Below are 57,671 nucleotides of genomic sequence, written 5' to 3' on the forward strand. Positions count from 1 at the left end.
GACATCTGCTTCGTCTCGTCGAGGAAGTATGGCGCCACGAGCATCTGATCGCCCTGGCCCATCTCGATGTGGCTGGCGCCGTTCGCGGCGAACGCGGCGTTGGCGAGTTGAACTGATGGCGTGTCGAAGGTGCCGAGCGTGATGCTGTCGAGATTCGCGTAACCTGTGTCGCCGCTCTCGACGGACAGCTCGATCGTGTGCGTGCCGGCCGAGAGGAAGGCTGCGGTGCCCCCTTCGGTGTTCCAGGTGTCCCAGTCGGCGGTGGGGGTGAGCTTGATCTGACCAGCTTCGGCCCCGTCTACGGCGACCGTCCGTGTGACCGTCGCCCCTGTGCCGTTGCTCCAGCGAGGCACGATGCCGTAGCGCCGACTCTCGGGAACGGTGACGGTGACCGTCACCGAGTCCCCCGTGGCGCCGAAGTTGTCGAGGAAGCCTGTGCCCGTATAGCCCAGGTGGTCGTCGTCGACGGCGACACCACCGGCGAGCTGTCCGTCTTCGGCTTCATAGCTGGTGCCGGTGTTGATCCGGTAGTTGAGGTATGCCGCGACGAGCGCGCCCTTGCCGCCGGAGTACGCACGCTGGGAGTCGAGATAGTCGGCGACCTGCGCGTATGTTTCGTGGTTCTCCCAGAGTTCGGTGTAGAGGTATTCGCTCGATGAGCCGGCAATCGCCTCCGCGCCGAATCCGTCGACGGCGTTGAATCCCGCAAGGCGACCGGTGACGTCGCGCGTCGTGTCGATCAGATCGGCGAAGCCGCCGGGAAGATCAACCGGATCGCCGAGGATGTCGTCCATCCCGCCGTCCGGTGCGCCGCCCCAGTTGCCGAGCTGGTCGATGTGTGTGCCGTCGAATCCCATGGTGCTGATCTGGTCCGCGTACTGCGCGGTGATGTGGCCCTCCCAGCCAGGATTCTCCGGATTCATGAGCCACAGGGTGGTGTCCGGACGGTTCGGCAGCATCTGGAACTTCCAATCGCTGCCGTCGGATCGATACGTGAGGCGCCAGTCCTCGTCGACGCCGTGGGCGGTGAAGCCTTCGAGCGCGGCATAGCTCATCGAGTAGGGAAGCGCCGCGATGTTCTCGTCGTGGGCGGCATCGATGAAGCCTGACACGGTGTCAGGGGCGATGACGTCGCCGTTCCAGGCCGTCCACGTCGGAACGAGGTCGCCGTCGACATCACGTTCGATGGGCTTCTCGTGCCGCCACATCCAGTCGTAGAACTGCAGGGAGTTCAGGTGGTACTTCCTCGAGAGGTCCTGGACGATTTCCTGCCGCTCGGCCGCAGGGAGGTCGGCCGCGTACGTGTCGAGATATCCCGTGCGCGGGTATCGCGTCCAGTCGCTCGAGACGTCGACGGCCGTCTGCGTGCTCTCGTCTGAAGCGTCAACGTGCACGAGGTAGCCGGTGAAGTCCTGGGCCGGCGGCGTGACTGCCCAGTCGACTTCGCCGTCGCCCGTCGCCTGGACGGTTCCGCTGGCGACCACCGCCCCGAGATGGACGAGTGAGAAGTCGACTGGTCCCGTTCCCGACACCTCGGCGGTCACGGTCACGGTCTCCCCTGGCGCGTAGCGCGACTTGTCGGTCCACGCGTCGCCGAGGTCGGCGGCGGCAGCAGCGGGGAGGGTCGGCGCAATCGCCAGCGCCGCCGCGACGGCGGCTATACCGGCGGCGGCGGCGGCTTGTCGGATCAGTTTTCGTGAGTGCATTGTCGCTTCTTTCGACGTCATCGTCATTCGAGAGCCCGGGTCGGCTGGGGCGTTCAGCGCGCGTAGACCTTCACCTCCCAGGGGCCCAACGGTGCGTCCACGCGCGGCTCGGACAGTCCGTTGCTGAGGATGATCTCGCCGCCGACCCACGCATCGACGAACTCCGCATCAAGGAGTGGCGTCACGTCGTGCGACGAGAGATTGGCGACGACGAAGAGGACGTCCGCGTTCAGAACGCGTTCGAACCCGAAGATCGCCGGATCGCCCGCGTCGAGCCGCGCAAAGGTTCCGTGGGCGACGACAGGCAGCCGGTGCCGCAGATCGATGAGGGCGCGGTAGTGCTCGAAGACGGACATCTCGTCGCCGTACTGTGCGCTCGCGTTGAGATGAATGTAATTGGGATTCGTCGCGATCCACGGGTCACCGGTCGTGAAACCTGCGTGTGCTGTGGCATCCCACTGCACCGGCGTGCGCGCGTGGTCCCTGCTCATCGCGCGGATGCCGAGGATCGTGTCGGCCGGGTCGGCACCGTCCTCGATCGCCGTCCGGTAGTGATTGAGCGTCTCGACGTCGCGGTAGTCGCCGATGTCGGCGAAGGGCACGTTCGTCATCCCGAGTTCCTCGCCCTGATAGACGTAGGGCGTCCCTCGCTGGAGATGCAGGACGGTCGCAAGCGCGGTTGCGGACTGTCGCCACCAGCGGGTGTCGTCGCCGAATCTGCTGACCGGCCGCGGTTGATCGTGGTTGGAGAGGTACAGGCTGTTCCATCCGGCCTCGGCGAGAGCGTCCTGCCACCGCGTGAAGGAGTCGGCGAGTTCACCGGGCGAGAGTCGACGTGAGCGGAACTTGCCATCGACATGGTCGAGCCCGACATGATCGAACTGGAAGATCATGTCGAGTTCACGACGTTCGGGGTCAGAGAACAGCGCCGCCTGGTCCGTCGTGACGCCTGGCGTCTCCCCCACGGTCAGGAGAGCGCCGCGTCCGTCGAACACCTCTCGTCTCATCTCCTGCAGGTACTCGTGAAGCCGCGGTCCCTCGGAGAAGTGCGGAAACCCGTCGCCGTATCGTCTGCCCGGGGCGACCCGCCCGTCAGGCAGGCCGGGTTGTTTGGAGATGAGATTGATCACGTCCATGCGGAACCCGTCGACGCCTCGGTCGAGCCACCACCGCATCATGCGGTACACAGCGTGACGGACCTGCGGATTGTCCCAGTTCAGGTCGGGCTGCTGTGGCGCGAAGAGGTGAAGGTAGTACTCGCCCGTCACTGGATCGCGCGTCCAGGCGGGTCCGGAGAAGAAGGACTCCCAGTTGTTCGGCTCTCCTCCATCGCGCGGCTGTCGCCAGTGATACCAATCACGTTTGGGGTTCTCGCGGCTGGATCGAGACTCCAGGAACCAAGGGTGCTGGTCGGAGGTGTGATTGACGACGAGGTCCATGATGAGCTTCATGCCGCGCTCGTGGACGGCGCGGAGCAGCTCGTCCATGTCCGAGAGGGTTCCGAAGAGCGGGTCGATCTCCTGATAGTCGCTGATGTCGTAGCCGTTGTCCGCGTGCGGCGACCGGTACACCGGAGAGAGCCAGATCACGTCGACGCCGAGTCTCGCGAGGTGGTCGAGTCGACGCACGATCCCGCGGAGGTCTCCGATGCCGTCGCCGTCGGAGTCCTGAAAGCTGCGCGGGTAGATCTGATAGACGACCGCGCTCTTCCACCACGCGGCGTCGGACTGGGCAGGGGCGTCGGCGACGGAGTGCTCAGAGAGCGACATGGATGACCTGCCAGATGTTGATTGCGGGGAGGGCGACGATCGCGTCGTCGCCGTCGAGTCGGACGTCGAGGTCGTGCAGGCGCGGCGTGCCGTCCGGATCGGCGACGCGTACGCGAGGGATGCGTCCCCGGACGTATCGGAACCGCAGCTCGCCTGCGCCGGGATCCGCCGGTTCGGAGCGTGGAGCGTCCCAGAGCGCGTCGCTCTGTCCTGCGAGATTGATGAGATGCACGACGAGGCCTTCCGCCGTGCGCGTGACTCGACGCCACACGGCCCCGGGCGCGGCCGTCTCGCTGACCTCCGCCGCGCTGTATCGCACGTCGAGGTCGGCGTTGTGCTCTCCGACGAACGACGCCGTCACCTCTGCGATGCGCGGATCGAAGAGCAACGAGTCGTGTTCGACCGCGAAGTCGTACCAGCGCGCGAGCATCTCGATCGTCTCAGACGATGCCTCCCGATTCCGCACGTAATACGGATCGACGAGGAGGCGCCCCTCCTCGCCGGCGAGGAGCTGTGTCGTCCCATGGGAGAACAGTGTCGCCATCGTGAATGCGGCGGACAGGTCAGCGATATGCGCGGGCGCCCGGTCGTATACGTGCTGGTAGGCGGCGAGGACAACCGGACGATCGCCGGCCACGGATTTCGCGCGGGTCGCCACAGCCGCCAACGCACCGAGCGTGTCGACAGGTTGCCACGGTTCGATGTACACGACGTCCTGCGGCGAACTCGCCGTGTCCCATGTCGGGAAGTCGTTCACATTGTTGAAGACCAGGCGACTGTCGGGCAGCGCCTCGCGTACCGTCTCGACCATCTGGACGAACGAGTCCGCCACATCGACGCGAGTGCCGTCGGGGGTCGAGGCGAACTTCGGGTATCCGTACTGATCGAGGTGGAACCCGTCGAAGCCCACCGCCTCGGTCGCGTCGACGAGATCTCGGGTGAAGTGCTCGAGCCACGGCCGTGCCGCGGGGTCGATGATGAAGAGGAAATCGCCCAGCGCATACGGCTCCCCGTCAGGGCGAAGGAGCGCGTGCTGCCGCCAGGCGGGCCATTCCTCCGGCCCGACGGCATACACCGCCGCATAGCCGTATGACGAGGTCCCGCCCTCTCTGAGCGTGTCGACAAGCCTGCGCACCGTGGCGAGTACGATCGGCTGGCCGAGGGCGTCCTCATAATGTTCGCCCCCGCCGAGCAGGTCCGCGTGCCGGTAGGCCCAGTCGTAGAACTGGATGCCGTTGAGATGCAGTCGCCGTGCCATGTCGCGGACAGCTTCGGCGTCCTTGTCGGGGGCATAACTTGCGACGAACCCGTAGCGCAGTCTCGAGCGGCTGTCGTCGAGCACTTGGACCGCGGTCCGCGCTGTCGTTCCGTCGACGTCGAGCTCGACACCATAGGAGCCGACCGGCAGGGTGCCGAGCGAGACGGTGCGGTCTTCATTCACCGGCACGACGGCGATACGTTCCCCTAACCGCCAGAGCGTGAGTGTTCCCACCGGCGGCTTCGACCTTCGGATCTCCACCTCGACGGTGTGACCGGGTTCATAGACCGCCCGTGTGGGGAGAAGAGTGAGATCGGTCGAGTTCATCCTTTGACGGCTCCTGACGTGAGGCCCTGCACGAAGTGACGCTGGAAGACGAGGTAGACGACGATGACCGGGACGATCGCGATGATCGACGCCGCGAAGACGAGTCCCCACTGCGTCGCGTTCTGCCCCTGGAAGAGTTGGATGGCGATCGGCAGGGTGCGGTTCTCCGGGCTGCTGATGATGGTCAGCGCCCACGCGAACTCATCCCAGCTCGCGAGGAACGTGAAGATGGTGGTCGTGGCCAACGCGGGCCGAGCGAGCGGAAGCGCGAGGCGCCAGTACCGGGTCCAGGCGTTCGCGCCGTCCACCTGCATCGCCTGATCCAGTTCGAACGGGATGGCGGCGAAGAACCCCCTCAACAGGAAGGTGTTGAGCGCCAACGAGCCGGCGACGTAGAACACGATGAGGCCGACGAGCGAATCGAGCAGCGCGAGCTGCTTCGCCAGAATGAACTGCGGGATGATCATCATCATCGCCGGAACCATGAGCCCGAGCAGCAGCACCCGGAAGATCGTCTCCCTGCCGGGGAAGTCGAATCGGGCGAACGCGTACGCCATCATCGAGCTGATCAGCACCGAGATCGCGGTTGACACCACGGCGACGACGACGGAGTTCACCGCGTACAGGGCGAAGTCCTGCGTGGTCCACGCCTGCACATAGTTGTCCAGGGTGACGGGATCGGGTATGAACTGCGGCGGCGTGGCCAGTACGAACGCCTGGGGCTTGAGCGAGGTCGACAGCATGTACGCGAACGGCGTCGTCATGATCGCCGCCCCGACCACGAGCGCAGCCAGCCTCAGGGCGACGAGCGAGCGCCTCCTGGCCTTCGGCATCATCGCGCTTCACCGTCCTGGCCGCGGAACACGCGGAGCTGGATCGCGGACGCGATGAACACGATGATCGTCAGGATGACCGCAAGCGCAGCCCCGTAGCCGAAGTCGAGCTCCGAGAAGGCCTGTCGGTACATGAAGGTCAAGAGCACCTCCGTCTGACCGCCGGGCCCGCCGGCGGTCATGAGGAGTACGGACGTGAAGACGTTGAATCCACCGATGACGAGCATGACCGTGACGAAGATCGTCGCGGGCCAGATCGCCGGCAACGTGACGACGCGGAACCGCTGGGCCCAGCCGGCGCCGTCGACGATCGCGGCCTCCTCGAGTGACTTCGGGACGCCCTGCAGCGCCGCGAGGAAGATCATCATCGACCATCCGATGCCCTTCCACACACCCAGCGCGCAGATGGCGACCAGCGCCGTCCACCGTTCGGACAGCCACGAGGTATCACCCGCCGTGACTCGGAGGATGTCTCCGAGCGCGAAGTTGATGAGTCCCTCATCTGCGAACAGGTATTTGAACAGCAACGAGACGACGACCCAGCTCGTGACGACAGGGAGGTAGAACAGCACCCGGAACAGCGGCTGCGCCGGTGCCTTCGAACGCAGGAGGAGCGCGATGGCGAGGCCGAGCACGATCTGCGGCGGAACCGTGAACAGCATGTACACACCGCTGTTGGCGAGACTCAGCCAGAAACGGTCGTCGGCGATGGCCCGGGCGTAGTTGTCCAGCCCGAGGAATTCACTCGCGGCGCCCTGCAGGACGTTCCAGTCATAGAGACTCATCTGCAGCGCCTGCACGATTGGATACAGGATGCACACGCCGAACAGCACGACGCCCGGCGCCAGGAACAGGTACGGAGTCGCCGACCGCCGACCTCGGCGCCGTGTCCTCGGCGCGCGCACGCCCGGCGGGGCGACCTCAGTCACCACGGGCCGCCCCTCCAGGACCGTCATCAGTCGTTCTCAGCGAGGAGGGTGTCGATCTGCGCGGCGGCCGCCGCGAGCGCGTCCGCCACCGAGACGTCGCCTTCGAAAGCAGGGACGAGCTCAGCGGAGAGGATCGTGTCGACTTCGCCCGCCTGCGGGATCGGGAGACGTGCGCGAGCCGCCTCGAGCTGGTCGGAGAACGTTGCATAGTACGGGGCGATCTCCGCCTGCGCATCAGCGAACTCGGGCTTGACGGTCATCTGACCCGCCTTCGCCATTCCCAGCTGGTACTGCTCGGACTGGGTGAACTCTACGAACGCGTACGCGGCATCTCCAGATGAAGCACCTTCTGTGACCACGATGCTCTCGCCGCCCACGACGCTGATGGATCCGCCGTCGCCTGCAGGAACGGGCGCGTAGATCGGATCGAAGTCCGGATACTGCCCGGCCCAGATGTCCTGCATCCACGGACCGTCGAGGATTGCGGCGTACTGCCCGCCCGGCAGACCGTCGCTCGTCGACGTCGCGCCGGCGTTGCCGGTGATGAGATTCGGGATGCTCCCCGCCTGGTACAGGTCGACGAGGAGCTGAACGCCGGCGATGCTCTCTTCACTGTCGAGGTGGCCGGTCGCGGTGGTGAGTTCAGCGTCGGCGACATCCCCGCCCGCGGACCAGATCCACGGCATGACGTTCCAGGCGCTGAGCCCGCTGTCGGCGAAGGCCGCGATGCCGGTGCCATCGAGGGCGTCCGCGAACGCGCGGATGTCTTGGAAGGTCGCCGGCGGAGTGTCTGTCCCCGCGGCGTCGAGCGCCTCCTGGCTGGTGACGAGCACGCGGGTGTTCGTGTTGAGCGGGAGTCCGTAGTAATGGCCGTTCCAGGATGTGGTCTGGAGCGTCCCTGGATACACGGCCTCGGACAGCTGGTCGAATCCGGGCATGGCGCCATCAAGCCGTCGGAAGACGCCCAGCTCAGCGAACTGGGCGACCCAACCGATATCCGAACGGACGAGGTCCGGCAGCTCACCGCCGGCGGCGCTCGTCGTGAGCTTCTGCTTGAGCCCGTCGTACGGCATGTCGACGTAGTCCACCTCGATGCCGGGATGCGCCTCCTCGAACGCGGGAATGAGCTCATCCTCGAGAACCTGCGTCTGGGCGCTGTTCCCGCCGTTGCCGTACGTTCCCCAGTACGTCAGGGTGACGGTCCCGGTCGTCGAGTCCGTGCCGCCGGTGCATCCGGTGAGGACGAGCCCGCTCGCTGTGGCCAAGGCGGCGGCAGCCGCCCAACGCATGTGCTTCATTGCAGTGACTCCTGGATCGAGTGCGATCACCCGTTGACCGCAGAGTTATTTCATCTGATGAAGTAACTACTGTCAACCCCGTCTTATAGAGTCGTGATTCCGACGCATTAGTTCACACGTCGAACTTAAGGGGGCACGATGGCGTGGCAACCGACCGACGATCTCGCGCAGGCCGTGGCACTGGAAGTGCTCCTGCACGGGCCGCTGAGCCGATCGGACCTTGCGCGACGCCTCAGCCTGGCTCCGGCCACGCTCACGCGCATCAGCACAGATCTCATCCGCTCAGGCCTCCTCGTCGAATCACCGCATCTCGCCGAGCGCCGGACGGGACGCCCGTCGATCCCGCTCGACGTCATGCCGGAAGCCCACCACTTCGTCGGCGTGAAGCTCGCAGGCGACCGGATCATGGCCGTCCTCACAAACCTCCGCGCGGATGTGCTCGACCATCGCGAGGCGCTCCTCGAATCTCACGCGCCCGAATACGTCGCCACTCGGATCGCGGACCTCGCCACGCAGATCGGCGGCGGACTGCGGATCGCGGCCGTCGGCATCGGTCTCGGCGGTGTCGTCGACGGCCGCGGCTCTGTCAGCAGCGCGCCGTTCCTCGACTGGCACGAGGTGCCGCTCGCCTCGCTCGTGAGGGCCCGGGTCTCCTGCCCCGTCTTCGCGGCCAACGACCTCGCGGCCTTCACCGAGGCGCAGCACTGGTTCGGACTCGGATCCGGACACGACAACTTCGCGGTCATCACGCTCGGCGTCGGCGTGGGCTTCGGCAGCATCGCCAATGGCCGACTTCTCGCCGGGCCCGACGCCGGCGTCGGGCTGGTCGGCCATTGGCCGCTGGATCCGTTCGGCCCTCGTTGCCGACGCGGGCACCGCGGCTGCGCCGACGCGATGCTGACCATTCCGGCGATCGAGAAGGACCTCTCCGCCGCGCTCGGACATCCCGTGCGATGGGACGAGGCGCTGGGCCTGGTCCACTCAGACGACCCCGCCGCCCGTCAGATCTTCACGGCCTCGGGCCGCGCGCTCGGAAGGCTCATCGCCGCGGTCGCGAATCTCACGGCTCCCGAACTCGTGATCATCGGCGGCGAGGGGGTCGCCCTCGCCGCCTCGACTGAGGAGGCCATTCTTGACGGGGTCCTCGAGAACCGCGATCCCCGTGCCGACCCCGTGCGCATCGAACTCGCGAGCGGCGAGAACACGTCGTGGTGCCAGGGCGCAGCTGTCGTCGCCATCCAGGGCTACGTGCACGGCCGACTGGACGCCGACACCTGACCGCCGCGGCAGTGCGCCCGTCCCGATCCGCAGCCTCCGCTCTGAGAACCAGCAAGTCTCCGTCGAGTCCGCAGCTGATTGCAGCGGAATCGACGGAGACCTGTTGACCTGCGGGCTCTACGCCCCTGTCAGGGCGAGCTGCGCGCCGTCCGCCGCGACGTCGACGCGCACCGTGTCGCCGTCGTGGATGTGGCCGGCGAGGATCCCGCGCGCCAGGCGATCCTGGATCTCCTTCTGGATCAGGCGCCGCAGCGGGCGCGCGCCGAACGCCGGGTCGTATCCCCGTTCCGCGAGCCACGCCCGCGCGTCCGGCGTGACGGCGAGCGTGAGCCGACGATCCGACAGGCGCCGCTGCAGCAGGTCGACCTGCAGCTCGACGATCTGCGCGAGCTCGTCCTCGCTGAGCGAATGGAACACGACGATGTCGTCGAGGCGGTTGACGAACTCGGGCTTGAACGACGCCTGCACGAGCTGCAGCACCTGCTCGCGCTTGACGTCGGGCGCGATCGTCGGATCTATGAGGATCGGCGAGCCGATGTTGCTCGTGAGGATGAGGATCGCGTTCTTGAAGTCGACCGTGCGGCCCTGCCCGTCGGTCAGCCGCCCGTCGTCCATCACCTGCAGCAGCACATCGAACACCTCGGGGTGCGCCTTCTCGACCTCGTCGAGCAGCACGACGCTGTAGGGACGACGCCGCACGGCCTCTGTCAGCTGGCCACCCTGGTCGTAGCCGACGTATCCGGGAGGGGCTCCGACGAGCCGGCTCACGGAGTGCTTCTCGCCGTACTCCGACATGTCGATGCGCACCATCGCCTGCTCGTCGTCGAAGAGGAACTCGGCGAGCGCCTTCGCGAGCTCGGTCTTCCCGACGCCCGTCGGGCCGAGAAACAGGAAGGATCCGGTGGGCCGGTTCGGGTCGCTGAGCCCCGCGCGCGAGCGGCGCACGGCGTCCGACACGGCCGTCACGGCCTCGTGCTGGCCGATGAGCCGGCGCCCGAGCTCGTTCTCGAGGTGCAGGAGCTTCTCGCTCTCGCCCTGCAGCAGGCGCCCGACGGGGATCCCCGTCCACGCCGCGATCACGCCGGCGATGTCCTCGTCCGTGACCTGGTCCCCCACCATGCGCTCGTCCGACTGCTCGGCCTTCTCGGCCGCGTCGAGTTCGCGCTCGAGCGCAGGGATCTCGCCGTACAGCAGTCGCGATGCCTTCTCGAGGTCGCCCTCGCGCTGCGCGCGCTCGGCCTCGACGCGCGCGTCGTCGAGCCGTGTCTTCAGGTCTCCGACGCGGTTCAGCGACGCACGCTCGGCCTCCCACCGCGCCTGCATCCCCTGCAGCTTCTCCTCCTGGACGGCGAGGGTCTCGCGCAGGGTCGCGAGTCGCTCCTTCGCGGCATCGTCCTTCTCCTTCTTGAGGGCGAGCTCCTCGAGCTTCAGCCGGTCGACGTGGCGGCGCAGCTCGTCGATCTCGAGGGGCGCCGAGTCGATCTCCATCCGCAGGCGGCTGGCGGCCTCGTCGATCAGGTCGATCGCCTTGTCCGGCAGCTGGCGGCTCGGGATGTAGCGATGCGACAAGGACGCGGCGGCCACGAGAGCGCCGTCGCTGATCGACACCTTGTGGTGCGCCTCGTACCGCTGCTTGAGCCCGCGGAGGATCGCGATCGTGTCGTCGACGGCGGGCTCGCCCACGTACACCTGCTGGAACCGGCGCTCGAGCGCGGCGTCCTTCTCGATGAACTCGCGGTACTCGTTGAGCGTCGTCGCACCGATCATGCGCAGCTCGCCGCGCGCCAGCATCGGCTTGAGCATGTTCGCGGCGGCGACGGATCCCTCTCCCCCGCCCGCGCCCATGAGCACGTGCAGCTCGTCGATGAACGTGATCACGCGCCCCTCGGACTCGGTGATCTCCGTCAGCACGTTCTTGAGGCGCTCCTCGAACTGCCCGCGGTACATCGCGCCCGCGACGAGCGCGGAGATGTCGAGGGTGATGAGCTCCTTGCCCTTGAGGCTCTCGGCCACATCGCCCGCGACGATGCGCTGCGCGAGCCCCTCGACGACGGCCGTCTTGCCGACGCCCGGCTCGCCGATCAGCACGGGGTTGTTCTTGGTGCGGCGGGTGAGCACCTGGCTGACGCGCCGGATCTCGCCGTCGCGCCCGATGACGGGGTCGAGCGCCCCGCGGCGAGCGCGCTCCGTGAGATTGATGCCGAACTGCTCGAGCGCACTCTGCTGCTCGTCCTGCGGCTGCTGGGCCTGTGCCATGGTTCCTCCCCCGTCGTGCAAACATGAGTCAATGCGACTCAAGTTTAGCACCTCCTCGGCCCGGCGTAGTGTGAGTCCCATGACGACACCCGCCGCGCCGAACCCCTACGACTCCGCCTATGGGCGAGCGGTCGCGGGCGCACCTCGAGGGTCCGAACAGGCGGGCCTCGCCCTCGCAGCGCTGATCCTGGCGGCGATCGCCGCCCTCGGGTCGCTCGTCGGGTCGCTCGTCGTCCTCGCGATCATGGCCTCCTCCGGCGCCTCGTTCGGTGCGGCGGGGGCGTTCGGCGGCGCCACCGCGATCCTCTTCGGACTCGTCGCGGTCGCCGCTCTCATCCTCGGCATCCTCGCCGCGCGCGGATCCCGCCCCGTCATGGCCGGCATCGCGATCGGCATCGCCGCCGCGCACCTCCTGTCGGCGCTGTACGGCATCCTCGCGCCCCTGCTGTCAGCGGTTCTATACCGCTGACGCGGCCTCAGGCGGCCGGTGCGACGTCGTTCTGCGTCGCGGGAAGGCAGCGGAAGCGGTCGCGATAGGCGCTCGGGGTGATCCCGAGGATGCGCGTGAAGTTCTGACGCAGAACCGCGGCGGATCCGAACCCGCAGTCGTCCGCGATCCGGTCGATGCCGAAGTCGGTGCGCTCGAGCAGCCGCTGTGCATGCAGCACGCGCTGCCGCGCGAGCCACGCGGCGGGCGTCGCGCCCAGATCGGCCTTGAAGCGCCGCGCGAAGGTACGCGGCGACATGTGCGACCGCGCCGCCATGTCCTCCACCGTCAGCTCGAGGTGCAGGTTGTCCAGCGCCCAATCGGCGACGGGGGCGAGCGACGTGCTCACATACTCGGGCAGCGGACGGTCGATGAACTGCGCCTGCCCTCCGTCGCGCTGCGGGGGGACGACCATGCGTCGCGCGATCACGTTCGTCAGATCGGCGCCGATCTCCTGCCGCAGCAGGTGCAGGCAGGCATCGATCCCCGCCGCGGTCCCCGCGCTCGTGATGATGCGGTCGTCCTGCACATAGAGGACATCGGGATTCACGTCGATCGTCGGGTGACGCCGCGCCATCTCGTCGGTGTACATCCAATGCGTCGTCGCACGACGCCCGTCGAGGACACCCGCATTCGCGAGCGTGAACGCCCCGCTGCACACGCTGAGCACCCACGCCCCGCGGTCGACGGCGCGGCGGATCACGTCGAGGATGCGCGGATCCTGCTCGTCCCAGTACTCATGCGGTGTCGCCGCGACGATCACGAGGTCGGCCTCGTCGGCGAATCCGAGGCCCTCCTCCACGAGGAGCGAGAAGCCGAGCTTGCTGCGGATCTCGCCCGGTTCGGCAGCGACCACACGGAAGTCGAAGTTCGGGACGCCCTGCGCTGAGCGGTCGAGGCCGAACGCCTCGCATGCGACACCGAACTCGAATGGGGCGAAGCCCTCCTGGACGATGCAGGCGACGGTCTTCATACAGCACCTCTGTTGGCAGGATTCTGATGATGCATGACCACTCTGCCACTCGCGACAGGATCTGCGCAACCGTAGCGTTCCTGCCATGATCCTCGCCATCGCATTCCTCGTCCTCGCGCTCATCGGCATCGGCGCGACCGCCTTCGCCCTCCCCCGGGACGGCTACGGGCTCCCCCGCCACGGCATCGACGACTGGGTTCACCGACCTTGACCACTCTCCTCGCGATACGCGCCCTCATCGGGCTCGCCGCGCTCGGCGCCGCCCTCCCCGGCGGCGACCGCGGGTTCCCGGTGCACCGCGACGACGTCAACCGCTGACGCCAGGGCGATAGCGCCTGTTTCTGCTCGTCGGTGGCGCGGTCGCGATCAACGCGCCCTCCTCCACCAGCACCCTCAGCCGCGGTCTCACCGTCGGCAAGGTGCGCTGCACACGCGCGGCGATCGAATGCACGTCCAGCTCCCCCGCGTCTCGGACAGCGGATATGATCCGCTCATCGAGCTCCGTGCGCGAGCTGAGCGGCCCGATCCCCTCGAGGAGATCGAGCTCAGCCTCCCGCGACGCCAGCCGTTCGCCGACTCGGTAGGCCTGCCCCAGGTGCAGCGGATAGCCCAGCCAGCGCTGCTCCGTCAGTCGACGCAGCAGCGACTCGGCATCTCGACAGTCCATTCCAAAGGTCGTGCGAAGCACGTGAATGTCCACTGGCACCCCTCTGTGAACGAGCACCAGGACTCTCTGACTCTCAGCGGGGAGATCCTCCGCACCGACATCTGCGAGCCACGACTCCTCGTCGGGATCGAGAAGACCGTGCCTATCCAGCGACAGCGTGACGTGCGTGGACGTCACGTCGAACCTCGGGGTGCCGAGGCCCGCGAGACCCATAGCTCCCGCCATACGCGGAATCCCGCATCCCCCGTTCTCCGAGACCGTGTCATCGCGCCCCGGGAGAGGGACATCGGTCAGCAGGCTTGCGAGCGCCGCGTTTCGCGATCTGGATACGCCCTCGAACAGATCGATCACGCGTCGCCCACCCCAGATGTCGCCGGGATTCGAGATCTCAACGCGATCGGGGAACATCTCGACCCGCACCTGTTCGCCGAGCGCCTGCGCGCTGTAGTCACGATGCGCCAGAGCGTTCGCTACGCCCTCACGAATCGCGTCGACAGGGATCTCAGGTTCATCCCGCGCACCGGCACCTCGCGACACTCGGCGCGTCTTGAGATTCTCGAGAGTCGCGCGCACCGCATCTTCGACCATCAGCGGAATCGGGCCCTCGAGGATACGCCTGTCGATCATCCGAAGATCCCCGACGAGCTGCTCCTTGGCCACCCCCGGGTAGACCGCAAACGAGACCATGGCCTGCGGAAGGAACTCCTGCGGGTAGCGCCCGAAGCAGAGGAGACCCGCAACCGTCGGTGTCCTCTCGTCGCTCGAGAGGACCCTGAGCCGACGCAGAGCGGCCGAGGTGGACGCCAAACCCTCGATGGTTCGCGGTCGGGTACGCCTGATCCTCTCGAGGAATCGATCGATCTGGCTCGCATCCAGATCCGAGATGCTTGCGCCGTCCACCGACGTCACGTCAAGTCCGGGCAGCGTAGCGTTCGTCGTGAGGAGGAACACCCCATACGAACTCATCCGACGGTCGCCATCGCCGACACGCTCATAGGTCCCCCGCTGCACGCCCTGTGAGCTGACATAGACCGGCCGCAGGTCGGCGGGGAGCTCCTCGATCTCGACGACGACGACAGGTGCGTCATCCACGAGCCCGATGTCCACCGATCCGTGCGGCCGAGGCGTGACCGGTCCGGCGGGCTCAGACTCTCGGCGAGGACGAAGCACTTCAGATATCGCGTCGCGCACTGCTGCCGCATCGAATCCATCAGCTGGCGCGAAGCCCGCCTGCTCGTCCAACCCGAGGAGGATGAGACCTCCGCCACGGTTGCTGAATGCGCTGACAGTCTCCCAGAGCGATTTCGGCACGCCTCCTGCCACCGACTTCACTTCGATCTGCGCCAGATCGGTGCCGGAGATTCGAAGGCGCTGCGCGACCCCCCAAGGCTCCCTGCGATGTCTCCATCTGTCCACCCAGCCTCAGTGAGAGCGTCAGTCATCTCTCAGTGATAGCTCACTCAATATCACTGACGTCCTCACTGACGGGCTGCGCCAATCAGATGAGCACCCGTCGGTAGATGTCGATCATCGCGGCGGTGCGAGACGACTGCACGAATTCGCGGCGCACGCCCTCCGAGGGCGCCGGAGCGGATCCGAGACGGATGTCTCGATCGACGTCGCGCAGCGTCGTCGCGAGCTCGCGGATCCGCCCGTCCTCCGACTGCGCAGAGGGCACACGCCACACACCTTCGCCCATCTCGTCTGCGATGTCCGGGTCGCTGATCACCGACGGCGTCCCGAACTGGGCCGCCTCGAACGGCGTCATCCCCTGGGTCTCGAAGCCGATCGAGGTCTGCACGAGCGCCGAGGCCGCCGCGATCCTCGCGAGCGCGCCAGGGTACGACAGGCGCCCGAGGAACCGCACCCGCTTCGAGAGTCCGTGCGCCTGCACGTATCGCTCCGCCGCCTCGCGCTGGAAGCCGGAGCCCACGATCTCCACCGGCATGTCTATGCCGCTCTGTGAATACGACTGCAGGAAGGGCAGCAGGCGCTTCTCGGCGCTCATCCGCCCGACCCAGATCAGCGCCCCGGACGGCGCGGCGGCCGCAAGATCCCGCAGCACGTCATCGTCGATGCCGTTCCAGACGACGTCGACGGATCCGAACACGCCGTGCTCCTCGAGGCGCCGCGCGAAGTGCGCGGACGGCGCCGTCACGGCCGTCGCCCCCGAGGCGATGCCGCGCAGGTACGCCCAGCCGTCGGATCCCGGCCCCGAGCCAGGGAGCGCGCGCCGCCGCCACGCGTTCAGCACCCGCAGCGCGGAGCGGGGGAACGGCGTCGTCGCGGCGATCCCGACGTCGACGCGGTTGTGCATCGTGTGGACGACGGGCAGTCGTGCACGGCGCGCGAAGCGGTGCCCGAGGGCGGCGCCCCAGTAGTCGCCCTGCACGTGCACGACATCGGGGAGGGGCGCGCCGTGCGCCGTGACGCGATGGGCGATGCCGCGGTCGACCGCCCGCTCGGAGCGGCGGCCCGGCCAGACCAGGGCGTACTCGCGGTCGCCCGGGACGGGAAGGGACGGCAGATCGACATATGCCTCGTCGTGAATGTTCGTGAGGTCGCGGCCGTGACGCGCCGGCGCGACGATCGTCACGATATGACCGGCCCGCTCGAGGAACTTCCGCTGCAGACGCATCGCCACCTGGGCGCCGCCCGCCGTCTCGACGTGCTGATCGCCGAACATGACGACGTGCAGGGGGCGGCTCATGCGGGGACGGACTCGCCGCGGTACAGCGCCTCGAACGTGTCGAGCGTGCGCGTGATGTCGTGCGCGGAGACGAGCGCGAGCGAGGCGCGCTGCATCTGCCCGTACCGCTCGCGCGACGCCCCCAGGACGTCGGACAGGCGGGCGGCCAGCTCGTCGACGTTCTCGGGCGCGAAGAGATAGCCGTTCTCACCGTCGTTCACGAGGTGGGGGAGTGCCACGGCATCCGCGGCGACGACGGGAAGCCCAGACGCCATCGCCTCCATCGTCGCGATCGACTGGAGCTCGGCGATCGAGGCGATCGCGAACACCGATGCGCGGGTGAGCGCGGCGCGCAGCTCCTCGTCAGACGTGTGACCGTGGAACACGACCCGGTCGCGGATCCCCAGTTCGTCGGCGAGCGCCTCCAGGCCGGGCCGCTGGTCGCCGTCCCCCACGAGCTCGACGATCACGTCGTCGTCGAGGCGAGCGGCCGCACGGAGGATGTCCTCGACGCGCTTCTCGCTCGTGAGCCGGCCGACGAACACGATCGTCTTCTCCGATCGCGGCGACAGGTCGGCCGTGTACTGCGACATGTCGATCCCGCAGCTGATGGGGACGACACCCGAGACGTCGATCGTCTCCTCGAGGAAGTCCGCGGCCTTCCGGGTCGGCGTCGTCACGGCCGCGCACATGTCGAAGGTGCGCTTCGCGTCGGCCCAGGCCTCGCGCAGCAGGATCCGGTTCGCCCACGCGGGCAGGCGCGTGGAATCGAGGATGTTCTCGGCCATCGTGTGATTCGTCGCGACGACGGGGATCCCGCGCTTGCGCGCCTCGCGGGTGAGACCGCGCCCGATGACGATATGAGACTGGATGTGCACGACATCCGGGTCGATGGCGTCGAGCACGCGGCGCGCGTAGTGGCGCGAGCGCCACGGCCACACGAAGCGCAGCCATTCGTGCCACGGCAGCGACACCGCCGGCAGCCGATGCACGACGAGGTCCTCGCCCTCGACGCGCTCGACGCCCGGCTTCTGGCGTCGGTACCGCTCGTTCGGGGCGCTCACGTGGACCTCGTGGCCGCGCTGGACGAGGCCGGCCGCGAGGCGCTCCGCGAAGCGCGCAGCGCCGTTGATGTTCGGTGCGAACGTGTCGCACCCGAGCAGGACCGTCAGCGGACGGTGATTCGCGGTTTCGGACACGACGGAAACGCTACCGGCGTGACACGACCGAACCCATGCATCGGGCCGACATTCGGGGGTTACCCAGACGAACGGTCGTCACTCCTGCTCGGCCCACCACTCCCGGAGGCGCCGCTCGGCCTCATCCTCGCCGAGCGGGCCCTCGTCGAGCCGGAGCTCGAGCAGGAACCGATACGCCCTGCCGACCGCGGGGCCGGGGGAGATGTCGAGGATGTCCTGGATCCGGTTGCCGTCGAGGTCGGGACGGATCGCATCGACCTCCTCCTGTTCGCGCAGCTGCGCGATGCGGGTCTCGATGTCGTCGTAGGCCGCCGCCAGCCGGTTCGCCTTGCGGCGGTTGCGCGTCGTGACATCGGCGCGCGTGAGGATGTGCAGGCGCTCGAGCTCGTCGCCCGCGTCGCGCACATAGCGGCGCACGGCCGAATCGGTCCACACGCCCTCCGCATAGCCGAAGAAGCGCAGGTGCAGCTCGATGAGCTTCGCGACCGATGAGATCGTCGCCGTGTCGTACTTCAGCTTCTGCAGGCGCTTCTTCGCCATGCGGGATCCGACGACATCGTGGTGGTGGAACGTCACGGCGCCGCCCGGCTCGAGCTTGCGGGTACGCGGCTTTCCGATGTCGTGCAGCAGGGCTGCGATGCGCAGCGCGACATCGGGCTCGGCGTCCGGACTGCGCTCCTGCTCGAGATCGATCGCCTGGCGCAGCACCGTGAGCGAGTGCTCGTAGACATCCTTGTGGTGGTGGTGCTCGTCGACCTCGAGCTGCATCGCCGAGATCTCCGGCAGGAACTCGTCGGCGAGGCCGGTCTCGACCATCGTGCGCACGCCCCGGACGGGATCCTGCTCCCGCATCGTGCGGCTCAGCTCGGCCTGGATCCGTTCGGCGCTGACGATCTCAAGCGTGCCGCGGAGATCCTCGATCGCCGCACGGGTGCCGTCGTCGAGGTCGAATCCGAGCTGCGCGGCGAAACGCGCTGCGCGCAGCATGCGGAGCGGGTCGTCGCCGAAGCTCACGCGCGGATCGATGGGGGTGCGCAGGACCCCGGCGACGAGGTCCTCGACGCCGCCCGTCGGATCCACGAGCGTGACGGATGGGACCCGGAGCGCCATGGCGTTCACGGTGAAGTCGCGCCGGGAGAGGTCGCCCTCGAGAGTGTCGCCGAACTCGACCGTCGGCTTGCGGGTGGTGCCGTCGTAGCTGTCGGCGCGGTAGGTCGTGATCTCGACCTGCTCGCCCGTGATGCGCGCGCCGATCGTGCCGAAGGCGCGGCCGATGTCCCATTGCGCCGACGAGATCGGGGTGACGATCCGCAGGATGTCGTCGGGGCGGGCGTCGGTCGTGAAGTCGAGATCGTGGGTGACTCGCCCCAGCAGCGCATCGCGCACGGGGCCCCCGACGACCGCGAGGTCGAAGCCGGCGTCCGCGAAGGCGCGCGCAAGCGCGGCGACGACGGGGGACTGCGCGAGGTCGCCGAGGCGCGCGAGACCGGCGGCCATGTTGAGCATGGAATCCAGGGTAGTGGGGACGGCTGAGCGGCCCGTCCGGCAGCCGGGTGCCCGCAACACGATGCAGTCGATCCGGGCGCCCGATCCGCAGGCCCCGTGGCGCGGTACCGTCGAATGATGCGCGCAACCCTCATCCACGGCGAACGAGACATCCGATCCGAGCAGGTCGCCGATCCCCGACTCAGCGGCACGGGGAAGGACGCGATCGTGCGCGTCACGGCCGCCTGCGTGTGCGGATCCGATCTGTGGCCCTATCGCGGCGTCACCCCGACCGACGAGCCGCGGCGCATCGGACACGAGTTCGTCGGCGTCGTCGAGGAGGTCGCCGACGGGGTCGCGGAGGTGAAGGTCGGCGACTTCGTCATCGCGCCCTTCTACGACTGCTGCGGCGCGTGCGCCAACTGCCGGAACGGCTTCACGACGTCATGCCTCGAGCTCGGGTGGTTCGGATCCCAGGATCACTGGGGTCACGCGACCGACGGCGCGCAGGGCGAGCTCGTGCGCGTCCCACACGCCGACGGCGCCCTCACGATCGTGCCGGGCCAGCCCGACGCATCACTCATCCCGAGCCTGCTCACGCTCAGCGATGTCTTCCTGACCGGCCACCACGCGGCCATCTCGGGCGGCGTGACGCGCGGATCCACGGTCGCGGTCGTCGGGGACGGGGCAGTCGGCCTGTCCGCCGTGCTCGCGGCCAGGCGCCTCGGCGCCGAGCGGATCGTCGCCATGAGCCGCCACGAATCGCGCCAGCAGGTTGCGGTCGAGTTCGGCGCGACCGACGTCGTCGCCGAGCGCGGCGACGAGGGCATCGGGGCGCTCAAGGACATGTTCGGCGGGATCGGTCCCGACGCCGTACTCGAGTGCGTCGGCACGAAGGAGTCGATGGACCAGGCCCTCCGCTCGGCCCGCCCCGGCGGACAGGTCGGCTTCGTCGGCGTGCCGAACGGCGGGCCCGAGCTGCCGATGCGCACGATGTTCTCGACGAACGTCGGCGTGCGCGGCGGCGTCGCCCCGGTGCGGAACTACGTCGAGGAGATCCTCCCCGAGGTGCTCGACGGATCGCTCGCCCCAGGGCGCGTCTTCGACGACTCCTTCGCCCTCGCGGACGCCGCCGAGGCGTACGCCGCGATGGACGAGCGCCGCGTCATCAAGGCGCTGCTGCGGCCGTAGTCACGCTCACCAGCACAACGCAGTCGATTCCCGCAGCAGCGCCCCGGATGGGGCGGAACACGGCCTGCCGCGCCGAGATCGACTGCGTTGTGTTCAGGGGGAGTCAGTCGTCGACGACCGTGATGGCGACGGGGATGTTGCCGCGGGTCGCGTTGCTGTAGGGGCAGACCTCGTGGGCGGCGTTGGCGAGCCCCTGCGCGACTTCCTCCTCGACGCCGGGGATCACGACCTCGAGCTCGACGGCCAGCGAGAATCCGCCGTTCCCGTTGGGTCCGATCGACACGCGGCCGCCGACCGAGGATCCGTCGATCGCGACCTTCTGGCCGCGGGCGACGACCTGCAGCGCCGAGTGGAAGCAGGCGGCATACCCAGCCGCGAAGAGCTGCTCGGGGTTCGCGCCGGCGCCGGATCCGCCCATCGCCTGGGGGACCGCGAGGTCGAGGGCCAGATCGGATCCCGCGACCGCGACGTGTCCGTCGCGTCCCGCGCCCGTGGCCAGTGCTTCTGTCGTGTAGAGAACGTCCATGCCACCAGCCTTCCGCGCCAGGAGGGGATCCGGGTCGACGCAGGTGGGAACTCTCTATGAACGAGAATGGATCCGTGCTGAACCCGGATCCGTCCCTCTGCCAGGCGCTGGCCGCCGATCTCGCGGCCGCGAACTTCCGCTCGGAGGCGCTGCGCGCCGCGTGGGGCGTGGAGGCCGACGACGCGCTGGGCCGATACCTGCGCACGCCCGCCCTGCGGCGCCTCGGCGATCGTGCGGATCCGCCCGCCGTCCTGGCGCGACTGCTCGTCCTCGGCGTCGCCCAGCCGGTCTCCCACGTCGATCGAGCGCTGCCGCGCACAGGATCCGCGGGGCTGGCGGAGCTCGGGCTCGCCGCCATCGACGGGCACGCCGTGGCGCCCACCGCGACCCTGCGTCCCCAGTCGTTCCACGACGATCGCGGCCCCGGGGAGTGGTGGGTCGCCGCCGACCTCGATGAGCTCGCGCTCGGCGGAGGCGCCCTCGCGGAGGATCACGTGCTCGGAGTGGGCGGTGCCTCGCTCACGCTCGCGGGGCTGCAGCTGCCGACGCCCGCGCGGCGCGTGCTCGATCTGGGCACGGGCTGCGGTGTGCAGGCGCTGCGCGCGAAGCGGTACGCCGACGAGGTCGTCGCGACCGACATCTCGGCGCGCGCCCTCGCGTTCACGCGCATCAATGCGATCCTCGACGGCTCCGACGGGATCTCCACGCGCGCCGGCTCCCTCTTCGCGCCCGTCGCGGGGGAGCGGTTCGACCGCATCGTGTCGAACCCTCCGTTCGTCATCACACCGCGCGCGAGCGGCGTCCCCGCGTACGAGTATCGCGACGGCGGCCTCGTCGGCGACGCCCTCGTGCAGCAGGTGATCGCGGGCGCGGGGGAGCACCTCGTGCCGGGCGGCGTCGCGCAGCTCCTCGGCAACTGGGAGTCGGTCGGCGACGCCGACGGCCTCGACCGCGTGCGCGCATGGGTCGAGGCGTCGCCTGTGCCGCTCGACGCATGGGTCGTCGAGCGCGAGCGGCTGAATCCCGTCGAGTACGCCGAGATGTGGATCCGCGACGGCGGCACCGCGCCCGGCAGCCCCGAACACGACCGCCTCCTGACCGCATGGCTCGACGACTTCGAGGCCCGCGGGGTGAGCGCGGTCGGCTTCGGCTATGTGCTGCTGCGCCGCGCCGAAGGGGATCCGACGCTCGCCCGATACGAGCGGGTCCCGCAGCCCATCCCGTCCGAGGGATCCCTGGGATCCCATCTCGCCGACGCCGTCGCGGCGCACGACGCGCAGGTCGGGCTCGACGACGACGCGCTCGGCGCATGCGCCCTGCGCGCCGCGGGCGACGTGACCGAGGCGCGCCACCACACCCCCGGCGCGGAGAACCCGACGATCATCGAACTGCGCCAGGGCGGCGGCTTCGGCCGGTCGCTCCAGGCGGATCCTGCCCTCGCCGGACTCGTCGGAGCCAGCGACGGCGAGCTGACGGTCGATCAGATCATCGGCGCGCTCGCACAGCTGCTCGAGGTCGAGGAGACGTCGCTGCGTGCGTCGCTCCTGCCCGCCGTGCGCTCGCTGCTCGTCGACGGCTTCCTGCGGTTCGGGTAGCGCCGCTCCCTACGCGTCGCGCAGGACGCCGTGCGACGGGGCGACCGTGAACTGGTGGGGTGCTCCGAATCCTGCCCGCTCGAACGCGGCCGCGACGGCCGCCTTCGTCTCGTCGATGCGGTTCTGCTCGACGAGGGCGATCGCGGCGCCGCCGAAGCCTCCGCCCGTCATCCGCGCGCCGACCGCGCCCGACTCGAGGGCGGCCGTCACGGCGGTGTCGAGCTCGGGAACCGAGATCTCGAAGTCGTCCCGCATCGACACATGCGACGCGACGAGCAGCCCGCCGATCGCGCGCGGCCCCTCCGAGCGCAGAGTGTCAACGGTGTCGAGCACGCGCTGGTTCTCGGTCACGATGTGCGCGACGCGGCGGAAGGTGACGTCGTCGAGCACCGCCTTGGCGCGGTCGAGGTCGCCCGTCGTGAGATCGCGCAGGGCGGGGACGCCCAGCTCGCGCGCCCCGCGCTCGCAGGACTCGCGACGCTCGCGGTAGCCGCCCGTCGAATGCGAGTGCGAGACCTGCGTGTCGATCACGAGCACCCGCAGGCCCTCGCGGGCGAAGCCCAGGTCGACCGGCTGGGTCTCGAGAGAGCGGCAGTCGAGGAAGGTCGCCGCGTCGTTCTGGCCCATGATCGAGGCGACCTGATCCATGATGCCCGTCGGCGCCCCGACCGCCTGATTCTCGGCCGTGCGGCCGATCTTCGCCATGTCGAGCGGCGTGAGGCCGAGCTCCCACAGGTCGTCGAGCGCACCCGCCGTCGCGCCCTCGATCGCGGCGGACGACGAGAGGCCGGCCCCGATCGGCACATCGGACGCGATGGCGATGTCGACGCCGGGGATCTTCGCGAGCGCGCTGCCGTCGGCGGCGAGCGCCGCCCACGCGACGCCCAGAGGGTATGCGGCCCATTCGGGGACGGCCCCGCTGTGCACGGCCTCGCCCGCGGATCCGCCGAACAGCGCCGGCAGCTCGACGATCGCGACCTCGACCGGGTTGCGGTCGAAGGTCGACACGACGCGGATGATGCCGTCTCGGCGGCGGCCGACGGCCGCGAATGTGCGGTACTCGATCGCGAACGGCAGGACGAAGCCCTCGTTGTAGTCGGTGTGCTCGCCGATGAGGTTCGCGCGGCCGGGCGCGGACCACACGCGCTCCGGCGCGGATCCCGTCAGTTCGCGGAAGAGGTCCGCTGCGCTCTGTGCCGTGGGGGTCATGCGGTCACCTCGCCGACGTTCGCGATCGCCTCCCGGAGCCGGGCCGCTCCCGTCTCCGGCGGGATCTCGGCCGTCCAGGCGCCCATGGCGGCCTCGGATCCTGCGAGGAACTTCAGCTTGTCGGCGGCGCGACGCGGCGACGTGAGCTGCAGGTGCATACGCACGCTGTCGCGCCCGACGGCGACGGGCGCCTGGTGCCACGCCGCGATGTACGGCGTGGGTGTGTCATAGAGCGCGTCGACACCGCGCAGCACGCGCAGGTAGACGCGGGCGAGCTCGTCGCGCTCGGCGCTCGTGAGCTCGGTGAAGTCGGCGGCGTGGCGGCGCGGGACGAGGTGGATCTCGACGGGCCAGCGCGCAGCGAAGGGCACATAGGCGACCCAGTGCTCGCTCTCGAGGACGACGCGGGGGCCTGCGAGCTCGAAGTCGATGATACGGGCGAAGAGGTCGGCGCCCTCGCGCTCGATCTGGCGCAGGAGCGACTGCGTGCGCGGGGTCACATACGGGTACGAATAGATCTGGCCGTGCGGGTGGTGCAGGGTCACGCCGATCTGTTCGCCGCGGTTCTCGAAGGGGAACACCTGCTGCACGCCGGGGAGCGCGCTGAGCGCCGCCGTGCGGTCCGCCCAGGCCTCGATGACGGTGCGGGCGCGCGTGACCGACTGCGTGCCGAACGATCCGGTGCGCTCCGGGCTGAAGCAGACGACCTCGCAGCGCCCGATCGCGGTGCGGGTGCGGCCGAGGCCGGGAGCCTGGAGGTCGGCGAGGCCCTGGGGAGCGTCGTCGCCCGCGGGAACGTCGCCCGTCGCGCGGGCGAGCGCCGGGCCGAGCGACGGCGAACGGTTCTCGAACACCGCGACGTCGTACAGGGCGGGGACCTCAGACGGGTTCGTCTCGCTCTGTGGGGCGAGCGGGTCGAGCTCGGCCGGCGGGAGCATTGCCCGGTTCTGACGGTTCGCGGCGATCGTGATCCACTCGCCCGTCAGGATGTCGCGGCGCATCGTCGCCGTGCCGGGGCGGGGATCGAGGTCGCGCGCATCGATGCGGCGCTCAGCCGACAGCTGCGTACCCGGGTCGTCGAAGTAGATCAGCTCTCGTCCGTCGGCAAGCCGTGCGGGGCGCTTGACGACACCGCCGTCGAGCTCGATCGCGTCGGCTGCGGCGGTGACCTGGATTGCTGCGTCGTCGGGCATTCCCTGTGTCCTTGTGGGCGCGGAGGCGGGTGATATACGTCGATCCTATCGGCGTCGGCCGACCCTCCCTGCACCGCGCGCGTCAGCGGTCCAATCGTTATGCGCCGCGCGGGTGCTCCCAGGCGGGACACACGCGCGTCCGTAGAATCACAGGCGGCCGCTCGTTCGCGCGGCCCCCTCCTATGGACTCCTCGACTGCCTCCCCGCTCCGCGGCCGCGCCCGCCGCGCCGTCGCCCTCACGGGTGCGCTCGTCGCGCTCGTCGGCTGGGCGGCACCGGCCGCCGCCTCTGAGGCGAGGGGACCGGTCGCACCGCTGACCGTCGCGAATGTGGACGATGCGCCCGACGCGGAGATCGCGCCCCTCACGATGGAGCTCGATGCGGGCGGCGTCGCGACGGGATCCTCGCTCGGCGTGACCCTTCAGGTCGCGAACTCCTCGTCCGAGGAGATCGCCGCGGCGGCGGTGACGGTCTCGCTCGGCGACGCGCTCGACGACGCGGATGCGATCGCCGCCTGGCTCGATGGATCCGCGGACACGGCCCGCGACGAGGTCGAGTCGCTGTCGACGCAGTCCCTGCCCGCCGGCACCTCGCAGACCATCACCGGCGCTCTGCCGCTCGGCGACATTCCTTCCGGCGTATACCCCGTCGTCGCCGAGTTCGACGGGGGAGAGGCCCCGGTCGAGGCGCGCGGGCTCATCATCGTCACGGGAGCCGAGACGCCGGAGGTGGGCGTCGTGGTGCCCATCGCGGGCCCGGTCGCGACCGACGGCGTGTACACGGCGCGGGCGCTCGCGACCCTCACCGGGGAAGAGGGCCTCCTGACGGCGCAGCTGGATGCCGTCGACGGCACGGAGGCGATCCTCGCCGTCGATCCGGCGATCGCCGCCTCGATCCGCGCCCTCGGGGACACCGCGCCCGCCGAGGCCATCGAATGGCTCGACCGCCTGCTGTCGCTCGAGAACGACCGATTCGCGCTCCAGTTCGCCGACGCCGACGTGACGCCGCAGATCGAAGCGGGCCTGGACGCCCCGCTGAAGCCGACGCACCTCGGTGCATACCTCGATGAGAATATAGTGGCGGCATCGGACGAGCCGATCACGCTCCACTCCCTCACGACGATCTCGCCGACCGTGCGCACCGAGCTCTTCTGGCCCACGCCGGGATCCGCCGGCGACGACGTCGTCGCCGCGCTTGCGGACGGCTCGGACGCCCGCGTGATCGTCCCGGCATCGTCCACGACCGACGGCGCTGCGCGTCTCGGCGACGACGCCCTGGCCTACGACGACGCCCTCTCGGATCGGCTCCTCGAGATCGCCCGCGCGTCGGATCCCGTGGTGCGCGCGCAGGCGATCTCCGCGGCCACCGCCGAGGTCTGGCTCGCGGCCTCCGAGTCCGACCAGCCGCTCCTGCTCGCGCTCGATCGGATGGGTTCCGACGCCCTCACGACCGACTCGGAAGGCGCCACGATCGTCGACGCCGAGCTCGAGATGTCGGCAGAAGGGCTCGCCGGTGCCGTCGATGCGGTCCTGTCGACTCCCGCCCTCACGGGAGCGACGCTCCGCGACGTGCTCGACGCGGCGCACGGATCCGTTTCGCTGTCCGACGTCCCACCCGACGAGGAGCGTCGCGCCGCCGTCGAGGCGTATCTCGAGGACGAGCCGCAGATCGCCCACATCTCGAAGGCGCTCGAGAATCCCGCCCTGTTCACCGGGCAGGTGCGCGCCGAGCTGCTGCGGCTGCTGTCGGTCGGCTGGGCGACGAACCCCGAGGGCTTCGCGGAGCGCAGCGCCTCGCTCGCGGCGCTCGCCGACGACCGCGCGGTCGCGATCGACATCCAGCAGCCGGCGCCCGTGCAGCTGCTGAGCCCTGAGGCCCCCATGCCCGTCTGGATCCGCAACGACCTGCCCTACCCGGCGCGTGTGACGATCATCGCGACGCCCGACGATCCGCGCCTGTCCATCGACGAGCGCACGGAGGTCATCGCGCAGCCCGACAGCACCACCCGCGTCTCCATCCCGATCGAGGCGCGCGTCGGCAGCGGCGACGTGACGGTGCACTTCCGGCTCGAGGCCCGCACAGGCGAGCAGATCGGCCCGAACCGCGACATGGAGGTGACGGTGCGGGCCGACTGGGAGCGCATCGGCATCGGCATCCTCATCGCGCTCGTCGTCGGCCTGTTCGGCTTCGGCATCGTGCGCCAGGTGCGCCGACGGCGCCGCGATCGGGAGCAGGCCGCGGCGAATTCCGACGACGGCATGAAAGAGGGCGACGCATGAGCCTCGGTCGATCCAGCGCGATGATCGCGGCGGGAACGCTCGCGTCCCGGGTCACGGGGCTGTTGCGGAGCCTGGTGCTCGTCAGTGCTCTCGGCGCCCAGGGCAGGGCCGCTGACGCGTTCACGATCGCGAATCAGCTGCCGAACTATGTCTTCCAGGTGATCTCGACGGGCGTGCTCACGGCGGTGTTCGTCCCGCAGATCGTGAAGTGGTCGCAGGCGGAGGACAACGGACAGCGCCTCATCTCGAAGCTCTTCACGCTCGGCACCGTCGTGCTTCTCGCCGTCACCGCGGTGTCGGTCGCCGCCGCACCACTGCTGGTGGACTGGCTCACGAACTACGAGTCGAAGGCGCAGTTCGACCTCGCCGTGACCTTCGCCTACTGGTGCCTGCCGCAGGTGTTCTTCTACGGGATGTTCGCCCTCATCGGCGAGACCCTCAACGCGCGACGGATGTTCGCGCCCTACGCCTGGGCGCCCATCACCAACAACGTCGTCTCGATCGCCGGCTTCGGCCTGTTCATGTGGCTCTTCGGCGGGGCGCGCGGCGCGCTCGACGGGTGGCACGGCGGCATGATCGCGGTGATCGCCGGCACGGCCACCTTCGGGATCATCGCGCAGACGGTCGTCCTCGCGCTGTTCTGGCGGAAGACGGGCCTGCGGATGCGCCCGGACTTCCGGTGGCGCGGCATCGGCTTCGGCGAGCTGCGGAACCTCGCGGGGTGGAGCGTCGGCATGCTCCTTGTGGGTCTCGGGGTCTCGTTCGTCCAGCAGAACATCATCACGACCGCCTCGGGCGACAACGCCTCGTCGACGATCTGGTTCAACTCGTGGCTCGTGTTCATGCTCCCGTACTCGCTCATCGTGATGAGCATCGGCACCCCCTATTTCACACAGCTCAGCGAGCACGCGCACGCCGGGCGGCACGAGGAGGTGCGGGACGACATCGGTAAGTCGATGCGGATCCTCGGGCTCTTCATCGTCGTCGCTGCCGCAGCGGTGCTCGCGGCGGCGTTCCCTGTCTCGCGCGTCTTCGCGAACAGCCACGCGGAGGCCGGTGCGATGGGTCCCGTGCTGACAGCATTCGTCGTCGGTCTCGTGCCGATGGCGATCCTCTTCGTCATCCAGCGGACGTTCTACGCGTACGGCGACACCCGCACGCCCTTCTTCTTCACGCTCTTCCAGGCATCGATCGCGGTCCTCGGCGCGCTGCTCGCCTCGGCGCTGTTCGCCCCCGAATCCCTCACGGCCGGCGTCGCCCTCGTGCAGTCCGCGTCGAGCATCCTGCAGCTCGTCGTCGCGTGGATCCTCCTGCAGCGCCGCATCGGCACCTTCGGGTTCATCCTCACGCTGGCCGCATACCTGCGGTACATGCTCGCCGCGATCCCGGCGGGCCTCGCGGGCCTCGTCGTGTACTTCCTCGCCGGCGGCCCTGACGGCTGGATGGCATCGTCGAAGTGGGGCGGTGCCGGCGGCTGTCTCATCATCGGCGCCGTCTGCGTCGTCGTCTACGTCGCGCTGCTTGCGCTCTTCCGCTCGCCCGAGCTGAAGGCGGCGATCGGCCTCGTCCGCGCCCGCCTCGGACGCTGATCCGGGTCAGTCGCGCGCCAGTCCCCGCGTGACGGCGTCGACGATCCTGTGCGCAACCTCGCCCACCAGCGCGACTTCGCCCTGTCCCGCATATGCGGCCTGAAACGCCTCGAAGAGCGCCGCACCGGTCAGCGCGCGAGCGAGCGAGCGCGTGTCGACCGCACTCGAGATCCGGGTGGAAGCGACCTCGGCGTCGAGATAGGCCCGCACGAGCAGGGCCGGCCCCTCCGGTCCAGCACCCATCTCGGCCATGCTCTCACGATGTGCGTCGCGAAGGCTCGGGCTCCCGAAGATCGACGCCGCCATCGGAAAGCTCTCGACGTAGAACGAGACGAGCGCCGACAGGAGCGTCCGGAGATTCTCCTCGACCGAGCCTGCACCGACGAGATCGAGCGGATCGGGAAGCGGCGGCATCCTCTCATTGAGCACGGCGACGAAGAGCTCCTGCTTGCTCGCGAAGTGCTTGTAGAGCAGGGCCTCCGAGCATCCGGCGGCCCGCGCGATCTCTCGGGTCGTCGCGGCAGCGACGCCCTTCTCGGTCATCACGTCGGCTGCCGCACCGACGATGCGATCCCGTGTGTTCATTCCGCTCTCCCTGCTCGCCGACCGTCCGGCGTCTTGACAGTACGGCACATACGGCCGATCCTTGGTGAGTGATCACTCACTAACCACCAAGGAGCGGTATGGACACCATCGACATCTTCCGATTCGCGCTCCTCTTCGCGCACATCGTCGGCCTCGCCGCGATCGTCGGTTCGTACATCCTGCAGATGCCGTGGAAGCGCGGCTTCGACTTCCTGCCCCTCGTCATCGGCTCCATCGTCACGATCGTCACGGGGAACGCGCTCATCGCGGTACGTGAGGTCGGCGATCTCGGCGTCGACGAGCTGAAGATGATCGTCAAACTGGCGCTCGCGATCATCGTCGGCGCTCTCAGCGTGGTCGGATTCATCCGCTCACGACGGCTCCGGAAAGCGAACGCGGACGACGCCCGGCTCAAACCCGTGATGCTCGCGATCGGGCTCGTCGCGATGGCGAACATCGCGGTCGCGCTGTTCTGGCGCTGAGCCCTCGATATGATCGCACCAGATCGCCTTGGGGGAGGTGAGACGGTGCGACGAGCAGCCGGCGAGTCCGCGGCCACGCTGGCCGCTGTGCTCCTCCTCGCGGCGGCCGCGGGCGCCCTGCTCATGGCGGGCATCACCATCGCGGCCTACCGCCGCCGCAGGTGACGCCCACGACGACGCCCCGCCCCGTCGGAACGAGACGGGGCGGGGCGTCGACCCCTATGCCCGCACGACCGCGACGCCGCGCGCCGCCAGCTCCGCGGATCCGTGCAGGAACGCGCCCGCGACGCCGTCCAGCGACACCGGTTCATCCGTGCGGTTGATGTAGAAGTCGAACCGGCCCGCGGCGCCTCGGCGCGACGCGAGCTCGACGGATCCGCGGAGCGGCTCGGGCAGCTCGGGCGCGACGCCCGCTCCCGCAAGCAGCTCCGGGACGAGGCGCGCGAGCCCCACGACGCCGAGCCGCGTCGACACATACGCCGCCGATCCGGATCCCACCGGCCGGCGCGTGACGGCCGCGCCCAGTTCGTCGTGCTCGTAGCTGGCGAGGATCTCGACGTCGTCCGCGACGACGTCGACGGGCTCGCTCCACACGGATCCGCTCGCGCCGTTCGACAGCGCGACCCCCTCGCCCTCATACAGCGGACGGAACTCCTCGACGCGCACGCCGAGCAGCTCGCGGAACGCACCGGGGTAGCCGCCGAGCCACACATGGTCGTTCTCGTCGACGATGCCCGAGAAGTACGTCGTGACGAGGTGCCCGCCGCCCGTCGCGTAGGCCTCCAGCCGATCGCGCAGGGCGGCCGGCACGCTGTAGAGGACGGGGGCGACGACCATCCGGTAGCCCGCGAGATCGGCGTCCGTCGGCACGACATCGACGCGCACGCCGGCGTCGACGAGCGCCGTCCACCACTCGAGCGCCTCGCGGCGGTAGCGCAGGAGCTCGGTCGGGTGCGAGTCGAGCTCGGAGCCCCACCACGAATGCCAGTCGAAGAGGATCGCGACCTCGGCGGGCTCGCGATCAGATCCGACGACGTCGCCCAGGCCCTGCAGGATCCCGCCCAGGCCGACGACGTCGCGGAACAGGCGTGTGTCCTCGCCGCCGTGCGGGACCATCGCCGAGTGGTACTTCTCGGCACCCGCCTCGGATTGGCGCCACTGGAAGTAGCAGACCGCGTCGGCTCCGTGCGCGACGTGCGTCAGCGAGTCGCGCACGAGCTCGCCGGACCGCTTCGGGCGGTTGACGGGCTGCCAGTTGACGGCGCTCGTCGAGTGCTCCATGAGGAACCACGGCCGGTGCCGGGCCACGCCGCTCGTGATCGCCGCTGAGAAGGCGAGCTCGTCCCGATCCTGCGTGACGTAGTGGTCGTTCGAGACGAAGTCGATCTCGCGCGCCATCGCGGCGTAGTCGGCGTGGCGCGTGTCGCCGACGATCATGAAGTTCGTCGTGACGGGGATGTCCGGGGTGATCCGGGTGAGGATCTCGCGCTCCGCGACGAGGTGATCCGTCAGCGCGTCCGACGAGAAGCGCAGGAAGTCGAGCTGCTGCGTCGGGTTCGGGAACGATGCGGCGAGGCGCGGCGGGAGGACCTCCTCGAAGGATCCGTACGCCTGCGACCAGAAGGCCGTGCCCCACGCGTGGTTGAGCCCCTCGATCGTGTCGTAGCGGGCGGCGAGCCACGCGCGGAACGCGCGCGCCGCGTCGTCGGAGTAGTCGTAGGCGTTGTGGCAGCCGAGCTCGTTGTTCACGTGCCACGCCACGATGCCGGGGTGGGATCCGTACCGCTCGGCGAGCTTCTCGACGAGCGTGAGCGCGTGCCGGCGGAACACGGGCGAGGTCGGACGCCAGTGCTGGCGCGCCCCCTGCGAGAGGGTGTTCCCCTCGGCTGTCACCGGGAGGACCTCGGGGTGCGCCATCGTCAGCCACGGCGGCGGCGACGCGGTCGCGGTGGCGAGGTCGACGCCGATGCCGTTGTCGTGCATGAGGTCGATCAGCTCGTCGAGCCACGCGAAGTCCCACGTGTCGGCGTTCGGCTGCAGCTTCGCCCACGAGAAGATCGCGACGGACACGACGTCGACGCCGGCCTTCTTCATGAGCCGCACATCGTCGTCCCACACCTCGCGGGGCCACTGATCGGGGTTGTAGTCGGCGCCGAACGAGATGCGCGGCGCGGTGCCGTCGGGCGTGCGCAGCCAGCGGTGGTTCTGCATGTGTGTTCTCCCGTGATGGGTCGCCAGGAGACGTCGGTGCGGGGTGCCGACGAATGTCGTCTCCTGGCGACCCTCTCGATGTGGGCGGGTTATTCGAGCGTGAAGCCCTGGTCGGTGCCGTAGGTGACTAGGGCGTCCTGCCAGGCGGTGAGGCCGTCGGCGATCGTGCCGTCGCCGTTGTAGGCGGATCCGATCGAGTCGTTGAAGACGCTGTTCGCGTACACCTGATACGGCAGGTACTGCCAGCCCTCGACGACGTTCGCCGACGACTCCGCGAGCACCTCGTTCGCCTTCTGTCCTCCGAAGTACTCGAACTCCTTCGCGAGGAACTCCTCGGATTCGAGGTCGGCGACCGTCGACGGGAATCCGCCGCCGTCGATGCGCAGCTGCACGCCGTCGCCGTTCGCGGCGAACTCGAGGAAGTCGTATGCGAGGGCCTTGCTCTCGCTCGCCTCCATGACGCTCATCGCGCTGCCGCCGTTCTCGGCCGTCGCGGATCCGCCGTCCTCCCACTGCGGCATGGGCGCCACGCGCCAGTCGCCCGCGGCGTCCGGCACGCCCGTCTCGAAGTTCCCGGGCATCCACGCGCCGATCGTGAGCGTCGCGATGGTGCCGTCCCCGAGGCCCTGGTACCACTCATCGCTCCACGACGAGATGGGCGCGACGAGGTCCTCCTCGAGCAGCTGCTGCCAGAAGCCGGCGAACTCGGCGGAGCCGGCGTCCTCGAGGTCGATCGACACGTTCGTCCCATCGGCCGCGAACGGCTGTCCGCCGGCCTGCCAGATCAGCGACGTCGTGAAGCCGGCGTCGCCCGTGTCGTTCGTGATGTACATGTCGGGGTCGGCCTCGTGCAGCGCGCGGGCCGCCTCGAGGTACTCGTCCCACGTCGTGGGCACGTCGATGCCGTGCTCGGCGAAGACGGCCTCGTTGTAGAACAGCGCCATGGGGCCGGAGTCGAGCGGCAGGCCCCACACCCCGTCGTCTCCGTACGTGACGGCGCCCCAGGGTCCGGGCGCGAAGGCGTCGGCGATGCCCTCCGCGCCGAACTCCGCGAGGTCGGCGAGCGACTCGCCGATCGCGAACTGGGGGAGCGCGTAGTACTCGACCTGCGCGAGGTCGGGCACACCGGATCCCGCCGTGATCGCGTTCTGCAGCGCCGTGTACTGGTCGTTGCCCGTTCCGGCGTTGACGACCTCGATCGTCACGTCGGGGTTCGCGTCCTCGTAGGCGGCGGCGATCGTCTCGACGGTCGGATCCCAGGCCCAGACGGTCAGCTCGCCGCCCTCGGCGGCCGCCTCGTCGGGGTCGCCGGCGGATCCGCCGGATCCGCCCGAGCACCCGGCGAGCGCGAGGGCGGCGACGCCGGCGAACGCCGTGCCGGCGAGCGCGCGGCGACCGGTTCTGGTGGTGAAGAAGGTCATGTTCACTCCGTTGTGTGTGGTGGTGAGGGTAGGGGGAGAAGAGTCATTCTTTGACGGATCCGGCGGCGAGGCCGGACTGCCAGAAGCGCTGCATGAACAGGAACGCGACGATGAGGGGGACGATCGTGAGGAGGGATCCGGTGAGGACGAGATCGAAGATCGCCTCGCCTCCCGCGGTCGCGGCCTGCGCGTTCCACTGGTTGAGGCCGAGGATGAGCGGGTACCAGTCGGCATTGCGCAGCATGATCAGCGGAAGGAAGTAGTTGTTCCATGTCGCGACCATCGTGAACAGCAGCACCGTGATCGTGCCGGGCGCGAGCAGCGGCATGCACACCTGCCAGAAGGTGCGGAACTCGCTCGCGCCGTCGATGCGCGCAGCCTCCATGAGCTCGGCGGGGATGGCCTCGCTCGCGAACGTCCACATGAGGTAGAGCCCGAACGGCGAGATGAGCGAAGGGATGAGCACCGACCATGGGGTGTTCGTGATGCCCATCTCGCTGAACATGAGGAAGGTCGGCACGGCGAGCGCGGTCGGCGGCACGGCGACGGCGCCGATCACGACGGCGAAGACGACCTTGCGGCCGGGGAAGTCGAACTTCGCGAGCGCGTATCCCCCGAGGATCGCGAGCAGCGTGGCGCCTCCCGCGCCCACCCCGACGTACAGCAGCGTGTTCGCGAACCAGCGCAGGAAGATCCCGTCGTCGTAGCTCACCGCGCGGCCGATGTTGTCGAAGAGCGCGAACTCGCCGCCGAACCACAGCCCGAAGGTCGAGAACAGATCCGACTGCGTCTTGGACGCATTGATGAAGAGCCAGACGAGCGGGATCAGCGAGTAGACGAGCACGATGCCCGTCAGGATCGTGAGGAGGAGGCTGCGGCGCGGCTTGTCGATGGTGCCGAGCCGGGAGCGGCGCTGCGTGCGGGTCGCGCGGGTGCGCAGTGTGACGAGGGCGGTCGTGCTCATGTCAGGCGTCCTTCCGCATCCCGCGCAGCTGCACGACGTAGGCGATGATCATCGTGATGACGCCCATGATGATCGCGACGGTCGCCGAGTAGTTGAGCTGCTGGCCCTGGAAGGCGAGCGAGTAGGCGTACAGGTTGGGCGTGAACGAGGTCGTGATCGAGTTGGGCGCGAGCGCCTGCATGATGCTCGGCTCGTTGAACAGCTGGAAGCTGCCGATGATCGAGAAGATCGTCGCGATGACGAGCGCGCCGCGGATCGCGGGGAGCTTGATGGCCGTGATGACGCGCATCTGGTTCGCGCCGTCGATCGCCGCGGCCTCGTAGAGCGAGGACGGGATCACGCGCAGCGCCGAGTAGAAGATGAGCATGTTGTAGCCGAGGAACTCCCATGTGACGACGTTGCCGATCGCCGCGAGGATCAGCTCGGGCGAGAGCAGGTTCGGCAGGTCGATGCCGAAGAAGCTCTCGAGGTTGCCGACGAGACCGAAGCGGTCGCCGTACATGAAGCCCCACATGAACGAGGCGACGACGGCGGGCACCGCATACGGCAGGAAGATCGACAGCCGGAAGAAGCTGCGTCCGTAGAGTCGGCCGCTGTCGATCGCGAGCGCCGCGAGGAGCGACAGGAACAGCATGACCGGCACCTGGATCACGAGGAACAGGCCCACGCGGAGCGCGCCCTGCCAGAACTGCGCGTCCTGGAAGGCGCGGACGTAGTTGTCGAGGCCGACGAAACGGGTGCCGCCGACCATCTGCGTGTGGAAGAGGCTGAGCCAGAGCGCGTAGAGGATCGGTGCGATGAACACGAGCGCGAACACGAGCGCGAACGGGGCGAGGAATCCCCAGCCCGTCCATCGACCCCGCGCGCTCCGACGCGGCCGTCGTGGCGCCGTCGGCGCGGCCGCCCGGGCCGCCTGCGACATCACCGTCATAGTCTTCCTTCGCTCCGATGCGTGGGATGTGTCTACTATGTTTACGCAAACATCGTGGACTACGCTACCCCAGTGACGAAGTTGTCAGAATCGTGATGAACGCCGACAGCCCCAGAGCCTCCGCGCCCGGCCGCCGCGCCCGCGTGTCGATGGCGGACGTCGCGGCGCATGCCGGCGTATCGGCGCAGACGGTGTCGCGCGTGGCGAACGGCACGGGCACCGTCGTCCCGGCGACGCGCGACCGCGTGATCCACTCGATGAACGAGCTCGGCTATCGTCCGAACAGCGCCGCGCGCGCCCTCAAGCTCGGATCCTTCCGCACGATCGGCGTCCTGTCGCAGACGCTGTCGACGATGGGCGATGTGCGCACGATCGAGGCGATCTCGCTGAGCGCGGCCGACGAGGGCTACGCCACGACGCTCATCCCCGTGCATGCGACGGGCCTGGCCGACGTGGATCGCGTGTTCTCCCGCCTGCAGGAGCTCGCCGTCGACGCGCTCATCCTCAACCTCGAGGCCCCACAGCTCGCGCACGCCGCCGAGATGCTCCCACCCGGCGTGCCGGCCGTGTACATGGACCCGGATGCGCCCGGCGCCGAGGTCATCGTCGACACGGATCAGGTCGGCGGCGCCCGGCTCGCGACGCAGCACCTGCTCGATCTCGGGCACGACACCGTCTGGCACATCGCCGGACCCGCCTCGTCGCGGCCGGCTGCGCGCCGCGTCGCCGGCTGGCGGGAGACGCTCGCCGCCGCAGGCCGCGACGCCCCCGAGCCGCTGCGGGGCGACTGGAGCGTCGAGTCCGGCTATCTCGCGGGCCGCACGTTCGCGGGCCGTCCTGACGTCACCGCCGTCTTCTGCGCGAACGACCAGATGGCGCTCGGCATGTACCGCGCCCTCGCGGAGGCGGGGCGAACCGTCGGCGGCGACGTCAGCGTCGTCGGCTTCGACGACACGACCGACGCGCGCGGCTACGGTCCGCCCCTGACCTCCGTGCACCACGACTTCGGCGACGTCGGCCGCCGCTGCGTCTCGGCCGCCCTTGCGCTCGCCCGCGGCGCGACTCCCGATCCGCTCTCGATCGTCGGCACAGAGCTCGTGGTGCGCGAGAGCACCGCCGCACGGTAGCCGCCCGCGCCACGGACCGTCTTCCTCCGTGTGGTAACACCAGGTCATCGGGAATACCCGGCCCGTAGCATGGGTTTCAGCAGTCAGACACACGCCTGAGGGAGGCACGACACGTGCGAGACGTCATCATCATCGGATCCGGACCGGCCGGGTGGACCGCCGCGATCTACGCCGCGCGCGCCAACCTCGCGCCGCTCGTCGTCGCCAGCCAGGTGGAGATCGGCGGCGAGCTGATGAACACCACCGAAGTCGAGAACTTCCCCGGCTTCCCGGAGGCCGTCATGGGCCCCGACCTCATGGCCAAGATGCAGCAGCAGGCCGAGCGCTTCGGCACCGAGGTCTCGTACGACGACGTCACCGAGCTCGACCTGTCGGGCGAGATCAAGAAGGTCACGCTCGGATCCGGTGCCGTCGAGGAGGCGCGCTCCGTGATCTTCGCGACGGGATCCGCGTACCGAAAGCTGAACGTGCCACGCGAGGATGAGCTGTCCGGCCACGGCGTCTCGTGGTGCGCGACGTGCGACGGCTTCTTCTTCCGCGAGAAGGAGATCGCGGTCATCGGCGGCGGCGACTCGGCGATGGAGGAGGCCACGTTCCTCACGAAGTTCGCGTCGAAGGTGTACCTCGTGCACCGCCGCGACGAGTTCCGCGCCTCGAAGATCATGCAGAAGCGCGCCCTCGAGAACGAGAAGATCGAGGTGATCTGGAACAGCGAGGTCGCCGAGCTGCAGGGTGACGCGGCCCTCACCGGCATCGTGCTGCGCGACACCGTGACGGGCGACACCCGCGAGCTGCCCCTCGACGGGCTGTTCATCGCGATCGGCAACGACCCGCGCACCCATCTCGTGCACGACAAGCTCGAGCTCACGAGTGAGGGCACGATCGCCGTCGACGGGCGCTCGTCGCGCACATCGGTCCCCGGCGTCTTCGCCGCGGGCGACGTCGTCGACCCCACCTACCGCCAGGCCGTGACGGCCGCCGCGAGCGGCACCGTCGCGGCGCTCGACGCCGAGCACTACCTCGCGGCCCTCGACGACGCCGAGAAGGCCGTCGAAGAGGCCGTGACGGCCGCCTGATCCCGACGCTTCGACATCAAGGAGACATCATGAGCGCACCGGCAACGACAACCGCCACGTTCGAGCAGGACGTCCTGACGGCCGACGGGCCCGTTCTCGTCGACTTCTGGGCCGAGTGGTGCGGCCCGTGCCGCATGGTCTCGCCCGTCCTCGACCAGATCCAGGCCGAGAACGCCGACAAGATCACGATTGTGAAGCTCAACGTCGACGAGAACCCCGATCTCGCGATGAAGTACCAGATCACGTCGATCCCGGCGATGAAGGTCTTCAACAAGGGCGAGGTCGAGACGACCATCATCGGCGCGAAGCCGAAGCAGGCCCTCGAGCAGGACCTCGCGGCCTACCTCAAGTAAGGCTCCGCCCTCGCAGCGCCCGCCCGGATCTCCGGGCGGGCGCTGTCGCGTTCAGCCCTCGCCGAGCACACGCACGACGGAGTCCCAGCGGCGATGCGTGTTCTCGGATCCGAGCATGTCCCGCACGGCGGGTGACAGTTCGGGGTACTGCGCGGCGATCTGGCGCAGGAGCCGCTGGTTGCGCGCGTGCGTCGGGCGCAGACCGCCGTCGGCCTCGATGTGCTCGGCGCGCAGCGTGAAGACGACGAGCTCGTCGACCGTCGGGAGATCCTCCATGAAGTCCCAGGGATCCTCACCCCCGCGCAGGCGCTCGTGGACCAGCGTCGACAGCTCGTCCTGCGCCTCGGCGCGCAGCACCTCGACGCTCGCGCGCCGGGGGAGGAGGGGATCCGAGAAGTTCACCCCTCCAGGCTACGCGCGGCCGCGTGGGCGGGCGCCGAGCCGACTACTGCTCGTAACCCGATTCGCCGAGCTCGCCGAGGATCCGGTTGAGGTCCTGGATCGTCGCGAAGCTGATCTTGATCTGGCCCTTTCGCGCCGTCAGGTCGATCTTCACGCGCGTGCTGAGGCGATCGCCGAGCTTCTCGGACACCTCATCGAGATAGGCGCGCCGCGCGCCGGCCTTGGGCTTCGCAGGCGCCTTCGCGCCCTGTCCCGCTCCCGCGATCTGCTTCGCGGCGGCCTCGGCGGATCTCACCGAGAGTTCCTCGTTGACGATCTTGTCGGCGAGCTTCTGCATGCCCTCGGCGTCGCCGTCGAGCGACAGGATGGTGCGCGCGTGACCCGCGGTCAGCACGCCCGCGGCGACGCGCTGCTGCACGGCCTCGGGCAGGCGGAGGAGGCGGATCGTGTTGGAGATCTGCGGGCGCGAGCGCCCGATGCGGTCGGCGAGCTGCTCCTGCGTGATCCCGAAGTCCTCGATCAGCTGCTGATAGGCCGACGCCTCTTCGAGCGCGTTGAGCTCCGCGCGGTGGATGTTCTCGAGCAGCGCGTCGCGCAGGAGGTCCTCGTCGGCCGTCTCGCGGACGATCGCGGGGATCCTCTCGAGCCCCGCCTCGCGGGAGGCGCGCGTGCGGCGCTCACCCATGATCAGTTCGTACGTGCCGTCCTTCTTGTCGCGGACGACGACCGGCTGCAGCACGCCGAACTCGCGCACCGAGTGGACGAGCTCCGCGAGATCGTCGCTGTCGAAGAGCGTGCGCGGCTGGCGCGGGTTCGGCACGATCGTGTGCGGGTCGATGTGCACGAGCCGGATGCCGGGCACCTCGGCGAGCTGCTCGTCGGCCTGAGGTGCCGGGGCGGCCGCCGTCGCCGCGCCGCTCGCGGTCTTCGCGGATCCGCTCGCCTTCGATCGCGACGTCGTCTGGCGCCCCGTCGTCGACGCTGCCGCCTTCGCGCGCGTGCCCGTGGTCTTGGACGGAGTCGACGCCTTCTTGGTCGATGCCTTCGTGGCGGGTGTCTTCGCGGCAGGCGCCTTCACGGCAGGCGCCTTCGCGTTCGAGGTCTTTGCGGGCGCGGCCTTCGCCGCAGGGGCCTTCTTCTCCGCGGCGGGCTCCGGGGCCTCCTCGCGATCGATCACGGCGGATCCGGCGAAGAAGACGTCAGACGGACGCTCGCGCGTCTCGCTGCCGGTGGGGATGAGGGCGCCGATCCCTCGGCCGAGACCAGTGCGCTTCGCCATCAGTTCCGCCCTTTCCTGCGGGGTGCCCCGCGCTTCACGATTTCGACCGCCGCTTCCTTGTAGGCGATCGCGCCCGCAGAGGATTCGTCGTAGGAGATGACCGTCTGGCCGAAGCTCGGGGCCTCGGAGACCCGCACCGACCGCGGGATCACGGTCTGCAGCACCTCGTCGGGGAAGTGCTGACGCACCTCGTCGGCGACCTGCTGCGCGAGGCGCGTGCGGCCGTCGTACATCGTCAGCAGAATCGTCGACACTCGTAGACGAGTGTTGAGGTGCTTCTGGATCATCTTGACGTTGCCCAGCAGCTGGCTCAGGCCCTCGAGCGCGTAGTACTCCGCCTGGATCGGCAGGAAGACCTCATCTGCCGAGCTGAACGCGTTGATCGTCAGCAGCCCGAGCGACGGCGGGCAGTCGATGAGCACGAAGTCGAGCGGTTCGTCGAGCTCGCCGAGGTACTCCTGCAGAGCCGTGTCGAGCCGCTTCTCACGGGCGACCTGCGACACGAGCTCGATCTCCGCGCCGGCGAGGTGGATCGTGCTGGGAACGCAGAAGAGGCGTTCGCTCTCGGTGCTCTGCTGCACCGCGTCGACGATGCGCACATCGTTGATGAGCACGTCGTAGATGCTCGTCGTATCGGAGCTGTGGGGCACGCCGAGCGCCGTGGACGCGTTGCCCTGCGGGTCGAGGTCGATGACCATGACGCGTCCACCGAGGGCCGCGATCGCGGCCGCGATGTTGACGGTCGTCGTCGTCTTGCCGACGCCGCCCTTCTGGTTCGACACCGTGAGGATGCGCGTCTCGCCCGTGAACTCGATCTCGACCTCCTCGAGCTGGCGGCGCCGCGAGCTGAGATCCTGCAGCTGACGCATGATCGGGCTGTCATCGAAGGCGGCAGCGATGTTGCTGGAGTGCTGGCTCACGCGCGTCCTCTCGTTCCCCGGGCCGACCTGACAACTCTAACCGCCTGGGGGGACATCACTGTGGAGACCAACGCGTTCCACGTGAAACCCACGGGCACGACGAGAGGCGGTCCACCGGGCCACAGAACCCCGACGGACCGCCTCTCGCGCGGCGCGAGTCTCCCGCGCGCATCCCGGCCCTTCTGTCGGAACAGAAGGGCCGGAACCTGCGTCAGCTCATCTGACGGCGCCTCCTCACTGCCATGAGCACGCCGCCCATCAGCATGAGCGCGAGGCCGCCGATGAGGACGCTCGTCGCGATGGTCCCGCCGGTGGCGGGGAGCGGCGCAGCCGGCTCCTCGGGCTCCTCGGGCGCGGCAGGCGCCGCCGGCTCCTCAGGCTCGGGGACATCGACGACGGAGTTCACCGTGCAGTCCGCACGCTCGCCCTCGGCGGCGCACTCGTCAGGCGCAGGTGGCTCCTGGCCCGGGTCGACGAGTGCATTGAGGAGGCTGTCGTCTCCGCGCGCACCGTCCTCGTTCACCGTCACCGCGTACTCGACGGTCACGTGCTGGCCGGGCTCGAGTGTGCCGACGATGCCGAAGCGACCGTCGACGATCGCGGTGACCGTCAGCGCGTCGTCCGACGTGACCGGCTGGGCGGTGACCGTCGCGTCGTCGAGCACGCCCGCCAGGGCGTCCTCTCGGCTCACGTCGATCGGCCCCTCGCCGATGTTCTCGAAGTGGAGCGTGTAGGTGAGGTCCTCACCAGCCACCACGGTTGTACCGGACGACGGGTCGACCGTCTTCCAGTCGTCGAGCTCGCCAACGGGGTGCACGGTGAACGGAGGCTCGAACGGCTCGCACTCCTGCTCGCACTCCGGCGCGGGCATGTACGGCGGCCGATCCGGGATGACGACGTTGCCGACGACGTCGTCGCCGCGCTCGCCGTCTCCGCGCACCGTCACCTGGTAGGTCACGGTCGCCGTCTCGCCCGCGGCGAGGTCGCCCTCGACACGCAACTGATCGCGGTCGACGACCGCCGTGATCTGCTCGGCGTGCGCCTCATCGACGACCGGGGCACCGGTCAGATCCGCATCATCGAACACGTCCGAGAGGTCGTCGATCGAGTCCACGCGGCCCGCAGCCTGCCCGTCGTTGGCGAACGTCACCGTGTACGTGATCACGTCACCGGCGACGACGCCTTCACCCGAGGCCGGGTCGGCCGACTTCGCCGGCGTCACGTGCGGAAGGAGGACCTCGACCGGCGGCACGTCGCCGTCGCAGTCGATTCCCTCGTCGCACTGAGGCGTTGCCACGTTGACGAGGTCATGGTCGCCCGAGTTGGTGACGGTCACCGAATAGGTGATCGTCACCCTTTCTCCCGCGGCGAGCGGGCCCGACCAGGTCAGGCTCGCGCCATCCACGACCGGCTCGGGGATCTCCGAACCATCCGACGCGATCGCGACCACATCGCCGTTGTAGGCAGCATCGTCGAGCACATCCGACATGTCATCCGACACACCGGCGGGCATCTCGGCGGTGAAGTCACCGTCACCCGTGTTCGACACCGTCACGGTGTATTCGACGACATCACCTGCGGCGAGGCCCTCGTCCGGAGTGACCGACTTAGTCACCTCGAGCGCCGGGTTGTCGATGCGGTTGACCGTGCAGTCGGCGCGCTCGCCCTCGGCGGGCACGCATACTTCGCCGGGCTCGGCGGGCGGCTCCTCGCCGGGATCCACGATCGCGTTCACGAGTTGACCGTCGCCCTGTTCGACCGGAGCGTTCACTGTCACCGTGTACTCCACGGTCACGTGCTGACCCGGATCGAGTGTGCCGGCGATGCCGAAGCGACCGTCGGCGATCTCCGTGACCGTCAGCGCGTCGTCCGACGATGTCGGCTGCGCGGTGACCGTCGCATCGTCGAGCACGCCCGCCAGTGCGTCCTCCCGGTTCACCTCGATCGGCGCCTGACCGATGTTCTCGAAGTGCAACGTGTACGTCACCTCGTCGCCGGAAGCCACAGTCGAGCCGGACGACGGGTCGACCGTCTTCCAGTCGGCCAGTGCCCGCACGGGGTGCTCGGTGAACGGCGGCTCGAACGGGTCGCAGTCGTCCGAGCAGTCGGGCGCGGGAACGAAGGGCGGCTGATCCGGCGTCACGACGTTGCCGACGACATCGTCGCCGCGCTCACCGTCATCGCGTACCGTCACCCGGTAGGTGACCGACGCGGTGGCGCCCGCGGCGAGGTCGCCCTCGATGCGCAGCTGATCGCCGTCGACGACAGCCGTGATCTGCTCGGCGTGCGCCTCATCGACCACGGGCTCACCCGTCAGATCCGCATCGTCGAACACGTCAGCCAGGTCGTCGGTCGAATCCACCGGACCGGCCGCCTGGCCGTCGTTCGTGAAGGTCATCGAGTAGGTGATCTCCTGGCCGGCGATCACGGTCTCACCCGACGCGGGGTCGGACGACTTCGTCGGGGTCACGTGCGGCAGCGGGATCTCCACCGGCGGCACGTCGCCACCGCAGTCGATACCCTCGCCGCACTGCGCGGTCGCGACGTTGACCAGATCATGGTCGCCGGAGTTCGTGACGGTCACCGAGTAGGTGATCGTCACGGTCTCACCTGCGGCGAGCGGTCCCGACCAGGTCAGGACGTTCCCGTCGACGACGGGCTCCGGAACCTCGGACTCGTCCGACGCGATCGCGACCACGTCGCCGTTGTAGGCGGCGTCGTCGAGCACATCCGACATGTCATCCGAGACCCCCGCCGGCATCTCGACGGTGAAGTCGCCGTCGCCGACGTTCGACACCGTGACCGAGTACTCCACGACGTCGCCGGCCTCGACGAGACCGTCGGCGTCGGCCGTCTTCCCCACCACCAGCTGAGGAAGCGGCGTGGGGCAGCCCGTGACCATCTGCGGAAGGCCGAACTGACTCGTCGTTCCATCAGCGAGCGGGAAACCGCCCGTGACGAGTCCCGCGTCAGCGGCGTCGGGGGTGTTCACGACGCTCAGCGACGACCCATTGCGGTTGGCGACGTACATCTTCCCGTCGGGGGCGCGACGTACCTGACCGCCGGTGGCGCCGACGGGGCCGACGGCTTCCTCGGTGGCCTTCACGTCCGCGCCGGTGAGCGCGCCGTCGATCTGATAGCGGTAGAGCTGTCCGCCGCTGAAGATCATCGTGGCGTACACGAAGGCGCCGTCAGGCGAGAACTCGGCGTTGTAGCCCGTGTACCCCGTGCCGTCGCCGGTGGGAAGCTGCCACTCGTATTTCTGGTAGATGGCGCCGGTCTCGGCGTCGAAGCCGAGCACCCGCACCTTCGCCTCCGCGCCGCGGTACCCGGTGAGCGCGACGAGCTGCGAGTATTCGGCGTCGAAGGCGAGCGAACCGTAGTAGTCGCCGTTCACCGTCGGCATCACGCTGACAGTGGCGTCGCCGGTCACCGGCCCGCTCGCGTCGAACTCGTATGCGAGCACGTTCGGCGAGCCGTTGGTGTAGGTGAGGACCCAGTATCCGCTGCCGTCCGCGTTCGGAACCGCGGTGATCGCCTCAGAAGCGGTGCCCTCAGCGCCGAGCGGAACGTTCTTCACGTCGGTCACCGCTCCGAGTCCGTCGTTGAGCGACATGTCCACGACCGAGTAGGTGAGCTGTGTGTTCGCGGCGCTGTCGACGTCGGTGCTCGTCGTGACGACGAAGTATCGGTCGCCGTCACCCGCCGCCGCGAACGCCGCGACGGTCTGCGTCGCCGAGGGGTTGCCGAGCAGGCCGTCGCCGTTCGGCATCACGTCGCCGTTGCGATCGAACACCTGCTGACCGTTGCTCCAGAACTTCAGGTTCCCGCCGGCGTCGGTGACGACCGTGGAACCCTCCATCGTGTACTGGTTGCCGGCGAACGTCTCCGCGCTCGTACCGTCCACACCGAAGTCGATCGCTCCTCCGTCGCCGAAGAACCAGAACCGCTCCGTTCCTCGCCGCTCCTCGGCCGTGCAGACGGCTGGAGGTGCGAGCGGCGCGACCGAGACCGGGTGGTCCTCGACCTCACCGCCGCGGGCCGGTCCGGTCGGGGCGACATCCTCACCCGCGGGGAACAGGCGGAATCGCGCGAAGGTGTCGGCGAGCGTCGCGGCGGGGCCGAACGACAGCATGTACTCGCTCGAACCGGAGTTCGCGGGCACATCGACCGTCACCAGCTCCGACTCGTCGAATGTGCCGCTGCCGTCGAGGTCGATCCAGCCCGCCAGCACCGCGTCCCCGCCGGTGTCATTTGCGGCCGTCACCGCGACGTCCGTCGAGACCCCGAGCGCGATCTCGATCGGGCCCGCGACGCCGTCCTCATCGGCGACGCCGCTCGCGTCGTCTCCATCCGCCGCTGCCGTCGGCTGGTCGCCGGCCTCGATGTCGATCGACGCGCCGATCATCAGCGGTGCCGTGTTCGCCCCGAGGTCATGATCGAGCACCCGGTGCGACGCGCCGCCGTACGACTCCGGCGCGTCCGAGTAGTCCTCGCAGGGCTGCCCGAAGTTGTCGAAACGCGTCAGTTCGTCGAGCCGCGAGGTCGACTCGACCGCGAACCCGAAGTGCTCCACATCGGCGAGCACCGCCGCGAATTGGTCGTCGGTCGGCGCTGGGCTTGCCGCGTCCGGACCCCCGTTGTGGCCGTCCCAGCCCGTGACCCACTGCGACGCGTCGAGCGGAACCTGAACACGGTTCCATCCCGTCTCGTCCTCGAGCTGGTCGACGAACGTGTAGAAGTAGCGCTCGCCGTTTGCGCCCTCGATGGCGGTGTAGACGGGGAACTCGATGCCGGCCTCGTTGCGATAGTCGAACTGCAGGGTCTCGCCCATCGCGAATCCGTAGTCCGAGGCGTAGCCGTTCGCCGTCAGCTCGGGGGTCAGCATCTCGGTGATGCTGCCTCCTTCCCAGTCCTCGGACCAGACGTGACCGCCGGGGTTTCCGCCTTCGGCGGACCAGTTCATATTGTCTGCGGCATGGTGTTGTGTGAACCCGTCCGTCGTCGTGCGACGACGCCACTGCTCGGCAGCCTCCTGGTCATCGAAGGTGATGTACTCGTTGCAGCCGAAGAAGATCGGGGCACCATCGGTGACCGTGACCGTGCTCGAGCCCGGCTCCTCGAGCCCGACGATCGACGTGATGTTCTCGGGGCCGTTCGTGAAGGCGCCCGTGGCGTCTGCGACGACATCGATCGTGATGTCGCACGACGTCTCGCCCGCGGCGAGGGATCCGTTCGTCACCTCGATCGCGGCGGCTCCGGCCTCGGCCGTCACGTCGGCCATGCAGCTCGCGTCCACCGCCGGATCCTGCGCGACCGTGAGGCCGGCGCTGAGCGTGTCCGTGAAGCTCCACCCCTCCTTCGAGGCGAGCTCGGACGTGTTCGTCACGGTGAACGTCAGGGGGAAGGACGCACCCGTCGTCGCGTCCGCGACGCGGAATGCCTTGTCGAGCTTCGGCGTGGCATCGACGATGCGGATGTTGTCGATGGCGTGATCGTTGCCGGCCCCGCTTCCGTTCTCGTTCCGCATCACGATGTCGATCGAGGATCCATCGCTGAGGAACGAGCCGTCGGATGCGAAGGTGCCCGTGCCGCCGGAGGCGCACGGGTTGATCGGGCTGTCGGACACGGGCGTCTCGCCACCGTCGACGCCTTCGAGCCAGAAGCGCAGCAGGGGCGCGGAGACCTGGCAGTTGACCGCGACCGCGTCGACGGAGAACGTCAGGAACCGGCCGTCGGACGCCAGTTCGATCGGCTCGGCCGTGCGGAGCTGCACATTGTTCGCGCCAGGGTCACCCGCCGTATAGGCGGCCAGCGAACTCGCGCTGCCGTTGTACTCGCTCATCGCGGTCGCCGCGCTGACGACACCGCTCCAGGAATCGCACTCACCGGGATCTGGTGCGCCGACGTCGAGCACGAATCCGTTGCAACTCGCCAGCGACATCCACTCGGAGTCTGCCGTATAGGTCTGGCCGTCGGCACCGACGTAGTCGCCGAGGAGCTGGACGCTCTCGTCCGGGCGGTTCTCGAAGTCCTCCTCGAAGACGACTTCCGGATCCTCCGGAACGCCCGGGTTGCCCGGTTCCGCCGACGCGGGCTGTGTCGCGATCACGGCCTCGGTCGCGACGAGGCCCGCGGCGAGCAGGCCCGCTGTGGCGAGGACCGCGGTCGAACGTCTGATCACCCCCGCCGGCGCCAGGCCACCATACAGGTCTCTCACGAACATGAGCGCTTCTCCGATCTGTTTCACCATGGCGGCTCTTCCCACGCGTTCCCCCGGCCAGGGGGATCACCCGCGCCGTCGGCTCCCGCCGGCGTCGGTGTGCGGACGGTCCAGGTACCTGCACGTGCCCGCAGGCGAGCCTCCGCCAGCATTCCGGTCGGGCCGCGTGCCGCTCAAACATCGCCGCGGAATTCACCCGTTCATTCACCCTTTTTCTCCCCGCAGCACCCGCGCGCTCTAAACTCAGCTCCGGAGGCCCGCGGCCGCGACAACGCGACCTGTCCACACAGCCGGAGGATCATGCGAGCAGGTGTCATCCCAGGCGCACCACGCACCCCGCATCCGATCGTGGCTCGCCCCGCATTCCACACATGGATGGATCAGCAGGCAGATGCCCCCGCCGTGATGATCTGCGGGGGACCGGGATATGGCAAGACGTCCGCTCTGCTGGCCTGGACGAACGAACGCGTCCGCGCGGGAGAGACCATCGTCTGGCTCACTCTCGACGCGGCGCTCGCGCAGCGGGCGACGTTCTGGATGGTGCTCCTGCACAGGATCCGAGATGCCGGGCTCCCCGTCGATGGCGAGCTGATCGATGCCCTGACGAGCTCCGACGAGAGCGCGGCGCCCACGCTGCCGGCGCTGGTGCTCCGCCAGTTCGCCCCGACCGCCCATCCGATGATCCTCGTCGTCGACAACGTCGGCGACGAAGTCGCCGACGACGCGCTGGTCGATGACCTCGTGCGGCTCGTCACCCACGACTGCGCCATCCGCGTCGTCTTCACGACGCGGCGCTCCCCCGGAACCACGGGGATCGAGCGCCGCCTGCAGTCCTCACTCGCTGTGAGTGAGCCCGCACTGCTGTTGCTGGCACCCGACGAAGTCGCGTCGCTCGCGCGAGCGCTGCACGTCACCCTCGCATCGACCGAGGCACATCGGATAGCCGAGGAGACAGGCGGCTGGGCCTTCGCCGTCACGGCCGAACTGACCTCGCATTCCGACCACACACACGCCATCTCCCCGGGAGCCAGGATGGCCCAGGAGCTCGCTGCCGAGGAAGGCTACCCAGGTCTGCGGCTCCTCTCGGTCGCCCGTCGCATCGACGACGAGCTCCTCTCCCGCCTCGGGCTCGGCGCGGCCACACGCGCATTGATGAGCAGGTGCCGCGACCTGGGCCTCGGGTGGTGGGAGGATGGACCACCATCGACCTATCGACTCCGACCCGTGCTGCGACGCGCACTCGCACACGAGCTCACTGACGTCGACCCTGAGGCCGCCGCCAGCGCGCATCGCGTCCTCGCGGAGCTGCAGGAGGAGCGCGGGGAGTACAGCGCCGCCTTCGCCTCCGCTGTGTCCGCGTCCGAGTGGTCGCTCGCGGCGCGCCTCTACCGTCGCAGCATCACGCGGTCGACGACGCGCCGCACGGCCTCCACGGCGGTCGTCCGTCGGATCCCCGCCGGGGCGCTGCGATCACAGCCGATCTTGATGTTTGCCGCCGCACTCGACGACTTCGCGACAGGGCGACGCGCTCGCTCCGTACGGCGTCTGACCGGCCTGCTGCTCGCCACACAGGGCAGGCAGCGCCTGCGCCGCACCTCCTTCACTGTCGACGATGTGTGGCTCCAGGGGATCGTCGCGCTCAGCCTGCGCCTCCTCGGCAAGTACGACATCTCGGCCGCCGCCGTGCGACGCCTGCACCACATGCTCGAACGCACACGAGATCCGGATGGCGAGCTCGACGACGCGATGTCCCTGATCCTGAGCCAATCAGCCCTCTCGATGCTGTTCTCCGACGACCTGGACGACGCGTTGCGGATGCTCGGAGAAGCGGGCATCGACCATCTCGTCGACCGTCCGCTCGTCGACCGCGTGCGGATCCACGGCACCTCCGCGCTGGTGCTCACGCAGTACGGCGACATCCGCGCCGCACGCGAACACCTCGACGCGATATCCGCTCTCCGGCCGACAGACGAACTCACCCGCTCGTATCTCGCCGTTCCCTCCGTGATCGCCCGCGCGCGCACCCTCATCGAAGACGGCGAGGGACACGAGGCGGAGCGCGTCATCGCGCTCACGGATCCGCACTGGCCCACCACCGAGCTGTGGCCCCTGATCCTGCACACGCGGGTGCGTGCCGTCTGGCTTGTGGCGGACGCCGCCACGGCGCTCCACGCCTTCGACTCAGGTATGCGGGACAAGGGTGAGACGACACCACCGAGCCGCGCGATGTCGGTCATGCTCACCCTCCTGCACTGCGATCTGCTTCTCGCCGCAGGCCGCGCGTCCGAGGCGCAGACCCTCATCACATCGTCGGCGCATCAGCGCTCGCGACGCCTGAACCTCGCGCGTGCGCGGCTTCGCCTTCATCGAGGCGATGCGCTCGGCGCGTCATCCGTCGCGCTCACGACGCTGACATCCATGTCCCATCCACACGACATCGCCTCGCTGTCCATCATCGCCGCGTCGGCGGCGATGCAGATCGGCGACGACGCAGACGACATCTCCCGCCGGCTCGAGCGACCCCTCGCGCTTGCGAGGACAAACGGCTTGGTCACCCCATTCACCCTCGTCCCCCCGCGCGACGCGGCGGCGATGTTGGACTCGGCACCCGAAGTCCGACGAACGGTCGCACGCCTCGCTCCGCTGCATCCCCCCGAGTCCACCGGGATCGAACTCACGACACGCGAGCACCTGATCCTCGAGGCGATTGCCGAACGGAAATCCGTTGCGGAAACGGCGGACGCTCTGTCGGTGTCCGTCAACACCGTGAAGTCTCAGAGGCGTTCCCTGTACCGAAAGCTCGGTGCCGGGTCCCGCATCGAGGCACTCGACGCCGCACGCCGTCGGGGTCTTCTCTGAGCGGCAGGTGCCGCCGAGCACCACAGCAGGATGGCTCAGCGGCGCGCCTTCATGACGGAGGTGCCTTCTCGGCGGGCCTGCGCGGGGAGCGCAGCGCGACGGCGACGCCGATTCCCCAGGTCACGGGGATCGCGGCGAGCGAGAGGAACAGCGCGCCGTACGAGCCGTCGCCTGCTCCGCTGATCACGCCATAGCCGAGGAGCGGTCCCGTCACCTGACCGAGCGGGCCGACCGCGCTGTAGACTCCGATCCGCCGCCCCAGACGCGCCCGCGGCGCGCTCTCGAGCGCGGCGGAGAAGACCGTCGTCGACACCATTCCGACGGCGGCCCCGGTTGACGCGATCAGGACGAGCAGGAGGGCGGCGGCATCGGCGAGCGGGCGCAGCGCCGAGGATGCCGCGAGGACGAACGCCGCGAGGAGGAGGTTCCTGCGGGTCGCGCCGAGGAGCGACGGCCGTACGATCAGGACGCTCGTCATGGCGAGCAGTCCCAGGACTCCTGCGACGAGTGCCCCCGCGCTGAGTCTCACCGTGGAGTCACCCCACGACCCGCTCGCGCGCGCGGCGATGTCCAGCGGGTGATACGTCAGATACGCGGACAGCATGATGTTCATGCCCAGCTGTATGCCGAGCAGAAGCGGCCAGGGCAGGTGTTGGGGTCTCGCGCGACCGGGCTGCTGGTCCTGGCGGTCCTCGTCTGGTCGCGGCGATGTATCGTACGGCCGGATGAGACCCGTGGCGGGAACGACGATCGCCAGTACCGCGAGCACGATCGTCGTCTGCCAGATCGCGCCCGGCAGGAGGAGCAGAAGCATGATCGGCAGAAACGCGCCGAGATACGACACGAGCACCATGACGGTCGCGCCGCGCTGACGGTGAGTGGGGAGGGCATCACCGAGCAACGCTCGCAGCGCAGCCATCGCTCCGGACATCCCGAGTTGTGAGAGCCCCCACCCCACGGAGAGCATCCACGGCGTGTCCGCGCTCACCAGAGTCGCCAGACCGAGGAGCCCGATGGCGGCGCCCGCGACGGCGATCATCCATCGCAGCCATCCGGTCGATCGACCGACATCGGCGAGTCGTCCGGCGAGGAGCGCTCCAGCGATCGCAGCGAGCGATCCGGCGGTGCTCACGATCGCGACGGTGGAATCGAGCCCCGTCGACCCGGCGATCTCGGCGGCGCGCTGGGCGAGCCCGATCGCCACAGGCGGCACGAGCGCAGCGAGCGCCAGAAGCTTGGCGATGTTGATGCGCGCCACAAAGGCCCTCGACTGTGCGCGCAACGCGTGTCCGATATCCCGGTCAGTCCGCATCATCGGTCCAGACTACGAGTTCGCGCGGCCACGCCTCACCAGTATTCCGCAATCAGCTCTCGATCTCGATCATGCGATGCTTGTCTCGTGACCTTCAAGCACGCCATCTGGCCCGTCCACACGGAGCGCCTCTGCCTGCGCCCGTTCACGCCCGCCGACATCGAGCACGCGTGGAGCTACCGTCAGCTCGTGGAGGTCACGACCTGGACAGGATCCTGGCTTGCGTCCGTCGACGAATGGCGGGAGTTCGCGTCCCCCCGCAGCGACATCCTCGCGATCGAGCACGAGGGGGAACTCGTCGGCGACATGAAGTTCAGCGTGCGGGACGGCTGGGGGCAGCGCGGGACGGATCCGGCCGCCGTACGCGGGGTGGAAGCCGAGCTCGGCTGGACGATCGACCCCGCGCACGCCGGACAGGGATACGCCACGGAGGCCGCGCGTGCCCTCATGCACGTCGCGTTCGACACGGTGCAGGTGCGCCGCGTCGTGGCGTACGCGTTCGCCGACAACGCACCGTCCGTGCGGATCATGGAGAAGCTCGGCATGCGCCGCGAGTTCATGACGAAGGAGGATTCGTTCCACATGACGCGCGGATGGATCGACGGCGTCGGCTACGCGATGCTCGGACGCGAGTGGCGGGACCTCCAGAAGCAGGGGTGATGTCCGCCGAAGTTCAGTCCCGGCCCGAATCGAACTTCTCGCGATTCTCCTCGACGATCGCCATGTGGGTCTCCGCCCAGGCCTTGATGGCGAGGATCGGCTGCCGCAGCGATGCGCCGAGCTCCGTGAGCTCGTAGTCGACGCGGACGGGCACGCTGGCCGTCACGGTGCGCGCCACGAGCCCGTCCCGCTCAAGCGACCGCAGGGTCTGCGTGAGCATCTTCTCGCTCACCCCGGCGATCCGCCGCGACAGCTCGGAGTATCGCAGGGTTCCCGCGTCGTCGAGCGCGGCGATCACGAGAGCGACCCACTTGTCACTGATGCGATCGAGCAGCTTCCTGCTCGGACAGTCGGCGAGGTACGCGTTGTATGCCAATCGCTCCTCCGCACGCCGATCGCGCGCCGTCATCGTCGCCATGGCTTACCTCCGCGTTCGTGCCCGACCTCGACGTTCGTACTTCCTCATGGAGAGTAGCCCCACCAGACTGGAGTCGCAACCACAGGAATGGAGCACCATGAACACGACCGCCATCACCACCACCGACCGTGTCGCCTCGCTCGTCTCGGAGAGGGGAGAAGGGGCGCCGCGCCTCGTCACGATCGGCACACCGACGCCAGGGCCCGGCGAGGTTCTCGTCTCGGTCGCCGCGGCCGCGATCAATCCCGTCGACAGGATGGTCGCGTCGCCGGCCCGGACCCTGTTCGGCATCGACGACGACGCCGGGCTGGGCTGGGACGTCTCGGGGATCGTATCTGCGGTGGGGGAGGGCTCATCCCGCTTCACGGTCGGCGATCGCGTCGCCGGCATGCACCCGGGTCTGACCGAGACGAGCCGCACACATGCTGAGGCTGTCGTCATGGAGGAGGGGTGGCTCGCGCGGGTGCCCACAGGACTGGACCTCGTCGAGGTCGCGTCCGTGCCGCTCAACGCGCTCACCGCGCAGCAGGCTGTGGGGCTCCTCGGCGCCGGGGGCGGTCGATCACTCCTCATCACCGGCGCGGCGGGTGCGGTGGGCGGATACGCGGTGCAGTTCGCCTCCGAGGCGTCCTGGCGCGTCACCGCCTTGGCCCGTCCGGGCGACGAGGACTTCGTCACCGCGGCCGGCGCGGATCGGCTCGTATCGGATGTCGCGCCGATGTCCTACGACGCCGTGCTCGATGCCGCCGCGCTCCGCGAGCGCGCGCTCGCGGGCGTGCGCGACGGAGGCACGTATGTCGGCGTTCTGCCCGCCATGCCGCTCGCGGGCGCGCGGCGGATTCGTGCGCTCGACGTGATGGTCTCTCCTGACTCGGACGCCCTCGCGGGAATCCTTGACCGCGCCGCCTCTGGGGATCTGCCCGTGCGCGTCGCGGGGCGCACGCCTCTGTCCGATGCGCCGGCAGCGTACGCGCGCTCCGGCGAATCGGGGCAGCGCGGGCGTTGGCTGCTGCTCGGCCCTGCGGCGCGATGATGGGACCCGCGCGCGGTGTTTCACGTGAAACACCGCGCGCGGGCGTCGGCCGCGATGCACCGCGGTCAGGGCACGACGATACGAACCGAGACCGCCCGTGATCACCCGACGCCCCGTCACACTCAGGCGGTCGTGTCGAATCGCAATCCGCCCTTCGCGACGCGGTGCCCGGGTGGCGTCCGCAGCGGTGAGTCGCCAGGCCTCGCGACTCCGCGGAGAACTGTGTGGGCTCGGCGTTTCCGGCGATGTGCGTTCAGGATGCTCTTCGCCAGACGACTGCTCCCCGAGACGCGCCGCATGCGCTCCGACCGCCGAGGCTCAGAATCCCTCGGCGTGCTGACACCTGGACGCATTGATCGTGGCAGCGCACCGACGCGGCGTGTTTCACGTGAAACATCTCTGAATGAGGGCGCGCCGAGCCCAGGGCTCCGTCCGGCACACGTCATCCGCGCCCTTGCCGCAACCACGCGGCTCGCGAGGAGACACCCCTCGGGGGATCGCTCCTCCGTATCCCACGGCCCATCGGCCGTGATGTTTCACGTGAGTCACCATGCTCTGACGTCGACGATCCTCCTCGTGATCGACCTCGCACGGTGCCACCGGCGTGCTCCAGCCAGAGCATGGCTCACACCTCTCGACACCTGTGTGGTTCGACGCATCGGCGAACCGGGGGAGAGGTGACCGAGCCGCGTCCCGTCCGGAACGACGGTTCGATTCGCGAGCACCGCCGCGTTCTGGTCGTCGACAAGCGCGCCCAGACGCCGCACCCGGCGCGCTCGAGGCCCGCCATCGCGATGCGCACGCGGTGTGGACGTCGTGCGTCGCTGCATGCGGTCACGTGGCGATATCGCGACGAGTGCCGCAGCGGACGCACTATCGATCGGCGCCACCGGCATGCTTCACCCAGTGCGTGATTCACACCTCCCGACACCTGTGTGGCTCGACGCGCCGGCGAACCGGGGCGAGGTGACCGGAGCCGCGCCCCGTCCGAAACGACGGCTCTTTTCGCGAACACCTCCGCGTTCTGGTCGTCGACAACCGCGCCCGGACCCAGCGCCCGGCGCCCCGCCGACCGCCATCGCGATGCACACGCGGCGTGGACGTCGTGCATCGCTCCATGCAGTCACGTGGCCGTATGGCGACGATCGGCGCAGCGGACCATCGATCGCCGTACTGCGCGAGATCCCACCCTCGAACACACTCGCGCCGTTCTCCTCCCTCTCGCATCCGTTGCCCCGGTCTCCCGCGGATCCAACGTGCGAACGCGTCGAATGTGCGAAGAGCGGCACTGCCCACCGTGCTTCACGTGAAACATGCGCGACAGGGCGACGGGTACCTTCGTGTCATATGTGCGTTCAGTTGGAATCCCACGCCGGCGCGCACGGAGCGCGCCGTCGAGATCCCCCGCGCGTCGGTCCTGAACGTGCTTTCCCATCGGCGACAGCAACGCGTCGGGAGCGGAACCCGCCTGGTGATGGACCGTGGTCGCCGTCGCGCGGGATAGTGGGTGTTTCACGTGAAACATCCGACTGATCAGCGTGACTGACCGCTTGCGACGAGACATGCCCCCCTTCGTAGGCGACCCGCCCCGCCTCGCAACGCGGGGAGCCGGAGGACGTGGCGCGCCCGAACCGTCCCAGATGTGCGCCGCTACCACTCTCTCGCTCGCAGCATTGGTGTGCGTCCGAAGCAGCCGAGGCAAGCGGACCACGCCTCATCCCGTCGAAACGCCACCTATCAGACCGCAGGCCCGGCGTACTCACGGTAGACGACGCGCGTCCGCACTCCCGCTCACGCGCGTCGGCTACCTCGGTCGCGCTCCCGCACGCGGGCCCCCGCACGTGTACTGGCGCGTCGCGTATGAGAACCCACGCCGCACACGCTCCCGCGCCCTTGTCCCCTTCCCTCCGACCTGTCGCGTGATGGCCGCACGGAACCGGGAGCAGAGCGGGTCCGTCACGCCACGTAGACGCCGCCCGATGGCGCAACCACCACCGCGTCGTTGTCTGCCGCGAGGGCGTGCCCCATCATCGGGGCCGCAACGAGCAAGAACGCGAGGGCGTGCCTCACAAGGCGGAGGTGGGAGACGATGCTGAGCCCACACCGCGCGGGGCTTCGCGGGACGCGTCCGCGGCAGGCGGAGAGTCAGCGTGGAGCATCGCCGATCAACGACAGCGCCGCGAGTGGGCCCACGTTGCCGGAGGCTCCACGTGGCGCGCCCGCGACACGTGGAGGGGCAGGGGGGAGCGTTCTCGGTGCCTGCGCAGTAGGCGATGGATCGTGAGACATGGCCTGGGGCGTGCCTCATCATCGGAGCCGCGACGAGCACGGTCGCGACTCCTGGCCCCACGGGTACGGAGATTCCGTTGCGTCGCGCCGGCGACGCGTGGAGGAAAGTCGAGGAGCATCGCGAGACGGAGGAGGGAGCAGACGCGTGGGCCCACGCCGCGAGAGGCTCCGCGTGACGCGCCAGCGGCACGTGGAGGAGCGGTGGGGAGCATCGTCGAATGACGACAACGCCGCGAGCGGGCCCACGCTGACGGGCGCTTCACGCGGCCCACCAGCCACACGTGGAGGGACGGTGGGGTCGTGCTCAAGGCCTGCGTAGCGGGCGAGCAACTGCGAGCCAGGCCCTGACCGTCACTCCCGGCCTCGCGCAGCGTGGCCCCATGCATCCCCGCCCCGCGATACCAAGCACGCACGATGTGCGATGCGCGCTCCCGACGCGCCACACTGGGCCCACAGATTCACGATCCGGCCTACGCTCACCGACGCCCGCGGCGCCGCGCATCGTCGTGAATCAACCGCACATCCCCACGTTTCACGTGAAACACCACCTCACCCATTCCCGATCGGCGGACTCGAGAGGACTCCGCCACTCGTCCGCGCCTGCACTCGCATACACCGATCACGGCGAATCCAGCAGCACATGAGGGGGTCCGGGCCTGTCGAGATGTCGATCCCCGCGGCTGAGAACACGGCTGCGCACGTGGCGAGGTGGAGTTCGGCGCCACGCCGCCCGGGAAGAGCGCTGTCCCGCACCCCCGCCCGCATGTTTCACGTGGAACATGGGCATTGTGTCACCATTCGGGAGGACTTTGCCGCACCAGAGCGCCATCCACGTTGCGTCGGCCGCCACGCGTGCGAATCTGAGTCCGGGAGCTCGCGCCTCCGCGCAGGCTTTCGCGAAGCACATTCCTCGCGAACATGGTCGATCTCATGGGGAGGCGCAACGAAGCATGCCGCTCCCCGCACACGCGGGCGGCGTCACGCATCTCGATCGAGGCTCGACGGTCCGCACTCCACGCAGGTGCGCGTATCTGATCCCGGGCGGGAGGGCGTCCCCCGCGAGGTCTCGCATCACTCGATGGATCGATCAGCATCGGATCCTGAGAGACCGACCCGAAGAAGGCCCGCACGACGGGGGGATGCTGTGTTTCACGTGAAACATGCGTTCGATGAGCCTCGGGCGTGTCTCGTAGCTCGAGCCGCAACGATCACGTTCGCGCGGGCGTACCTCGTAAGGCGAGGGGGAGACGATGCCGGCACACGCCGCGCGAGGATGCGCGTGACGCGCCAGCGGCAGGCAGAGAAGCGGCGGGGAGCATCGTCGAGCGATGACCACGCCGCGAGTGGGCCCATGCCGCCGGAGGCTGCGGGTTCCGCGCCAGCGAGGTGCGGAGGAGCAGTGAGGAGCGCGCGCGCGACCTGCGCAGCAGAGGATCATCGTGAGACATGCCCGCAGGCACGCGTCCGCACCCTCTCCGGTTCATGGTCATCCGCCGGCCGCACGCACGAGCACCGAGGGCAAGTTGTACGATCCAAGCCGTCGCGAGCACGCTGGCTTGGATCTCGCCGCACGGTTCCGACAGGCCCGTTCGTCCCGCCCTAACGCCGCGTTGCAGGCGGTAGCCGCGAAGCCTCGAACGGGTGAGGCGGGAGGCATTGCGGAACCCGAGCGGCCCGGGACTCCGCGCGACCCTGCAGCGTCAGAGGGCGGGCACTCGGCGCATCGTCGACCGTCGACAAATCCGCCAACGTCCCATCGGTACAGTCGGCACCAAGTGGCGGGCAGCGAAGAACGTGCTCGACTCCCGTGTGGAAGACGAGCGGGCGTGAGTCACGCCTCAGCCGCCCGACGGATGTACCTCGAACACCGAACACGGCGCGACTCGACTCGGCTCCGACCGGGACCAGCGGGTGGCATGGATCCTCAAGAGGCTGTACGCCCCCGTAGCGCGGGGACTGTGGACCGCCCCACGCCCACACCGCACCGGCACCGGCACCGGCACCGAGAGCCAGATGCGCCATGTTTCACGTGAAACATGCGGACTCGAAGCCCTGCAGTTCTTCCGAGTCGTGCGGACAGACCTCCTCACCGGGATCACCACACACCAACGGGCAGCGCGATCACACTTAGGGTCGCGAGCAGGCCCGGGATCCTCCTGGGCACTTCGCGTCCTCGTCGCGACCGCGGAACCACCGCGACGAGGCGCGTCGCCGCCGACGCCGATCGGAACGTGTCCGCCAGGTGCGAGCGGCACGAGTTCGCGACGGGATGTTTCACGTGGAACGTCGCCAGCGCCGCGACCTCTGCCCGATCGAACCGCTCAAGCATGGCGTGGGCAAGCACCCTGGTGCTCGACAATGCGTGAGGCGCCGACCAGGGCCCGCGAGAG

General features: G+C 69.1%; 40 protein-coding genes (1 of these 40 cut by a window edge). 14 read left to right on the forward strand and 26 right to left on the reverse strand.

Going from position 1 to position 57,671, the window contains the following annotated elements; genetic code table 11:
* The 6 genes from GB932_RS14525 to GB932_RS14550 all read right to left on the reverse strand — a co-directional run.
* Nucleotides 1-1,706, reverse strand: the 5' portion of a protein-coding gene (locus tag GB932_RS14525; RefSeq protein ID WP_197517504.1) for a glycoside hydrolase family 66 protein. It extends 832 nt beyond the left edge of the window; the window shows 1,706 of its 2,538 coding nt (coding positions 1-1,706); the start codon lies at nt 1,704-1,706; its stop codon lies off the left edge, out of view.
* A 53-nt stretch (nt 1,707-1,759) separates the two neighbouring features.
* On the reverse strand, nt 1,760-3,475 hold the full coding sequence (locus GB932_RS14530; RefSeq protein ID WP_156761406.1) for an alpha-glucosidase: 1,716 nt from the start codon (nt 3,473-3,475) through the stop codon (nt 1,760-1,762).
* Nucleotides 3,462-4,922 carry a glycoside hydrolase family 66 protein gene (locus GB932_RS14535; protein WP_497755956.1) on the reverse strand — a complete coding sequence of 487 codons (1,461 nt, stop codon included), beginning with the start codon at nt 4,920-4,922 and terminating at the stop codon, nt 3,462-3,464. The genes GB932_RS14530 and GB932_RS14535 overlap by 14 nt, the downstream gene beginning before the upstream one ends.
* Before the next feature lie 134 nt (nt 4,923-5,056).
* Complete coding sequence (locus GB932_RS14540) at nt 5,057-5,896, reverse strand: carbohydrate ABC transporter permease (protein ID WP_156761408.1); 840 nt, start codon at nt 5,894-5,896, stop codon at nt 5,057-5,059.
* A complete protein-coding gene (locus GB932_RS14545) occupies nt 5,893-6,825 on the reverse strand; it encodes a carbohydrate ABC transporter permease (RefSeq protein ID WP_231916220.1) in 933 nt (310 codons plus the stop codon). Before GB932_RS14545 ends, GB932_RS14540 begins: the two co-directional genes overlap by 4 nt.
* A gap of 23 nt (nt 6,826-6,848) precedes the next feature.
* Entirely contained in the window at nt 6,849-8,120 is a 1,272-nt protein-coding gene (locus GB932_RS14550) for an extracellular solute-binding protein (protein ID WP_156761410.1), read from the reverse strand.
* Between the two features lie 138 nt (nt 8,121-8,258).
* On the opposite strand from GB932_RS14550, the gene GB932_RS14555 reads away from it, so the two are divergent.
* Nucleotides 8,259-9,398: an ROK family transcriptional regulator gene (locus tag GB932_RS14555; RefSeq protein WP_156761411.1), complete on the forward strand. Its 1,140-nt coding sequence runs from the start codon at nt 8,259-8,261 to the stop codon at nt 9,396-9,398.
* A 117-nt stretch (nt 9,399-9,515) separates the two neighbouring features.
* Here the strand turns inward: GB932_RS14555 and GB932_RS14560 are convergent, their stop codons facing one another.
* Nucleotides 9,516-11,654 carry an ATP-dependent Clp protease ATP-binding subunit gene (locus tag GB932_RS14560; protein WP_156761412.1) on the reverse strand — a complete coding sequence of 713 codons (2,139 nt, stop codon included), beginning with the start codon at nt 11,652-11,654 and terminating at the stop codon, nt 9,516-9,518.
* A 79-nt stretch (nt 11,655-11,733) separates the two neighbouring features.
* Here GB932_RS14560 and GB932_RS14565 point away from each other — a divergent pair, with 79 nt between their 5' ends.
* On the forward strand, nt 11,734-12,123 hold the full coding sequence (locus tag GB932_RS14565; protein WP_156761413.1) for a hypothetical protein: 390 nt from the start codon (nt 11,734-11,736) through the stop codon (nt 12,121-12,123).
* Between the two features lie 7 nt (nt 12,124-12,130).
* Here the strand turns inward: GB932_RS14565 and GB932_RS14570 are convergent, their stop codons facing one another.
* Complete coding sequence (locus GB932_RS14570) at nt 12,131-13,114, reverse strand: GlxA family transcriptional regulator (RefSeq protein ID WP_156761414.1); 984 nt, start codon at nt 13,112-13,114, stop codon at nt 12,131-12,133.
* Nucleotides 13,115-13,199: 85 nt separating this feature from the next.
* On the opposite strand from GB932_RS14570, the gene GB932_RS19665 reads away from it, so the two are divergent.
* Entirely contained in the window at nt 13,200-13,325 is a 126-nt protein-coding gene (locus GB932_RS19665) for a hypothetical protein (protein ID WP_306769965.1), read from the forward strand.
* Nucleotides 13,326-13,421: 96 nt separating this feature from the next.
* Here GB932_RS19665 and GB932_RS14575 read toward each other — a convergent pair whose 3' ends face one another.
* The 4 genes from GB932_RS14575 to GB932_RS14590 form a co-directional block, all read right to left on the reverse strand.
* The gene (locus tag GB932_RS14575; protein WP_156761415.1) at nt 13,422-15,197 is read right to left on the reverse strand and encodes an ATP-binding protein; all 1,776 of its coding nucleotides are present in this window, start codon (nt 15,195-15,197) and stop codon (nt 13,422-13,424) included.
* A gap of 82 nt (nt 15,198-15,279) precedes the next feature.
* A complete protein-coding gene (locus GB932_RS14580; protein WP_231916221.1) occupies nt 15,280-16,491 on the reverse strand; it encodes a glycosyltransferase in 1,212 nt (403 codons plus the stop codon).
* Entirely contained in the window at nt 16,488-17,669 is a 1,182-nt protein-coding gene (locus tag GB932_RS14585; protein ID WP_156761416.1) for a glycosyltransferase, read from the reverse strand. The genes GB932_RS14580 and GB932_RS14585 overlap by 4 nt, the downstream gene beginning before the upstream one ends.
* A 78-nt stretch (nt 17,670-17,747) precedes the next feature.
* Complete coding sequence (locus GB932_RS14590; RefSeq protein ID WP_156761417.1) at nt 17,748-19,175, reverse strand: CCA tRNA nucleotidyltransferase; 1,428 nt, start codon at nt 19,173-19,175, stop codon at nt 17,748-17,750.
* A 117-nt stretch (nt 19,176-19,292) separates the two neighbouring features.
* Between GB932_RS14590 and GB932_RS14595 the strand changes: the two genes are divergently transcribed.
* On the forward strand, nt 19,293-20,345 hold the full coding sequence (locus tag GB932_RS14595) for a zinc-dependent alcohol dehydrogenase family protein (protein WP_156761418.1): 1,053 nt from the start codon (nt 19,293-19,295) through the stop codon (nt 20,343-20,345).
* Nucleotides 20,346-20,448: 103 nt separating this feature from the next.
* Here GB932_RS14595 and GB932_RS14600 read toward each other — a convergent pair whose 3' ends face one another.
* Entirely contained in the window at nt 20,449-20,871 is a 423-nt protein-coding gene (locus GB932_RS14600; RefSeq protein WP_156761419.1) for an organic hydroperoxide resistance protein, read from the reverse strand.
* Nucleotides 20,872-20,927: 56 nt separating this feature from the next.
* Between GB932_RS14600 and GB932_RS14605 the strand changes: the two genes are divergently transcribed.
* Nucleotides 20,928-22,466 carry a DUF7059 domain-containing protein gene (locus tag GB932_RS14605; RefSeq protein ID WP_156761420.1) on the forward strand — a complete coding sequence of 513 codons (1,539 nt, stop codon included), beginning with the start codon at nt 20,928-20,930 and terminating at the stop codon, nt 22,464-22,466.
* A 9-nt stretch (nt 22,467-22,475) separates the two neighbouring features.
* Here GB932_RS14605 and galK read toward each other — a convergent pair whose 3' ends face one another.
* Together galK and galT are read right to left on the reverse strand one after the other, a co-directional pair.
* A complete protein-coding gene (gene galK, locus GB932_RS14610) occupies nt 22,476-23,675 on the reverse strand; it encodes a galactokinase (RefSeq protein ID WP_156761421.1) in 1,200 nt (399 codons plus the stop codon).
* Entirely contained in the window at nt 23,672-24,868 is a 1,197-nt protein-coding gene (gene galT / locus GB932_RS14615) for a galactose-1-phosphate uridylyltransferase (RefSeq protein ID WP_156761422.1), read from the reverse strand. The genes galK and galT overlap by 4 nt, the downstream gene beginning before the upstream one ends.
* A gap of 182 nt (nt 24,869-25,050) precedes the next feature.
* Between galT and GB932_RS14620 the strand changes: the two genes are divergently transcribed.
* Together GB932_RS14620 and murJ are read left to right on the forward strand one after the other, a co-directional pair.
* Nucleotides 25,051-27,147, forward strand: coding sequence for a DUF6049 family protein (locus GB932_RS14620; protein ID WP_156761423.1), 2,097 nt, complete (start codon nt 25,051-25,053; stop codon nt 27,145-27,147).
* Nucleotides 27,144-28,736 (forward strand): murein biosynthesis integral membrane protein MurJ, encoded by a 1,593-nt coding sequence (gene murJ / locus GB932_RS14625; RefSeq protein ID WP_156761424.1) that lies wholly within the window; start codon nt 27,144-27,146, stop codon nt 28,734-28,736. Before GB932_RS14620 ends, murJ begins: the two co-directional genes overlap by 4 nt.
* Nucleotides 28,737-28,742: 6 nt before the next feature.
* On the opposite strand, the gene GB932_RS14630 is transcribed toward murJ, so the two are convergent.
* Nucleotides 28,743-29,321 (reverse strand): TetR/AcrR family transcriptional regulator, encoded by a 579-nt coding sequence (locus GB932_RS14630; protein WP_156761425.1) that lies wholly within the window; start codon nt 29,319-29,321, stop codon nt 28,743-28,745.
* Between the two features lie 98 nt (nt 29,322-29,419).
* Between GB932_RS14630 and GB932_RS14635 the strand changes: the two genes are divergently transcribed.
* Nucleotides 29,420-29,803 (forward strand): hypothetical protein, encoded by a 384-nt coding sequence (locus GB932_RS14635; protein ID WP_156761426.1) that lies wholly within the window; start codon nt 29,420-29,422, stop codon nt 29,801-29,803.
* Nucleotides 29,804-30,022: 219 nt separating this feature from the next.
* On the opposite strand, the gene GB932_RS14640 is transcribed toward GB932_RS14635, so the two are convergent.
* The 4 genes from GB932_RS14640 to GB932_RS14655 all read right to left on the reverse strand — a co-directional run bounded on the left by GB932_RS14640 (nt 30,023) and on the right by GB932_RS14655 (nt 35,330).
* On the reverse strand, nt 30,023-32,014 hold the full coding sequence (locus GB932_RS14640) for a beta-galactosidase (RefSeq protein WP_156761427.1): 1,992 nt from the start codon (nt 32,012-32,014) through the stop codon (nt 30,023-30,025).
* An 89-nt stretch (nt 32,015-32,103) separates the two neighbouring features.
* Nucleotides 32,104-33,435: an ABC transporter substrate-binding protein gene (locus GB932_RS14645; RefSeq protein WP_156761428.1), complete on the reverse strand. Its 1,332-nt coding sequence runs from the start codon at nt 33,433-33,435 to the stop codon at nt 32,104-32,106.
* Nucleotides 33,436-33,478: 43 nt separating this feature from the next.
* On the reverse strand, nt 33,479-34,399 hold the full coding sequence (locus GB932_RS14650) for a carbohydrate ABC transporter permease (RefSeq protein ID WP_156761429.1): 921 nt from the start codon (nt 34,397-34,399) through the stop codon (nt 33,479-33,481).
* A 1-nt stretch (nt 34,400) separates the two neighbouring features.
* A complete protein-coding gene (locus GB932_RS14655) occupies nt 34,401-35,330 on the reverse strand; it encodes a carbohydrate ABC transporter permease (protein ID WP_156761430.1) in 930 nt (309 codons plus the stop codon).
* A 95-nt stretch (nt 35,331-35,425) separates the two neighbouring features.
* On the opposite strand from GB932_RS14655, the gene GB932_RS14660 reads away from it, so the two are divergent.
* The 3 genes from GB932_RS14660 (at nt 35,426) to trxA (ending at nt 37,886) form a co-directional block, all read left to right on the forward strand.
* Nucleotides 35,426-36,457, forward strand: a complete 1,032-nt coding sequence (locus tag GB932_RS14660; RefSeq protein ID WP_231916222.1) for a LacI family DNA-binding transcriptional regulator — start codon at nt 35,426-35,428, stop codon at nt 36,455-36,457.
* Nucleotides 36,458-36,570: 113 nt separating this feature from the next.
* Nucleotides 36,571-37,533, forward strand: coding sequence for a thioredoxin-disulfide reductase (gene trxB, locus GB932_RS14665; RefSeq protein ID WP_156761431.1), 963 nt, complete (start codon nt 36,571-36,573; stop codon nt 37,531-37,533).
* A gap of 29 nt (nt 37,534-37,562) precedes the next feature.
* Nucleotides 37,563-37,886, forward strand: a complete 324-nt coding sequence (trxA, locus tag GB932_RS14670) for a thioredoxin (RefSeq protein WP_156761432.1) — start codon at nt 37,563-37,565, stop codon at nt 37,884-37,886.
* 51 nt (nt 37,887-37,937) lie between these two features.
* Here trxA and GB932_RS14675 read toward each other — a convergent pair whose 3' ends face one another.
* The 4 genes from GB932_RS14675 to GB932_RS14690 all read right to left on the reverse strand — a co-directional run bounded on the left by GB932_RS14675 (nt 37,938) and on the right by GB932_RS14690 (nt 46,740).
* On the reverse strand, nt 37,938-38,288 hold the full coding sequence (locus GB932_RS14675) for a tryptophan synthase subunit alpha (protein WP_156761433.1): 351 nt from the start codon (nt 38,286-38,288) through the stop codon (nt 37,938-37,940).
* 43 nt (nt 38,289-38,331) lie between these two features.
* The gene (locus GB932_RS14680) at nt 38,332-39,570 is read right to left on the reverse strand and encodes a ParB/RepB/Spo0J family partition protein (protein WP_438616721.1); all 1,239 of its coding nucleotides are present in this window, start codon (nt 39,568-39,570) and stop codon (nt 38,332-38,334) included.
* Nucleotides 39,567-40,436: a ParA family protein gene (locus GB932_RS14685; RefSeq protein WP_156761776.1), complete on the reverse strand. Its 870-nt coding sequence runs from the start codon at nt 40,434-40,436 to the stop codon at nt 39,567-39,569. Before GB932_RS14685 ends, GB932_RS14680 begins: the two co-directional genes overlap by 4 nt.
* 262 nt (nt 40,437-40,698) lie before the next feature.
* Nucleotides 40,699-46,740 (reverse strand): DUF7927 domain-containing protein, encoded by a 6,042-nt coding sequence (locus tag GB932_RS14690; protein WP_156761434.1) that lies wholly within the window; start codon nt 46,738-46,740, stop codon nt 40,699-40,701.
* 318 nt (nt 46,741-47,058) lie between these two features.
* On the opposite strand from GB932_RS14690, the gene GB932_RS14695 reads away from it, so the two are divergent.
* Entirely contained in the window at nt 47,059-49,569 is a 2,511-nt protein-coding gene (locus GB932_RS14695) for a helix-turn-helix transcriptional regulator (protein ID WP_156761435.1), read from the forward strand.
* A 49-nt stretch (nt 49,570-49,618) separates the two neighbouring features.
* On the opposite strand, the gene GB932_RS14700 is transcribed toward GB932_RS14695, so the two are convergent.
* Nucleotides 49,619-50,827 carry an MFS transporter gene (locus tag GB932_RS14700; protein ID WP_156761436.1) on the reverse strand — a complete coding sequence of 403 codons (1,209 nt, stop codon included), beginning with the start codon at nt 50,825-50,827 and terminating at the stop codon, nt 49,619-49,621.
* 141 nt (nt 50,828-50,968) lie between these two features.
* Between GB932_RS14700 and GB932_RS14705 the strand changes: the two genes are divergently transcribed.
* Complete coding sequence (locus GB932_RS14705; protein ID WP_231916225.1) at nt 50,969-51,541, forward strand: GNAT family N-acetyltransferase; 573 nt, start codon at nt 50,969-50,971, stop codon at nt 51,539-51,541.
* 13 nt (nt 51,542-51,554) lie between these two features.
* Here the strand turns inward: GB932_RS14705 and GB932_RS14710 are convergent, their stop codons facing one another.
* Entirely contained in the window at nt 51,555-51,959 is a 405-nt protein-coding gene (locus tag GB932_RS14710; protein WP_156761437.1) for a winged helix-turn-helix transcriptional regulator, read from the reverse strand.
* Between the two features lie 97 nt (nt 51,960-52,056).
* On the opposite strand from GB932_RS14710, the gene GB932_RS14715 reads away from it, so the two are divergent.
* Nucleotides 52,057-52,992, forward strand: coding sequence for an alcohol dehydrogenase catalytic domain-containing protein (locus GB932_RS14715; RefSeq protein ID WP_156761438.1), 936 nt, complete (start codon nt 52,057-52,059; stop codon nt 52,990-52,992).
* Nucleotides 52,993-57,671 lie beyond the last annotated feature (4,679 nt).

Origin of the sequence: Microbacterium karelineae, assembly GCF_009745985.1 — a bacterium.
Lineage (GTDB): Bacteria > Actinomycetota > Actinomycetes > Actinomycetales > Microbacteriaceae > Microbacterium > Microbacterium karelineae.

Coding starts and splice junctions, on each gene's coding strand:
- GB932_RS14530 (WP_156761406.1), bottom strand. CDS start 3,475: ATGTCGCTCTCTGAGCACTCCGTCGCCGACGCCCCTGCCCAGTCCGAC.
- GB932_RS14540 (WP_156761408.1), bottom strand. CDS start 5,896: ATGATGCCGAAGGCCAGGAGGCGCTCGCTCGTCGCCCTGAGGCTGGCT.
- GB932_RS14550 (WP_156761410.1), bottom strand. CDS start 8,120: ATGAAGCACATGCGTTGGGCGGCTGCCGCCGCCTTGGCCACAGCGAGC.
- GB932_RS14555 (WP_156761411.1), top strand. CDS start 8,259: ATGGCGTGGCAACCGACCGACGATCTCGCGCAGGCCGTGGCACTGGAA.
- GB932_RS14560 (WP_156761412.1), bottom strand. CDS start 11,654: ATGGCACAGGCCCAGCAGCCGCAGGACGAGCAGCAGAGTGCGCTCGAG.
- GB932_RS14565 (WP_156761413.1), top strand. CDS start 11,734: ATGACGACACCCGCCGCGCCGAACCCCTACGACTCCGCCTATGGGCGA.
- GB932_RS14570 (WP_156761414.1), bottom strand. CDS start 13,114: ATGAAGACCGTCGCCTGCATCGTCCAGGAGGGCTTCGCCCCATTCGAG.
- GB932_RS19665 (WP_306769965.1), top strand. CDS start 13,200: ATGATCCTCGCCATCGCATTCCTCGTCCTCGCGCTCATCGGCATCGGC.
- GB932_RS14580 (WP_231916221.1), bottom strand. CDS start 16,491: ATGAGCCGCCCCCTGCACGTCGTCATGTTCGGCGATCAGCACGTCGAG.
- GB932_RS14590 (WP_156761417.1), bottom strand. CDS start 19,175: ATGCTCAACATGGCCGCCGGTCTCGCGCGCCTCGGCGACCTCGCGCAG.
- GB932_RS14595 (WP_156761418.1), top strand. CDS start 19,293: ATGCGCGCAACCCTCATCCACGGCGAACGAGACATCCGATCCGAGCAG.
- GB932_RS14600 (WP_156761419.1), bottom strand. CDS start 20,871: ATGGACGTTCTCTACACGACAGAAGCACTGGCCACGGGCGCGGGACGC.
- GB932_RS14605 (WP_156761420.1), top strand. CDS start 20,928: ATGAACGAGAATGGATCCGTGCTGAACCCGGATCCGTCCCTCTGCCAG.
- galK (WP_156761421.1), bottom strand. CDS start 23,675: ATGACCCCCACGGCACAGAGCGCAGCGGACCTCTTCCGCGAACTGACG.
- galT (WP_156761422.1), bottom strand. CDS start 24,868: ATGCCCGACGACGCAGCAATCCAGGTCACCGCCGCAGCCGACGCGATC.
- GB932_RS14620 (WP_156761423.1), top strand. CDS start 25,051: ATGGACTCCTCGACTGCCTCCCCGCTCCGCGGCCGCGCCCGCCGCGCC.
- murJ (WP_156761424.1), top strand. CDS start 27,144: ATGAGCCTCGGTCGATCCAGCGCGATGATCGCGGCGGGAACGCTCGCG.
- GB932_RS14630 (WP_156761425.1), bottom strand. CDS start 29,321: ATGAACACACGGGATCGCATCGTCGGTGCGGCAGCCGACGTGATGACC.
- GB932_RS14635 (WP_156761426.1), top strand. CDS start 29,420: ATGGACACCATCGACATCTTCCGATTCGCGCTCCTCTTCGCGCACATC.
- GB932_RS14640 (WP_156761427.1), bottom strand. CDS start 32,014: ATGCAGAACCACCGCTGGCTGCGCACGCCCGACGGCACCGCGCCGCGC.
- GB932_RS14645 (WP_156761428.1), bottom strand. CDS start 33,435: ATGACCTTCTTCACCACCAGAACCGGTCGCCGCGCGCTCGCCGGCACG.
- GB932_RS14650 (WP_156761429.1), bottom strand. CDS start 34,399: ATGAGCACGACCGCCCTCGTCACACTGCGCACCCGCGCGACCCGCACG.
- GB932_RS14655 (WP_156761430.1), bottom strand. CDS start 35,330: ATGACGGTGATGTCGCAGGCGGCCCGGGCGGCCGCGCCGACGGCGCCA.
- GB932_RS14660 (WP_231916222.1), top strand. CDS start 35,426: ATGAACGCCGACAGCCCCAGAGCCTCCGCGCCCGGCCGCCGCGCCCGC.
- trxA (WP_156761432.1), top strand. CDS start 37,563: ATGAGCGCACCGGCAACGACAACCGCCACGTTCGAGCAGGACGTCCTG.
- GB932_RS14685 (WP_156761776.1), bottom strand. CDS start 40,436: ATGCGTCAGCTGCAGGATCTCAGCTCGCGGCGCCGCCAGCTCGAGGAG.
- GB932_RS14690 (WP_156761434.1), bottom strand. CDS start 46,740: ATGGTGAAACAGATCGGAGAAGCGCTCATGTTCGTGAGAGACCTGTAT.
- GB932_RS14710 (WP_156761437.1), bottom strand. CDS start 51,959: ATGGCGACGATGACGGCGCGCGATCGGCGTGCGGAGGAGCGATTGGCA.
- GB932_RS14715 (WP_156761438.1), top strand. CDS start 52,057: ATGAACACGACCGCCATCACCACCACCGACCGTGTCGCCTCGCTCGTC.